53 protein-coding genes (1 of these 53 running past the window's edge) are annotated in these 55,502 nt (G+C 69.1%); 31 read left to right on the plus strand and 22 right to left on the minus strand.

The genetic code is table 11. The features are described 5' to 3' along the window. The 7 genes from ACWGID_RS31755 to ACWGID_RS31785 all read left to right on the plus strand — a co-directional run. Positions 1 to 144 carry the 3' portion of a GNAT family N-acetyltransferase gene (locus ACWGID_RS31755; protein ID WP_452202848.1) on the plus strand. 357 nt of this gene lie to the left of the window's left edge, so only the last 144 of its 501 coding nucleotides appear in the window; its start codon lies off the left edge, out of view; it ends in the stop codon at positions 142 to 144. Positions 145 to 244: 100 nt separating this feature from the next. Further along, positions 245 to 1,921, plus strand: a complete 1,677-nt coding sequence (locus tag ACWGID_RS31760; protein ID WP_452202850.1) for an ABC transporter substrate-binding protein — start codon at positions 245 to 247, stop codon at positions 1,919 to 1,921. After that, positions 1,918 to 2,871 (plus strand): ABC transporter permease, encoded by a 954-nt coding sequence (locus ACWGID_RS31765; RefSeq protein ID WP_452202852.1) that lies wholly within the window; start codon positions 1,918 to 1,920, stop codon positions 2,869 to 2,871. The genes ACWGID_RS31760 and ACWGID_RS31765 overlap by 4 nt, the downstream gene beginning before the upstream one ends. Then, positions 2,871 to 3,749: an ABC transporter permease gene (locus ACWGID_RS31770; RefSeq protein WP_452202854.1), complete on the plus strand. Its 879-nt coding sequence runs from the start codon at positions 2,871 to 2,873 to the stop codon at positions 3,747 to 3,749. Before ACWGID_RS31765 ends, ACWGID_RS31770 begins: the two co-directional genes overlap by 1 nt. Next, positions 3,746 to 4,723 carry an ABC transporter ATP-binding protein gene (locus ACWGID_RS31775; protein ID WP_452202855.1) on the plus strand — a complete coding sequence of 326 codons (978 nt, stop codon included), beginning with the start codon at positions 3,746 to 3,748 and terminating at the stop codon, positions 4,721 to 4,723. Before ACWGID_RS31770 ends, ACWGID_RS31775 begins: the two co-directional genes overlap by 4 nt. Then, positions 4,723 to 5,700 (plus strand): ABC transporter ATP-binding protein, encoded by a 978-nt coding sequence (locus ACWGID_RS31780; protein WP_452202857.1) that lies wholly within the window; start codon positions 4,723 to 4,725, stop codon positions 5,698 to 5,700. The genes ACWGID_RS31775 and ACWGID_RS31780 overlap by 1 nt, the downstream gene beginning before the upstream one ends. Further along, a complete protein-coding gene (locus tag ACWGID_RS31785; RefSeq protein ID WP_452202859.1) occupies positions 5,697 to 7,454 on the plus strand; it encodes a gamma-glutamyltransferase family protein in 1,758 nt (585 codons plus the stop codon). Before ACWGID_RS31780 ends, ACWGID_RS31785 begins: the two co-directional genes overlap by 4 nt. Here ACWGID_RS31785 and ACWGID_RS31790 read toward each other — a convergent pair. Beyond that, positions 7,436 to 8,128, minus strand: a complete 693-nt coding sequence (locus tag ACWGID_RS31790) for a GntR family transcriptional regulator (protein WP_452202861.1) — start codon at positions 8,126 to 8,128, stop codon at positions 7,436 to 7,438. The two genes, ACWGID_RS31785 and ACWGID_RS31790, sit on opposite strands and share 19 nt — an antisense overlap. Before the next feature lie 106 nt (positions 8,129 to 8,234). On the opposite strand from ACWGID_RS31790, the gene ACWGID_RS31795 reads away from it, so the two are divergent. Beyond that, on the plus strand, positions 8,235 to 9,095 hold the full coding sequence (locus tag ACWGID_RS31795; protein WP_452202863.1) for a GNAT family N-acetyltransferase: 861 nt from the start codon (positions 8,235 to 8,237) through the stop codon (positions 9,093 to 9,095). A gap of 21 nt (positions 9,096 to 9,116) precedes the next feature. Here ACWGID_RS31795 and ACWGID_RS31800 read toward each other — a convergent pair whose 3' ends face one another. Further along, complete coding sequence (locus tag ACWGID_RS31800; protein ID WP_452202865.1) at positions 9,117 to 10,883, minus strand: M1 family metallopeptidase; 1,767 nt, start codon at positions 10,881 to 10,883, stop codon at positions 9,117 to 9,119. Between the two features lie 153 nt (positions 10,884 to 11,036). Between ACWGID_RS31800 and ACWGID_RS31805 the strand changes: the two genes are divergently transcribed. Further along, positions 11,037 to 12,596: an adenylate/guanylate cyclase domain-containing protein gene (locus tag ACWGID_RS31805; RefSeq protein ID WP_452202867.1), complete on the plus strand. Its 1,560-nt coding sequence runs from the start codon at positions 11,037 to 11,039 to the stop codon at positions 12,594 to 12,596. Here the strand turns inward: ACWGID_RS31805 and ACWGID_RS31810 are convergent. The 3 genes from ACWGID_RS31810 to ACWGID_RS31820 are packed head-to-tail and all read right to left on the minus strand — an operon-like array spanning position 12,544 to position 14,828. Next, positions 12,544 to 13,272 (minus strand): MerR family transcriptional regulator, encoded by a 729-nt coding sequence (locus ACWGID_RS31810; RefSeq protein ID WP_452202869.1) that lies wholly within the window; start codon positions 13,270 to 13,272, stop codon positions 12,544 to 12,546. The two genes, ACWGID_RS31805 and ACWGID_RS31810, sit on opposite strands and share 53 nt — an antisense overlap. Beyond that, positions 13,272 to 14,024, minus strand: coding sequence for an SDR family oxidoreductase (locus ACWGID_RS31815; RefSeq protein WP_452202871.1), 753 nt, complete (start codon positions 14,022 to 14,024; stop codon positions 13,272 to 13,274). Before ACWGID_RS31815 ends, ACWGID_RS31810 begins: the two co-directional genes overlap by 1 nt. A 12-nt stretch (positions 14,025 to 14,036) precedes the next feature. After that, positions 14,037 to 14,828 (minus strand): GNAT family N-acetyltransferase, encoded by a 792-nt coding sequence (locus ACWGID_RS31820; RefSeq protein WP_452202873.1) that lies wholly within the window; start codon positions 14,826 to 14,828, stop codon positions 14,037 to 14,039. Between the two features lie 109 nt (positions 14,829 to 14,937). Here ACWGID_RS31820 and ACWGID_RS31825 point away from each other — a divergent pair, with 109 nt between their 5' ends. The 6 genes from ACWGID_RS31825 (at position 14,938) to ACWGID_RS31850 (ending at position 21,270) form a co-directional block, all read left to right on the plus strand. Further along, a complete protein-coding gene (locus ACWGID_RS31825) occupies positions 14,938 to 15,729 on the plus strand; it encodes an ArsR/SmtB family transcription factor (protein ID WP_452202875.1) in 792 nt (263 codons plus the stop codon). Positions 15,730 to 15,858: 129 nt separating this feature from the next. Further along, positions 15,859 to 17,136, plus strand: a complete 1,278-nt coding sequence (locus ACWGID_RS31830) for an ABC transporter substrate-binding protein (RefSeq protein WP_452202877.1) — start codon at positions 15,859 to 15,861, stop codon at positions 17,134 to 17,136. Next, a complete protein-coding gene (locus ACWGID_RS31835; RefSeq protein WP_452202879.1) occupies positions 17,133 to 18,056 on the plus strand; it encodes a carbohydrate ABC transporter permease in 924 nt (307 codons plus the stop codon). Before ACWGID_RS31830 ends, ACWGID_RS31835 begins: the two co-directional genes overlap by 4 nt. After that, the gene (locus tag ACWGID_RS31840; protein WP_452202881.1) at positions 18,053 to 18,943 is read left to right on the plus strand and encodes a carbohydrate ABC transporter permease; all 891 of its coding nucleotides are present in this window, start codon (positions 18,053 to 18,055) and stop codon (positions 18,941 to 18,943) included. Before ACWGID_RS31835 ends, ACWGID_RS31840 begins: the two co-directional genes overlap by 4 nt. Positions 18,944 to 18,945: 2 nt before the next feature. After that, entirely contained in the window at positions 18,946 to 19,956 is a 1,011-nt protein-coding gene (locus ACWGID_RS31845; RefSeq protein WP_452202883.1) for a LacI family DNA-binding transcriptional regulator, read from the plus strand. Between the two features lie 24 nt (positions 19,957 to 19,980). Further along, positions 19,981 to 21,270, plus strand: coding sequence for a sulfatase family protein (locus tag ACWGID_RS31850; protein ID WP_452202885.1), 1,290 nt, complete (start codon positions 19,981 to 19,983; stop codon positions 21,268 to 21,270). On the opposite strand, the gene ACWGID_RS31855 is transcribed toward ACWGID_RS31850, so the two are convergent. From ACWGID_RS31855 to ACWGID_RS31865, 3 genes are all read right to left on the minus strand, one after another. Continuing rightward, positions 21,267 to 23,426, minus strand: coding sequence for a RecQ family ATP-dependent DNA helicase (locus ACWGID_RS31855; RefSeq protein WP_452202887.1), 2,160 nt, complete (start codon positions 23,424 to 23,426; stop codon positions 21,267 to 21,269). The genes ACWGID_RS31850 and ACWGID_RS31855 overlap by 4 nt on opposite strands. A gap of 357 nt (positions 23,427 to 23,783) precedes the next feature. Next, positions 23,784 to 24,263, minus strand: coding sequence for a redox-sensitive transcriptional activator SoxR (soxR, locus tag ACWGID_RS31860; RefSeq protein ID WP_452202889.1), 480 nt, complete (start codon positions 24,261 to 24,263; stop codon positions 23,784 to 23,786). A gap of 46 nt (positions 24,264 to 24,309) precedes the next feature. After that, positions 24,310 to 25,584: an MFS transporter gene (locus ACWGID_RS31865; RefSeq protein WP_452202891.1), complete on the minus strand. Its 1,275-nt coding sequence runs from the start codon at positions 25,582 to 25,584 to the stop codon at positions 24,310 to 24,312. Positions 25,585 to 25,655: 71 nt separating this feature from the next. Between ACWGID_RS31865 and ACWGID_RS31870 the strand changes: the two genes are divergently transcribed. Continuing rightward, on the plus strand, positions 25,656 to 26,660 hold the full coding sequence (locus ACWGID_RS31870; RefSeq protein ID WP_452202892.1) for a GlxA family transcriptional regulator: 1,005 nt from the start codon (positions 25,656 to 25,658) through the stop codon (positions 26,658 to 26,660). Here ACWGID_RS31870 and ACWGID_RS31875 read toward each other — a convergent pair. After that, a complete protein-coding gene (locus tag ACWGID_RS31875; RefSeq protein ID WP_452202894.1) occupies positions 26,657 to 27,784 on the minus strand; it encodes a M24 family metallopeptidase in 1,128 nt (375 codons plus the stop codon). The two genes, ACWGID_RS31870 and ACWGID_RS31875, sit on opposite strands and share 4 nt — an antisense overlap. A 45-nt stretch (positions 27,785 to 27,829) precedes the next feature. Here ACWGID_RS31875 and ACWGID_RS31880 point away from each other — a divergent pair, with 45 nt between their 5' ends. From ACWGID_RS31880 to ACWGID_RS31890, 3 genes are read left to right on the plus strand one after another with little or no spacing between them, the layout of a single operon-like run. Then, positions 27,830 to 28,606, plus strand: coding sequence for an alpha/beta fold hydrolase (locus ACWGID_RS31880; protein WP_452202896.1), 777 nt, complete (start codon positions 27,830 to 27,832; stop codon positions 28,604 to 28,606). Between the two features lie 40 nt (positions 28,607 to 28,646). Then, the gene (locus tag ACWGID_RS31885; protein ID WP_452202898.1) at positions 28,647 to 29,525 is read left to right on the plus strand and encodes an SDR family NAD(P)-dependent oxidoreductase; all 879 of its coding nucleotides are present in this window, start codon (positions 28,647 to 28,649) and stop codon (positions 29,523 to 29,525) included. After that, complete coding sequence (locus ACWGID_RS31890; RefSeq protein ID WP_452202900.1) at positions 29,522 to 31,123, plus strand: AMP-binding protein; 1,602 nt, start codon at positions 29,522 to 29,524, stop codon at positions 31,121 to 31,123. The genes ACWGID_RS31885 and ACWGID_RS31890 overlap by 4 nt, the downstream gene beginning before the upstream one ends. Here ACWGID_RS31890 and ACWGID_RS31895 read toward each other — a convergent pair. The 4 genes from ACWGID_RS31895 to ACWGID_RS31910 are packed head-to-tail and all read right to left on the minus strand — an operon-like array spanning position 31,110 to position 34,657. Continuing rightward, complete coding sequence (locus ACWGID_RS31895) at positions 31,110 to 31,892, minus strand: TIGR03619 family F420-dependent LLM class oxidoreductase (protein ID WP_452202902.1); 783 nt, start codon at positions 31,890 to 31,892, stop codon at positions 31,110 to 31,112. The genes ACWGID_RS31890 and ACWGID_RS31895 overlap by 14 nt on opposite strands. 17 nt (positions 31,893 to 31,909) lie before the next feature. Continuing rightward, entirely contained in the window at positions 31,910 to 32,689 is a 780-nt protein-coding gene (locus tag ACWGID_RS31900) for a citryl-CoA lyase (RefSeq protein ID WP_452202903.1), read from the minus strand. Then, entirely contained in the window at positions 32,686 to 33,897 is a 1,212-nt protein-coding gene (locus ACWGID_RS31905) for a CaiB/BaiF CoA transferase family protein (protein WP_452202905.1), read from the minus strand. Before ACWGID_RS31905 ends, ACWGID_RS31900 begins: the two co-directional genes overlap by 4 nt. Then, on the minus strand, positions 33,887 to 34,657 hold the full coding sequence (locus tag ACWGID_RS31910; RefSeq protein WP_452202907.1) for an IclR family transcriptional regulator: 771 nt from the start codon (positions 34,655 to 34,657) through the stop codon (positions 33,887 to 33,889). The genes ACWGID_RS31905 and ACWGID_RS31910 overlap by 11 nt, the downstream gene beginning before the upstream one ends. A gap of 117 nt (positions 34,658 to 34,774) precedes the next feature. Between ACWGID_RS31910 and ACWGID_RS31915 the strand changes: the two genes are divergently transcribed. The 5 genes from ACWGID_RS31915 (at position 34,775) to hrpA (ending at position 42,571) form a co-directional block, all read left to right on the plus strand. After that, entirely contained in the window at positions 34,775 to 35,788 is a 1,014-nt protein-coding gene (locus ACWGID_RS31915; RefSeq protein ID WP_452202909.1) for a Bug family tripartite tricarboxylate transporter substrate binding protein, read from the plus strand. After that, entirely contained in the window at positions 35,785 to 36,291 is a 507-nt protein-coding gene (locus ACWGID_RS31920) for a tripartite tricarboxylate transporter TctB family protein (protein WP_452202911.1), read from the plus strand. The genes ACWGID_RS31915 and ACWGID_RS31920 overlap by 4 nt, the downstream gene beginning before the upstream one ends. Then, the gene (locus tag ACWGID_RS31925; protein ID WP_452202913.1) at positions 36,288 to 37,850 is read left to right on the plus strand and encodes a tripartite tricarboxylate transporter permease; all 1,563 of its coding nucleotides are present in this window, start codon (positions 36,288 to 36,290) and stop codon (positions 37,848 to 37,850) included. The genes ACWGID_RS31920 and ACWGID_RS31925 overlap by 4 nt, the downstream gene beginning before the upstream one ends. Before the next feature lie 113 nt (positions 37,851 to 37,963). Then, the gene (locus ACWGID_RS31930; protein ID WP_452202915.1) at positions 37,964 to 38,368 is read left to right on the plus strand and encodes a universal stress protein; all 405 of its coding nucleotides are present in this window, start codon (positions 37,964 to 37,966) and stop codon (positions 38,366 to 38,368) included. Positions 38,369 to 38,506: 138 nt separating this feature from the next. Then, on the plus strand, positions 38,507 to 42,571 hold the full coding sequence (gene hrpA / locus ACWGID_RS31935) for an ATP-dependent RNA helicase HrpA (RefSeq protein ID WP_452202917.1): 4,065 nt from the start codon (positions 38,507 to 38,509) through the stop codon (positions 42,569 to 42,571). Here the strand turns inward: hrpA and ACWGID_RS31940 are convergent, their stop codons facing one another. Genes ACWGID_RS31940 through ACWGID_RS31955 form a run of 4 tightly spaced genes read right to left on the minus strand, consistent with a single transcriptional unit; the run spans position 42,572 to position 44,949 of the window. Then, positions 42,572 to 43,192, minus strand: coding sequence for a response regulator (locus tag ACWGID_RS31940; protein ID WP_452202919.1), 621 nt, complete (start codon positions 43,190 to 43,192; stop codon positions 42,572 to 42,574). Then, complete coding sequence (locus ACWGID_RS31945) at positions 43,192 to 43,719, minus strand: sensor histidine kinase (protein WP_452202951.1); 528 nt, start codon at positions 43,717 to 43,719, stop codon at positions 43,192 to 43,194. The genes ACWGID_RS31940 and ACWGID_RS31945 overlap by 1 nt, the downstream gene beginning before the upstream one ends. Then, complete coding sequence (locus tag ACWGID_RS31950) at positions 43,602 to 43,955, minus strand: ATP-binding cassette domain-containing protein (RefSeq protein ID WP_452202921.1); 354 nt, start codon at positions 43,953 to 43,955, stop codon at positions 43,602 to 43,604. The genes ACWGID_RS31945 and ACWGID_RS31950 overlap by 118 nt, the downstream gene beginning before the upstream one ends. A 52-nt stretch (positions 43,956 to 44,007) precedes the next feature. Next, positions 44,008 to 44,949 (minus strand): helix-turn-helix transcriptional regulator, encoded by a 942-nt coding sequence (locus tag ACWGID_RS31955; RefSeq protein ID WP_452202923.1) that lies wholly within the window; start codon positions 44,947 to 44,949, stop codon positions 44,008 to 44,010. 64 nt (positions 44,950 to 45,013) lie between these two features. Here ACWGID_RS31955 and ACWGID_RS31960 point away from each other — a divergent pair, with 64 nt between their 5' ends. Then, positions 45,014 to 45,868 (plus strand): DinB family protein, encoded by an 855-nt coding sequence (locus tag ACWGID_RS31960; RefSeq protein WP_452202925.1) that lies wholly within the window; start codon positions 45,014 to 45,016, stop codon positions 45,866 to 45,868. Here the strand turns inward: ACWGID_RS31960 and ACWGID_RS31965 are convergent. Beyond that, positions 45,847 to 46,665, minus strand: a complete 819-nt coding sequence (locus tag ACWGID_RS31965; protein ID WP_452202927.1) for a helix-turn-helix domain-containing protein — start codon at positions 46,663 to 46,665, stop codon at positions 45,847 to 45,849. The genes ACWGID_RS31960 and ACWGID_RS31965 overlap by 22 nt on opposite strands. Before the next feature lie 70 nt (positions 46,666 to 46,735). On the opposite strand from ACWGID_RS31965, the gene ACWGID_RS31970 reads away from it, so the two are divergent. Further along, complete coding sequence (locus tag ACWGID_RS31970; protein ID WP_452202929.1) at positions 46,736 to 47,482, plus strand: phytanoyl-CoA dioxygenase family protein; 747 nt, start codon at positions 46,736 to 46,738, stop codon at positions 47,480 to 47,482. A gap of 59 nt (positions 47,483 to 47,541) precedes the next feature. On the opposite strand, the gene ACWGID_RS31975 is transcribed toward ACWGID_RS31970, so the two are convergent. Continuing rightward, entirely contained in the window at positions 47,542 to 47,958 is a 417-nt protein-coding gene (locus tag ACWGID_RS31975; protein ID WP_452202931.1) for a VOC family protein, read from the minus strand. A 180-nt stretch (positions 47,959 to 48,138) separates the two neighbouring features. Then, on the minus strand, positions 48,139 to 48,813 hold the full coding sequence (locus tag ACWGID_RS31980) for a CGNR zinc finger domain-containing protein (RefSeq protein WP_452202933.1): 675 nt from the start codon (positions 48,811 to 48,813) through the stop codon (positions 48,139 to 48,141). A gap of 48 nt (positions 48,814 to 48,861) precedes the next feature. Here ACWGID_RS31980 and ACWGID_RS31985 point away from each other — a divergent pair, with 48 nt between their 5' ends. Next, positions 48,862 to 50,082: an MFS transporter gene (locus ACWGID_RS31985; RefSeq protein WP_452202934.1), complete on the plus strand. Its 1,221-nt coding sequence runs from the start codon at positions 48,862 to 48,864 to the stop codon at positions 50,080 to 50,082. Here ACWGID_RS31985 and ACWGID_RS31990 read toward each other — a convergent pair. After that, a complete protein-coding gene (locus tag ACWGID_RS31990) occupies positions 50,075 to 51,508 on the minus strand; it encodes an MFS transporter (protein WP_452202936.1) in 1,434 nt (477 codons plus the stop codon). The genes ACWGID_RS31985 and ACWGID_RS31990 overlap by 8 nt on opposite strands. A gap of 110 nt (positions 51,509 to 51,618) precedes the next feature. Here ACWGID_RS31990 and ACWGID_RS31995 point away from each other — a divergent pair, with 110 nt between their 5' ends. The 3 genes from ACWGID_RS31995 to ACWGID_RS32005 are packed head-to-tail and all read left to right on the plus strand — an operon-like array spanning position 51,619 to position 54,440. Beyond that, positions 51,619 to 52,188, plus strand: a complete 570-nt coding sequence (locus ACWGID_RS31995; RefSeq protein ID WP_452202938.1) for a TetR/AcrR family transcriptional regulator — start codon at positions 51,619 to 51,621, stop codon at positions 52,186 to 52,188. After that, the gene (locus tag ACWGID_RS32000; RefSeq protein WP_452202939.1) at positions 52,185 to 52,943 is read left to right on the plus strand and encodes a fructosamine kinase family protein; all 759 of its coding nucleotides are present in this window, start codon (positions 52,185 to 52,187) and stop codon (positions 52,941 to 52,943) included. Before ACWGID_RS31995 ends, ACWGID_RS32000 begins: the two co-directional genes overlap by 4 nt. A gap of 42 nt (positions 52,944 to 52,985) precedes the next feature. Further along, positions 52,986 to 54,440 carry a beta-N-acetylhexosaminidase gene (locus tag ACWGID_RS32005; protein ID WP_452202941.1) on the plus strand — a complete coding sequence of 485 codons (1,455 nt, stop codon included), beginning with the start codon at positions 52,986 to 52,988 and terminating at the stop codon, positions 54,438 to 54,440. Here ACWGID_RS32005 and ACWGID_RS32010 read toward each other — a convergent pair. Beyond that, on the minus strand, positions 54,437 to 54,712 hold the full coding sequence (locus ACWGID_RS32010) for a protealysin inhibitor emfourin (protein ID WP_452202943.1): 276 nt from the start codon (positions 54,710 to 54,712) through the stop codon (positions 54,437 to 54,439). The genes ACWGID_RS32005 and ACWGID_RS32010 overlap by 4 nt on opposite strands. Positions 54,713 to 55,133: 421 nt before the next feature. On the opposite strand from ACWGID_RS32010, the gene ACWGID_RS32015 reads away from it, so the two are divergent. Then, positions 55,134 to 55,343 carry a cold-shock protein gene (locus ACWGID_RS32015; protein WP_130385526.1) on the plus strand — a complete coding sequence of 70 codons (210 nt, stop codon included), beginning with the start codon at positions 55,134 to 55,136 and terminating at the stop codon, positions 55,341 to 55,343. Positions 55,344 to 55,502 lie beyond the last annotated feature (159 nt).

A 55,502-nucleotide genomic window follows, 5' to 3' on the forward strand; every position in this document is an offset into this window, starting at 1 on the left:
ACGTACTATCCGCGGTTCGGATTCCGACAGGCTACTGAGTTCGGTATCCACCATCCGGAGTACGACGGACCGAACCTGATGGCGATCGCGCTCGGCAACCACGACGTACCGGCCGGCGACCTGCGGTACCCGGTCACCGTCTAGCAGCGGTCGTAAAAGGTTCAGTCAAACTCGCCGAATCACTTGCGCACCTGGGTTGTATACATGAAACAGTCGGCTGCATCCGCCTACTCAGGAGCACGCGATGACTCGTCGACTTGCACTGAACCGCTTCACCACCAGGAGTCTGGTCGGGACCGGCGCGGCCGTTGTCGCGCTGGCCCTGACCGGCACCGCCTGCTCACCGGTCGAGCCGGCCGGTAGCGACAGTCCGTCCACCGGTAGCCAGGCCGCCGGCGGACAGGATGTGTTCGGGGAGCCCGCCGACGCGGCGCAGGTCAAGCAGGGCGGGACGCTGACGGTCGCGCTCTCCGCCGACCCGGACAAGCTCGACCCGACGCTGTCCCGCAGCCTGTACTCGCGCTACGTCTTCCACACGATGTGCGAGAAGCTGTACGACCTCGGCTCCGACGCCAAGGTGGTCCCCCAGCTCGCGACCGCGCTCCCGAAGATCTCCAGCGACGGCCTCAGCCTGACGATCCCGCTGAAGGAGGGCGTGAAGTTCGCCGACGGCACCGCCTTCGACTCGAACGCGGTGAAGGTCTCGCTGAACCGTCATCTGACGCTGGCCGGCTCGGCGCGCAAGAGCGAACTCGGTCCGATCACCTCGATCGATACACCGGACGCGAAGACGGTCGTCATCAAGCTGTCCAAGCCGTTCGCACCGTTGGCCGCCGCGCTCGCCGACCGCGCCGGCATGGTGCTCAGCCCGGCCGCGGTCACGAAGCTCGGCGCGAACTTCTCCACCGCGCCGGTGTGCGTCGGCCCGTTCAAGTTCGCCAGCCGGGTCGCGCAGAACTCGATCAAGGTGGTCAAGGACCCGCAGTACTACGACGCGGCGAAGGTGCACCTGGACGGGATCGAGTACCGGATCATCACCGACTCGAGCATCCGGTCGGCGAACCTGAAGTCCGGCGACGCGCAGGTCGCGGACTCGCTGTCGACGCAGGACGCACCCGAACTGCAGAAGGACGACACCGTCAGCGTGCTGCAGTCCCAGTCGCTCGGGTACCAGGGCCTGACGATCAACGTCGCCAACGCGAACGGGATCGGCAACCCGCTGAAGCCGCTCGACACCCCGATCGCGAAGGACCCGCGGGTCCGGCAGGCGCTGGCGCTGTCGATCGACCGTGAGGCGCTGGTGAAGTCGATCTTCAACGGCCTGAACACGGTCGCGTGCTCGCCGGTGTCGCCGAAGAGCGAGTTCACGTCCGACGCGGCGCAGACGTGTCCGGCCCACGACACCGCGAAGGCCAAGCAGTTGCTGGCCGACGCCGGCGTGCAGACGCCGTACAAGGTCGAGATGATCACGTCGAACAACCCGGACAGTCTGCGGCTCGCCCAGGCCCTGCAGGGCATGGTGAAGGAGGGCGGCTTCGAGCTGGTCATCAAGCCGGTCGAGTACGCCGCTCTGCTGGACCAGCAGGACCGCGGTGACTTCGAGCTCCTCCAGCTGGGCTGGTCGGGCCGCGTCGACCCGGACGCGAATATCTACAGCTTCGTCGCCACCACCGGCAGCCAGAACGTCGCCGGCTACAGCAGCCCCGACGTGGACAAGCTGCTCACCGACGCCCGCCAGGCCACCAACCAGGCCGACCGCGTCAAGCTGTACGGCGACGTCGTCACCAAGCTCCAGGCCGACGACCCGATCATCTACATGTACCGCCAGCGCAACCTCACCGGTGTCTCCAAGAAGCTGCTCGGCATCCAGGTCTACCCCGACGGCGTCATCCGCACCGCCTTCGCAGGATTCGCGAAGTGAGGCGGTACCTCCTCAATCGGTTGTGGCAGTCGGCGGTGACGCTCGTGCTCGCGACGATCGTGGTGTTCGCCGGCGTGCGGGCGTTGCCGGGTGATCCCGCGCTGGCGCTGGCCGGTGAGGACCGGGATCCGGAGTCGCTCCGTGCGATCCGGCAGCAGTACGGGCTGGATCAGTCCTGGCTGGTGCAGTTCTGGCAGTTCGTCAGTCATGCGGCGCGCGGCGATCTCGGGGAGTCGATCCGGACCGGCGCCCCGGTGCGCTCGATGATCGTCAGCGCGTTGCCGGTGACGATCGAACTGTCGGTGCTGGCGATTCTGATCGCGAGTGTGATCGGGGTCGGTGCCGGTGTGGTGGCCGCGGTCCGGCGTGGCCGGCCGGCCGAGTGGGCGGCGAACGCGCTCGCCCTGCTCGGCCTGTCGGTGCCGCACTTCTGGCTCGGGCTGATGGCGATCCTCTACCTGTCCGTTGCCCTCGGCCTCTTTCCCGCGTCCGGCTTCGTACCGTTCTTCAGTAACCCGGTCGCGAACCTGCACCACCTGATCCTGCCGGCGCTGATTCTCGGGACCGGCCTGGCCGCGGTGATCATGCGCCAGACCCGTTCCTCGATGCTCGACGCGCTCTCCGCCGACTACATCCGGACGGCGGAGGCGAAGGGCCTGCCGCCGACGGCCGTGATCGGAAAGCATGCCCTGCGCAACAGTCTGATCGTGGTCGTGACGATCGTCGGCCTGCAGCTCGGCGCGCTGATCTCGGGTGCCGTGGTGACCGAACGGATCTTCGCGCTGCCCGGCTTCGGCAAGCTGACCGTCGACGCCGTCTTCCAGCGCGACTACCCGGTCATCCAGGCGGTCGTGCTGGTGACCGCGACGGCGTACATCGTCATCAATCTGCTGGTCGATCTGTTGTACTCCGTCATCGACCCGCGGATCCGCGTGCGAGGTGAGGTGTGATGGCGGTCGCCGAAGCGCTGACAGCGGCACCACTGCGCAGTACCCGGAGCCGAGTGGTACGCCGGATCCTCCACAACCCGCTGGCTCTCACCGGGCTCGCCGTACTGGCGATCGCGATCGTGCTCGCGGTGTTCGCGAACTGGCTGGCGCCGCACGAGCCCACGCAGAACCACCTCGACCGCGCGTTCTCCGCTCCGGGGACCGCCGGCTATCTGCTCGGTACCGACGACCTCGGCCGGGACGTGTTGTCGCGGATCATGTTCGGGCTCCGGGCATCTCTCCACGTCGGCATCCTCGCCGTCGCGTTCTCGCTCGTCATCGGTGTACCGCTAGGTCTGGTCGCTGGCTACTTCCGGCCAATAGACGCGCTGATCTCGCGGCTCACCGACCTGGTGCTGGCGTTCCCGTTCCTGATCCTCGCGGTCGGGCTGGCTGCGATTCGTGGCGCGAGCCTCGGGAACGCGGCGATCGCGATCGGCATCGCCCAGATCCCGGGGATGATCCGGATCGTCCGGTCCGAGACGCTCCGGCTGAAGTCGTTGGACTTCGTCGCCGCCGCGATCGTCGAGGGTGCGAGCGACGCCTGGGTGCTCGGGCGGCACATCCTGCCGAACGCCGGGTCCGCGATCATCGTCCAGGCCACCGTCGGCATCCCGGCGGCGATCCTCGGCGAGGCGGTGCTGTCGTTCCTCGGCCTCGGCATCCAGCCGCCGGCCCCGAGCCTCGGCACGATGCTCGCCGACGCGCAGCAGTTCGCGTCCCGGGCGCCGTGGGCCGCGGTGATGCCGGGCGTCGCGATCATGCTGCTCACGCTGGCGTTCAACATCGTCGGCGACAGCCTCCGTGACGCCCTCGACCCGAAGGCGAGCCGCCGATGAAACCGATCCTCGCAGTGCAAGATCTCACCGTCACCTTCCGGACCGAGGACGGTCCGTTGTCCGCGGTGGACCGGATCAGCCTGGAGATCGGCGACGGCGAAGTACTGGCGGTCGTCGGCGAGTCCGGCTGCGGCAAGAGCGTCACCGCGATGAGTATCGCCGGGCTACTCCCCCGGACGGCCACGGTCGGCGGCTCGGTCCGCCTGAACGGCACCGAGCTGATCGGCGCCGACAAGCGCACGCTCCGGTCGATCCGCGGCCGCGAGGTGGCGTACATCTTCCAGGAGCCGATGACCTCGCTGAACCCGGTCTTCACGGTCGGCCACCAGATCAGCGAGGTACTGCGGACGCACGTCGGACTCAACCGGCAGGCGGCGCACGCCCGCGCGATCGAACTGCTCAAGCTCGTCGGCATCCCGTCCGCCGAACGCCGGGTCAGCGACTACCCACACCAGCTCTCGGGCGGCATGCGGCAGCGGGTGATGATCGCGATGGCGGTCGCCTGCGACCCGAAGGTGCTGATCGCCGACGAGCCGACGACGGCACTCGACGTCACGATCCAGGCCGGCATCCTCGACGTACTGCGGGGTCTGCGCGAACGTCTCGGGACGAGCATCGTCCTGATCACGCACGACCTCGGTGTCGTCGCCGACCTCGCCGACCGGGTCGCGGTGATGTACGCCGGACGCGTGGTCGAGACCGCCGAGGTCCACGACCTGTTCGCACGCCCGCAACATCCCTACACCGTGGGCCTGCTCGGCGCCTCCCCCGCCGCCGGACGGCACGCGGAGTCGCAACGCCTCAACGAGATCCCCGGCCTGGTCCCGGTGCTCACCGAACAGCCCGACGCCTGCACGTTCGCCGACCGCTGCACCCGGGCCGTCGACACGTGTACGTCGTCCCAGCCGCGACTCACCGACGGTCCGCACCGTGTCGCGTGCTGGAACCCGGTTCGCGAACCAGTGGAGGTCTGATGGACGCGCTCGCTGTCGAAGACCTGGTCATGCACTTCGGACCGGTGCGCGCCGTCGACGGTGTGACGCTCCGGATCCGGCCCGGCTCCGTCGTCGCGCTGGTCGGCGAGAGCGGCTCCGGCAAGTCCACGGTCGGTCGCTGCATCGTGCGACTGCTCGAACCGACGGGCGGAACGGTCCAGCTGGCCGGAGCCGACATCACCCATCTGAATCGCCGTCAGCTCCGTCCGCATCGTCGCGACGTCTCGATCGTCTTCCAGGATCCGGCGGGCTCACTCGACCCGCGGCTGTCGGTCGGCGACATCGTCGGCGAGCCACTCCGGCTGATGCGCCGCAAGGACATCCCGGCGAAGGTCGCCGACGCGCTCCGCCGGGTCGGTCTGCGTCCCGAGGTCGCCCAGCGGGCGCCGCACGAGCTGTCCGGTGGTCAGCGTCAGCGCGTCAGCATCGCCCGCGCGCTGATCTCCGAGCCGCGGTTGCTCGTGGCCGACGAGCCGACGAGTGCGCTGGATGTCTCGGTGCAGGCCGCCGTACTCAATCTGCTGGCGGATCTGCAGCGGGACCTCGGGTTCGCGTGCCTGTTCATCACGCACGATCTGTCGGCGGTCGAGTACCTCGCTGACGAGGTGGCCGTGATGTACCTCGGTCAGCTCGTCGAGCAAGGTCCGCGCACGCGGATCTTCGGGAAGCCGGCCCACCCGTACACGCAGGCGCTGCTGTCCGCGGCGCCCGTCCCCGATCCCGCCGAGCAACGGGCCCGCCGTCCCGTGCTGCTCGGTGACGATCTCCCGTCCGCGATCGACCCACCGCCCGGCTGCCGCTTCCACACCCGGTGCCCGGTCGCGGTCGACAAATGCCGGACAGTCGTCCCGGAACCACGCACGATCGGAGAAGGTGGACACCAGGTGGCTTGTCACCTCGTGAACGAAGACGGCACCGGCCCGGATGTACGCCTAACAGAAGGAGTGTCTCGATGACGTTCACCACCCGGCCCACCTTGCGCGGCACGTTCGGGATGGTTTCGTCCACGCATTGGCTCGCGTCGCAGTCGGCGATGCGGATCCTCGAGCTCGGCGGGAACGCGTTCGACGCGGGCGCCGCGGCCGGATTCGTGCTGCATGTGGTCGAGCCGCACCTCAACGGGCCTGGTGGTGAGGTTCCGGCGATCATCGCGACCGCCGCGGATCCCACGCCGCGGGTGCTTTGCGGTCAGGGCGTCGCGCCGGCCGGGGCAACGATCGAGCACTACCGCTCGCTCGGTCTGACGCTCGTGCCCGGCTCGGGTCCGCTCGCGGCGACGGTTCCGGGCGCGGTCGACGCGTGGCTGCTCCTGCTCCGCGATCACGGGACGCTGCCGTTGAGCGTCGTACTCGAGCCGGCCATCGAGTACGCGCGCAACGGGCATCCGCTGGTACCGCGGGTCGCGGACACGATCGGCACGGTGCAGGAACTCTTCGAGAAGCACTGGCAGACCTCGGCCGCGCTTTGGTTGCAGGGCGGGCGGCCGGTGACCGGCCGATTCAGCAACCCGGCGTACGCCGCCACGCTGGAAAAGCTCGTCTCGGAAGGCGAAGCGGCTGGCGCCGACCGGCAGGCGCAGGTCGAGCGCGCGCGGACGACCTGGCGCCTGGGATTCGTCGCCGAGGCGATCGACAAGTTCTCCCGGATCCCGCACCGGGACTCCAGCGGCGAGGACCACGCCGGCCTGATCACCGGTGATGACCTGGCCGCGTTCGAGGCGAGCTGGGAGGACCCGGCGACGTACGACTGGAACGGGTTCACCGTCGCGAAGACCGGACCGTGGGGCCAGGGCCCTGGCCTGCTGCAGTCGCTCGCGGTTCTCGCGGCGCTCGGTGACGTAGATCTGGACAGCGCCGACGGTGTGCACGCGACGGTCGAGGCGATGAAGCTGTCGTACGCCGACCGCGAGGCCTGGTACGGCGACGGCGCCGACGTACCGCTCGACACGCTGCTGTCCCCGGAGTACGCCGCCGAGCGGGCGAAGCTGATCGGGCCGGACGCCTCGCTCGATCTCCGCCCCGGCAGTCCGGACGGCCGCGACCCCGTGCTCCCGTCGGTTGCGACGAGCAACGAGTCGGGCGACGCCACGACCGGTGAGCCGACCGTCTCGTCCGGCGGCGTGACCCGCGGCGACACCTGTCACGTCGACGTCGTCGACCGGTGGGGCAACATGATTTCCGCGACGCCGAGCGGCGGCTGGCTGCAGTCGTCGCCGACGATCCCGGAGCTCGGGTTCTGTCTCGGCAGCCGCGCGCAGATGTTCTGGCTCGAGGAGGGCCTGCCGGCCTCACTCGCTCCCGGTAGGCGGCCGCGCACCACGCTGACGCCGACGCTCGTCCTCCGCCACGGCGAACCGGTGATGGCGTGCGGTTCGCCCGGTGGCGACCAGCAGGACCAGTGGCAGCTGCTGTTCCTGCTCCGGCACCTCGGCGCCGGGATGGATCTGCAGGAGGCGATCGACGCACCGGCCTGGCACACCACCGGCTTCCCGTCGTCGTTCTACCCGCGCGCCACCGAACCCGGCGGGCTCGTGGTGGAGACCCGCGTCGGCAAGGACGTGCGCGACGAACTCGTCCGGCGCGGACACGTCGTCACCGAGTCCGACCCGTGGAGCCTCGGCCGGCTCTGCGCCGTACGGAAGGAGGCCGACGGCGTGCTCGCGGCCGCGGCGAACCCGCGCGGCATGCAGGGTTACGCGGTCGGTCGCTGACCCAGCGCCGCCTGCGCGGCGGCCTGGACGTGCAGGCGGGCGGCGGTGCTCGCCGCCTCGGCGTCGCCCGCCTCGATCGCGTCGACCAGCCGGACGTGTTCCTCGGACGAGTGCGGTGCCCGCTGCGCCGCGCCGACCCGGAACACCCAGTGCACGTGGTGGTACATCGCGGCCGAGATCGAGTGCAGCCAGCGGTTCCCGCTGACCTCGATCACGGCCCGGTGGAACGCACTGTTCAGCTCGGCGACCCGGTCGAAATCCGCCGCTGCCGTCGCCTCGTTCGCCTCCGAGATCAACCGGCGGAGCGTCGCGATCCCCTCGGCCGTCGCGCGCTCCGCGGCCAGCCCGGCGGCGAGCGTCTCGAGCTGCTGCCGTACGCCGAACAGGTCGCGCACCGCGGTCTCGTCGAGCGTCGCCACCACTGCTCCCCGGCGCGGCAGGATCTGCACGAAGCCCTCGGCCTCGACCACCCGCAGCGCTTCCCGCACCGGATTGCGTGACACCCCGAAGTCGTCCGCGAGCCGGGTTTCGGTCAGCCGCTCGCCCTGGCCGTACTCACCGTCGACGATCCGCCGCCGCAGTTCCGCGAGGACCTGTTCGCGCAGCGCGACATGATCGGCACCGATCGTCCGTACGGTCATCCCACCCCGAGCCGCACCGTCCAGTTGCTCCACCCCTGGCTCCTCTCCCCGTTCGCCTCACCCCGCTGTGACCCGCGCGCCACGGTAGCCGATCGGGGACCCGGCGGCACCTGATCCAGTGCCGCGTTATGTTGACCACTTGAGCATCCAACTGGTTCCACTGACGGATCCCGACTACCGCCCGCTCAGCCGCCGGCTCGCCTGGCTGGCCACCGAGGCCGACGGTACGCCGGTGGGCTCCGCCTTCCTCAGACTCGACAGTCGCCGGCACCACGCGCACCTGGCCGAGTTCGAACTCACCGTGCACCCCGCCGAACGGCGTCGCGGCATCGGGTCGCGACTGCTCGGCGCGGTCGTCGCCAGCGGCCGCGAGCACGAGATCCGGACCCTGCTGGCCGACGTCGACGTCAACTCCGTCGGCGACCACTTCCTCGAGCACCACGGTTTCGCGATCGGCCTGACACTGATCTACGCCCGACTCGACCTGACCGATCCGACTCCCGACGTACCGGACGTGCCTGGGTATCGGCTCGTCTCGTGGGAGGGCGTCGTACCGGACGAGCTGGTGCAGACGTTCACCGATGCGCGGACGGCGATGGACGACGCGCCTTCGGGCACGATCCGGACCGGGGTCGACGTGTGGGACGTCGAGCGGACCCGGTACGCCGCGCAGCTGATCGAGCAGCGTGGTGAGCACATCTCGGTCGTCGCGGCGATCGACCGCTCCGGGATGATCGCCGGCTTCACCGAGGTCGTCGTACCGGGTGACGGGAAGGGCGACGGGCAGCACTACGGCACCGCCGTCCTCCCCACGCACCGCGGCCGCGGTCTCGCACTGTGGATGAAGGCCGCGCAGATCCACGAGACCCGCCGACGCTTCCCCGACCTCGACGGTCTCCTCACCGACACCGTCGACACCAACGTGCCGATGCGCCGTACCAACGACCACCTCGGCTACCGCCCCCGCTTCGAAGTCCGCCGCCGCAAACTCGACCTCTAGCAGCCGGGTCGTGTGCCAGCGCTACTGGCCGAGGATCTTCTGGACGGCGGCCGTCGTGATCGGGTGGTAGCCGGGGCGGGCCTTGGCGAAGACCTCGGCGGCGAAGGCGCGGTCGGTGCCGGCGAGCGCCTGGTAGACCGGCAGGATCAGCTTCATCCGCCCGACATCGGTGAGGAACCCAGCCATCTCGGCGTACGCCGCCTCGTAGCTGCTGGCGGCAACGATCTGGTACCAGCGCCGCGCGATCTCACCGTTCGCGGTCCCGGTCAGCCCGAACGCGCGGTCCAGCTGCTGCAGCAACACCGGGCTCAGTACGTCGGGAGCCGCGTCCAGGAACCGCAGCCACTCCTGCGTCGTCCACCGGTCCGCGCCGTGCGGCAGCTCGCCCGTGGTCAGCCAGTTGGCCCGCGCCTCGTCGACGACCTGGAACCGCGCCGACGCCGCGCGCTCCGCGAACGCCGGGATGCCCGGCTCGTACAGCCACGCGGCCACCTCCTCGGACGTCACTACGTCCGGATGCGACGCGAGCAGAGTCTCCTGCAGGTGCTCGACGAAGTTGTCGGAGTTGATGCTGCGGAACGCGAACCGGTCGAAGTACCCACGCAGGAACGGGTCGAAGACCTCCCGCGTGAACCGCTGCTCCAGCCAGGACAGGAACCACGACCCCTTGAGCGGTCCAGTCGACGTCGTCCCGTGGTACTCCGAGCGGTGGTGCAGACCCGGCAGTTCGACCGCGAGCTCAGCCGGCGTCAGCGGGTCCAGCTTCACGACGGTCGCGTGCTGCTTGATCGCGGTCTCCATCAGCGCGAACTCGGACCCGTAGACCGCCTCGACGATCCGGTTCTCGACGTACGACGTGAAGCCCTCGTTCAGCCAGATGTCGTCCCAGCTGTCCTGGGTGACCAGATTGCCGGACCAGCTGTGCGCGAGCTCGTGCGCGATCACGCTGACCAGCGACTTGTCGCCGATCACCACGGTCGGGGTCGCGAACGTCATCCGCGGGTTCTCCATCCCGCCGTACGGGAAGGACGGCGGGAGGACGAGCAGGTCGTAGCGGCCCCAGCGGTACGGGCCGAAGAGCTCCTCGGTGACCCGCATCATCTCCTCGGTGTCGACGAACTCGGTCGCCGCCTTCCGCACCGTGGCGGGCTCGGCCCACACACCGGAACGCTCACCGAGCGGCTCGAAGACCAGATCGCCCGCGGCGATCGCCAGCAGGTACGACGGGATCGGCTCGGGCATCACGACGTCGTACGAGCCGGTACGGCGGGACGTCGTACCGTTGTCGGCGCTCATCAGCACCATCAACTCCGGCGGCGCGGTGACGTGCGCGGCGTAGCTGAACCGGATGCTCGGCGTGTCCTGCAGCGGCACCCAGCTGCGGGCGTGGATCGCCTGCGACTGGCTGAACATGAATGGCATCACGCCACCGGCCGTCATCGCCGGCTCCAGCCACTGCAGCCCGCTCGCGGTCGGCGCGGTCCGGTAACTGACCTTCACCCGCGGATGGCTCGCCGTCCGGATCGTGAGCGCGGATCCGAGCTCCTTGTCCGGGAGTCCGAGGCTGAACTCCAGCGGCTCCCAGCCGTCGGCCGTCTGCCCCTCGACGCCCAGCACCGTGAGGTCGCGGGTGTCGAGGACGAGGCGGTCGGCCGGGCCGGTCCAGGCGAGGGTGTGCGTGGCACTGCCGGCCAGCACTTTCTCGTCGAAGTCCAGCGCGAGGTCGAGCTCGAGGTGAGTGGTCCGAACCAGCTGCGGCTCGGCATAGGAGTGGCGATCGTGCGTCAAGGGAAGCTCCCGGGTGAGGCGTCCGACGAACAGTACCCACGTCCCGACCGGTTCGGACGACCAATCTGGGTCATCCGCACCAACGTGCCAAAACCCCGGTTCGCTCCTGACACCGGTTGCGCTCCAGGGGGTGCCTACTAGCAGACTGTCACCATGACGTGCGACGGCAGTCCGGAGCTGGTGCTGAGACGGCGGCCGTTCGGATCGTGGCTGCTCGGCCCCGCCGACCAGAGCCCACGGCGGCTGCGCGCCCGGCTGCAGGTCCTGATGACCACCTTCTCGATCGGCACCAACCTGATCGGCGCGCTGGTCGTCTTCGTGCTCGCCGTCTTCGTCCTGCCCGGCCCGTCGCTGGTCGACCAGCTCCAGCTCGTCGACGCGATCATCATCCCGCTGTACTTCGTGTTCGCGATGGCGATCGGCTGTGTCTGGAGCACCCGCTTGACCCGCCGCGTGACCCGGTGGATCGACCTGGACCGACCGGCGACCCGCCGGGAGCAGATCGCCACCCTGCAGTTGCCGCTGCGGCTCACCCTCATCGAGGTGCTGCTCTGGCTGGTCGCCGCGGTGTTCTTCACCGTGATGACGGTGCTGCTGCAGCCGGAGAACGCGCTGCGTGTCGCGCTCACCGTGATCGACGGCACGATCATCACCTGCGCGGTCTCGTACCTGCTGACCGAGTTCGCGCTGCGTCCGGTCGCGGCGCGGGCCCTGGTCGACTCACCGCCGCCGCGCCGGCTGCTCGCGGCCGGGTTGAAGGCGCGGACGGTGTTCTTCTGGGCCGTCGGGTCCGGCGTACCGGTGGCCGGCCTGATGCTGGCCGCCGTACTGGCGCTGATCGAGGGCGACGTCACCTCGACGCGGCTGTCGATCGTGATCCTCGCGCTCGGCATCGTGGCGCTCGGCAACGGTGCGCTGCTGACCTGGTTGTCGGCCAAGTCGGTGGTGGCTCCGGTGCGCTCGGTGCGGGACGCGCTCACGCTCATCGGCGAGGGCCGGCTCGACGTGAGCATCCCGGTCTTCGACGGCACCGAGCTCGGGTCGCTGCAGGCCGGGTTCAACCGGATGACCGAGGGGCTGCGCGAGCGGGAACGGATCCGCGACGTCTTCGGGCGGTACGTCGGTCCCGGCGTCGTCCAGGAGGCGCTGACGAGCGACCGGCTCGGCGGCGAGGAGCGGTTCGCCGCGGTGCTGTTCATCGACCTGGTCGGATCGACCGAGCTGGCGACGCAGCGGCCGCCGACCGAGGTCGTGCAGCTGCTCAACCGGTTCTTCGCGATCGTGGTCGACGAGGTGGACCGGCAGGGCGGGTTCGTGAACAAGTTCGCCGGTGACGCCGCGCTGGCCGTCTTCGGCGCACCGGCCGAACTGCCCGATCCCGCGGGGAGCGCGCTCAGTGCCGGACGTGAGCTGGCACGGAGGCTTGCCGAGGAGTTGCCGGAAGCAACGGCGGGGATCGGGATCACTGCCGGGATCGTGGTGGCCGGCACCGTTGGCGACGTACGGCGGCACGAGTACACCGTGATCGGGGATCCGGTGAACGAGGCGGCGCGGTTGAGCGAGCTCGCCAAGACCTCTCCGGGGCGGTTGATCGCCTCGATGGCCGCTGTCGACGAGTGCGAGCCGAGTGAGGCCGATCAGTGGCGGACGAGTGAGCTGGTCACTGTGCGAGGCCGGTCGGTGCCGACGCAACTGGCTGTCCCGCAGTCATGAGGTCGTGCAGCAGCGCGGCGCCGTACAGCATCGCTTTGGTCTGGCGGTCGTGGGCGGCGCGGCGCTCGGCGATCGCGGCCCGCAGCGCCTCGGTGCTGCCGGTCCTGCGGAGCCCGTCGAGCACCGGTTTGATCTGCTCGAAGTAGTAGTGCCCCTTGCGGAGCATGTGGATGATCCGCGCGTCGCGAACCTGTTCGGCGCCGTACCGGCGGTACTTCGTCCCCGGTTCACGCGTCGGCGCGAGCAGACCGGCGGCTTCCCAGACGCGCAGTGCTGACGGCCGGATGCCGAGGCGATGCGCGAGTTCGCCGACCAGGAGCGACGGGCCGGTGTGCTCGTCAACCTGCTCCGCGGCGAGTGCGGCCAGGGCGTCGCTCGCGGCGTCCGTTGCGAGGCGTTGCTCGTGGAGGGCGGCATGGGACGCGTCGACGAGTCGGTACGCGAGCGCTTCGTCGCCGTTGTGGACTGCGCGCATGATCTCGGTCGCGGTCTCGGCGCCGAAGCCGGGCGCGAGCGCGCGGTACGTCAGCAGCGCCGACACATGCTCCGGACCGTACTGCCGGTACCCGGTGTCCGACCGTGGCGCGGGCGGCAGGATTCCGGCGGCCTCGTAGTTGCGGACGAGCTGGGTCGACACCCCGGCCCGGCGCGCCAGATCTACCGGCCGCAATCCCACTAGCGCCCTCCGGAGACGTCGACGCTCGTCCCGGTCATGTACGAGGAACGGTCCGACGCGAGGAACGCGATCACCTCCGCGACCTCCTCGACCCGTCCCGGCCGGGCCAGCGGCGGCGTCGTACCCAGACGGTCCAGGCGGCCCGGCTCGTGGATCTCGGTCTCGATCAGGCCCGGGCGGACCCCGAGGACGCGGACGCCCTCCTGCGCGACCTCGTTCGCCAGGCCGGTGGTGAGCGCGTCGACCGCGGCCTTGCTCGCCGCGTAATCGACGTACTCGCCGGCCGATCCGAGCACCGCCGCGCGGGACGAGACGTTCACGAGGACTCCCCCGTTGCCGCCGTACGCCGTCGACATCCGGCGGACCGCGGCGCCGGCGACCAGGAAGGCGCTGATCGCGTTGATCCGGAACACCCGGTCGAGGCGTTCGGCGTCGTACTCCGCCACCCGCCCGGCCGGCGAGACGACGCCGGCGTTGTTGATCACGGCACCGATCGGGCCGAGCTCGGCGGTCACGGTGTCGAAGAGGCGCTCGATCTGGTCGGCCTCGACGATGTCCGCCGGTACGGCGATCGCGCGCCGGCCGAGCTCCTCACACGCCTTCACGACGCCCGCCGCCGCATCGGCCTGCGTCCGGTAGTTCACGCCGACGTCCCAGCCGTCCGCGGCGAGCGCGAGGGCCGCGGCGGCGCCGATCCCCCGACTCCCGCCGGTCACCAGCACAACCCCACGCCCGTCAGTCCCGGAAGTCATGGCCCTACTGTTTCACGCGGGCGGAATGACCAAGCCGAGCTGGGTCTCGGAGTCGACGAAACCGACCGACCGATAGATCCGGATCGCGAGGTACTCCGGGTCCGCCACCATCACCAGCGTCTTCGCCCCACCCTCGTTCAGCCCGTACGTCGACGCGCGGTGGACGAGCGTGCTGGCCAGCCCACGACCCCGGTCCTCGAGCGACGTCTGCACGTTCTGGAACCGCGCCAGACCCTTGCCGTCGAACATCAACCCGAGCGAACTCTGCAACCGGTCACCGTCGAACGCGCCGAACCACAGCCCGTGGCCCGCCTCGACCAGCGCGCGCTGCGTCGCCACTTTCCGCCGCGAGAACTCCTCGTAGGCGTCGTCAACTGTCCTCGCGGCTGTGGCCAGCCCCTGCTGGAACAGCTGCTCCCAGTCCCCGTCCCCACTCAGCAAGCGGTACGTCGACTCCTCGTTCGGCCGCTGCGGCGGGACGACACTGTCGGCCGTCATCACAACGCTGGGCTCCACCGTGAAGCCGGCGGCGGTGACCTCGTCGGCGGCCCCGACCTCGCCGTCCACACTGTCGATGCCGAGCGCAACATGCTCCGCGGCCGGGAACTCGCGGTGGAAGTCGTCGAGCCGGATCTTGGTGTCGCCGGGTGCGAACGGCGTCCGGTAGAGCAGGTAGTTCCCCCACCAGAAACCGGGATTGCCCGGGGTCCGCACAACGACGTACGCACCCTTGTCCTCGAACTCGCTGCCGCCCAGCGCGAGCAGCAACAGGTCCGTTCGGTAGCCGAGGCTGGTGATCTCCACGCCACCATCCTCGCTCCGGCGTCAACCAGGTTTGGTGGTTGACATGCAACCTAGCGGCTGCCTATTTTGGTCATGCAACCAATCGGCTGCATGACTTGATCGGAGCGTGATGGACGACGAGGTGTTCCGCGCCCTCGCGGACCCGAGCCGCCGGCGGCTGCTCGACCTGCTGAATGCGCGCAACGGGCAGACCCTGCGCGACCTGTGCGCCGAGCTCGACATGACGCGGCAGTCGGTGAGCAAGCACCTCGCCGTACTCGAGGGCGCGAATCTCGTCACCACCGTGTGGCGCGGGCGAGAGAAGCTGCACCACCTCAACGCCGAGCCGATCAACGCCATCGCCGACCGCTGGATCCAGCAGTACGACCGGCGCCGGGTCCAGCTGTTCGCAGACCTCAAGACGACTTTGGAGGCTCAGACCACCATGAACGACTTCGTGTACACGACCTACATCCGGACGACGCCCGAGCAGCTGTGGCGGGCGCTCACAGAACCGGCCTTCACCGAGCAGTACTGGGGGCTGCACCACGAGACCGACTGGAAGGTCGGCTCCGAGATGATCTGGCACCAGAGCGACGGCAAGGCGACGATCTCGGGCTCGGACCAGGTCGTCGTCGAGCACGAGCCGTACCGGCGACTCGCCTACACCTGGCACCACATCACGCCGGAATTCGCGACCGCGGTCGGCTTCGACGACGAACTGCGCGACAAGATCAGCCCGGAGCCGCTGTCGACCGCGATCTTCGAGCTCGAGCCGGTCGACGACGGCCAGGTGAAACTCACCGTCGTCCACACGGGCTTCGAGCCCGGCAGCACGATCCGGACGATGATCCAGGATGGCTGGCCGCGGGTGTTCGCCGACCTGAAGTCCTTGCTGGAGACCTCGCCAGTCCGGGCATGAAAACGTTCACACGCGTCAGCTCGGACCACTTTCAGCCGTAACTGGTTCTTTTTCGACTCTTGCCATGGCAACGTTTTCATTCTACGGTCGGGCCGCAGGAAACGGTGCGGGGGTCGAAGGAGAATGTCGATGAGACGAAACATGCTCGCCCTGACCGCCGGGCTGCTGGCCGTCCCGCTGGCGCTGTCCGGCTGCGGTGGCTCCGGGGACGACGATGCGGCCGGCGGAGTCGTCCGGCTGACGTTCCGGCAGTTCGATCCGCCGAGTGAGATCGGCGGACTGCAGACGGTGGTCCAGACCTGGAACGCCAAGCATCCCGACATCCAGGTGAAGCTCGAGACGCTGAGCGGACCGGACAGCGCCCAGCAGTTCGCCCGCGAGGCCAACTCGGGCTCCGGACCGGACGTCGTCCAGATCGCCAACGTGAACGTGAAGGACCTCGCCAAGCCGAAGATCCTGAAGCCGATCGACGACCTGGCGAAGAAGTCCGCCCCGGAGACGCCCGTCGACCAGTACCTGGCGCTCGACCTGGCGAAGTTCCAGGACAAGACGTGGGCCCTCCCCTGGACCGTCGACACCTACGCGCTGGCGTACCGTCCGGACCTGCTGACCGCCGCCGGCCTGAAGCCGCCGACGACTTGGGACGAGCTGACAACCGACGCGGTCAAGCTCAGTGACCCGAAGGCCAAGCGCTCCGGTTTCTGCTTCACCGGCGCGAGCGGCCCCGGCTCCGGTCAGTGGTTCCCGATCAACTACTACCTGTGGTCGCACGGACAGACGCTGGTCAAGCAGGACGGCGACAACTGGAAGGTCGGCGTCGGCCAGGACGAACTGCAGTCCACGATCGACTACTTCAACAAGCTCTTCACCTCGGGCGCAACCGCCAAGTCGATGATCGCGGTCGAGCAGCTGACCGACCCGCAGCTCGTCGGCGGGCTGTCCCGCGGGACCTGCGCGATGACGATGATGGCGCCGCAGACCTTCCGCCAGGCCAAGAAGGCGAACCCGGCCGTGCAGACCGCGCCGATGCCCGACGGGCTGAAGGACGGCGCCACCCACCTCGGCGGCCGGATGCTCGGGATCAGCGCTGCCTCCAAGCACCCCGAGCAGGCGTGGAAGTTCCTCAAGTACCTCAACAGCTCCGAGGCGTTCACCAAGATCTCGCAGTACCCGGCGGCCACCACCGTGCTCACCAAGATGAAGGTCCCGGCGGGCGAAGAGGGCTACCAGCAACAGTTGCCGCATGCCCAGACGTTCGGTCGCTACATCAGCGGTCCGGTGCCGGTGAACACGCTGAGCAAGATCACCAACGCCCAGTTCGGCGCCGTGTACTCCGGGCAGACCGACAGCCACTCGGCGGCGGCGAACATCATCAGCCAGATCGAGGGTGAGCTGAAGTCGCGATGAATGCCGGCCGCCTCCCGCGGCGTCGCGGTCCGTCCGGCGCGCTGACGCCGTACGGGCTGATCGCCCCGGGGCTGATCATCCTGCTGTTGTTGTTCGCCGTCCCGGCCGCCTACAACCTCTGGCTGTCGGTCCACGACGTCACGCCGTACGACGCCCTCGGGGACGGCGTGTCCGTCGGGCTCGGGAACTTCCACTCGGTGCTGAAGAACCCGTTGACGCTGAGCAGCCTGAAGAACACGGTCGTCTGGCTAACGCTCGCGACCGTCGCGATCCGGTTGGTCCTGGGGCTCGGTATCGCACTGTTGCTGCAGGCTCCGGTCCTGCGCCGGCTCCGGCTGGTCGGGGTGACGCGGACGCTGGTGCTGATCCCGTGGATGATCCCGCCGACCGTCGCGGTCGCCGCCTGGCGGTGGCTGCTCGACGGGCAGGCCGGTCTGCTCAACCAACTGCTGATGCGGTTCGGTCTGATCGACCAAGGAGTCCCGTTCCTCGGACAGACGAGCACCGTGTGGTGGTGCGTGATCGCGATCATCTCTTGGCGTGAGCTGCCGTTCGTGATCATCGTGCTGATGGCCGGGCTGCAGGCGATTCCGCAGGACCAGTACGAAGCGGCGGCGATCGACGGAGCCGGCCGCTTCGGGACGCTCTGGAACGTCACGCTGCCGAACCTGCGGCCGGTGCTCGGCGTCGTCGGGCTAATGATCACGATCAACTCGTTCAACAACTTCGTCTACGTGTGGCTGACGACCGGCGGCGGCCCGGGCACCTACACCCAGGTCCTCGCGACGCAGCTGTTCACCACGGCCTTCGTCGACAACAAGCTCGGCTCGGGTGCGGCGATCGGGCTGCTGATGTCGTTCTGCATGGTCCTGTTCACGATCTTCTACTTGGGGGTCCTGCAGCGGAGGTCGAAGGCATGACCGCGACGACGTACACGCGAACGGAAGCCTCGACAACGACCCGGGAGCTGCGGCGGCGCAAGGTCCGGTCGCGGACCGGTGACGCGGTCGTGCTGGCCACGGTCGCGGTTGTGCTCGCCGCGATGGTCTTCCCGTTCGCCTGGATGGTGATGACCGCGTTCCGGCCGGCGGACGAGATGTTCGACCTGAACCGGATCTTGCCGGACCACTTCACCCTGCACGGCTTCCAGCAACTGTTCTCGGGCTCGTCCTTCGGTCGCTACGTGCTGAACAGCGCGATCGTGGCACTCGCCGCGATGGTCATCGCGGTCTTCATCTCCTGCCTCACCGGCTACGCGTTCTCGCGGTTCGAGTTCCGGGGCAAGCGGGTGCTGATGGTGGTCTTCATCGCGGTGCAACTGTTCCCGTTCGTCATCCTGATCACGCCGCTGTACCTGTTCTTCTCCGAGCTGCACCTGCTGAACACGTACCAGGGCCTGATCCTCGCGTACGTCGGGTTGGTGCTGCCGTTCGCGACGTACCTGATGATGGGGTACTTCAACACCGTCCCGAAGGGGCTCGACGAGGCGGCGCGGATCGACGGCTGCTCACCCCTCGGGGTGCTGTTCCGGGTGATCTTCCCGATCGCCTGGCCCGGGGTGGCGACCGTCGCGATCAACACGTTCGTGATGGCCTGGGAGGAGTACCTGTTCGCGAAGGTGCTGATGACCGACAACCAGCTGAAGACCGTGCAGGTCGGGCTGTCCGACTACTTCGGCGAGTTCACGACACAATGGGACCTCGTCATGTGCGCATCGGTGGTGGCGTCGGTTCCCACCGTCATCCTCTTCGCGATCGCTCAGCGACGTCTGGTATCCGGTCTCGCGACCGGCAGCGTGAAGGAGTGACGATGAACAGTCAGCCCAGGCCGCCGACGATCAAGGACGTCGCCACCCTGGCCGGGGTCAGTATGTCCACCGTGTCGCGGGTGCTGAACGGATCCGCGGCCGTCCAGACCGAGACCGCCGAGCGGGTACGGCGTGCCGTGACCCAGCTCGACTTCGTGCTCAGCGCGTCGGCACGCTCGCTGCGTCCCGGCGTTCGGTCAATGACCTGGGGCTTGCTCGTCGACGCCGTCGAGTCGCACTACTTCAGCACGCTGATCGCCGAGCTCGACCGGGCGGCGCAGGACCACGGTTCCACTCTGCTCGTGTCGGTGACGCAGAAGGAGTGGGCGCGCGAGAAGCATCTGATCAAGGAGATGTCGAGTCGCCGCGTCGACGGGCTGTTCGTCGTACCTGCCAACGGTGACGTGCTCGGCGAGCGGTCGCGCTTGTCGAGTGTGCCGATCGTGTATGTCGATCGGATCCCGAGCGGTGTCGTCGCGGATGTGGTGACGTTCGACTACTACAAGGCGATGGCCGATCTCGTCGAAGAGCTGTGGACGCAGGGGCATCGCCGGATGGCGTTCATCGGTGGCGAGGTGGACACAGACCCCGGATCGCGGCGGTACGCGGCCTGGAACGACATCCTTCGCCAGCACGGCAGCACTCCCGATCCGAACCTCGTGAGCGTCGGCCATCTGGTTGCCGACACCGCGACCGAGGCCGTCGTCGGGATGCTGCGTTCCGATCAGCCACCGACCGCTGTCGTCACCACGACCGGTCTGCTGCTGCTCGGCGTACTGCATGCGATCGCACTGGAAGGCGCTGACATCGAGGCCGCCTGTACGGAGGAGATCGACTCGGCGTTCCTCTCCCCCGTGCCGCTCACCCTGGTGGCCGCGGACTTCAAGCTGCTGGTGAGCAATGCCGTCGAACTCCTCACGGCCCGCGTCGAGAACCACAGCGAGCCGCCGACCACCCGGCTGCTGCCCACCGGCCGCGTGCGGCTCGAACCGCGCCGCTCCTCGACCTCCTGACCACTCCCGAAAGCGAGCTATCTGGTGACCCGACCGAACATCGTGATCGTCTACACCGACGACCTGGGGTGGGGAGACCTCGGCTGCTACGGCAGCCCGGAGATCCGCACGCCTCATATCGACGCGCTGGCCGACCGCGGCGTCCGGATGACCGACTGGTACTCGAACTCGCCGGTCTGCTCGCCTTCTCGGGCCTCGCTGCTGACCGGGCGGCACCCTGCGCATGCCGGAGTTGAGTCGATCCTCGGCGCCCGCCGCGACACCCACGGCCTGGCGCCGCAGTCCACGCTCGCCTCGACGCTCGCGGACGCCGGCTGGAAGACCGCGATCTTCGGCAAGTGGCACCTCGGCGTCGAACCCGGCTCGGCCCCGCTCCGGCACGGCTTCCAGCACCACGTCGGCTTCCGCGCGGGCTGCGTCGACTACTACTCGCACATCATGTACTGGGGCGTCCGGTACCCGATCCACGACCTGTGGTCGGACGACACCGAGATCTGGAACAACGGCGAGTACCTGACGGATCTCATCACCGACCGGGCTGTGGAGTTCATCGAGGAGGCCACTGAGCCTTTCCTTTGTTACGTCGCCTACAACGCCCCGCACTATCCGATGCATGCACCGGAGGATGCGATGGCGAAGTACGCGCATCTGCCATGGGACCAGCAGGTGATGGCCGCAATGGTCAGCCGGGTGGACGACGGCGTTGGCCGCATCGTTGAAACCTTGTGGGAGACCCGGCAGCTCGACAACACGATCATCTTCTTCTCCTCCGACAACGGCCCGTCCGCGGAGGAGCGGAACTGGCTGGGCGGCGAGGAGATCGCGTACGCCGGCGGCTCGACCGGTGGCCTCCGTGGACACAAGGGGTCGGTCTTCGAGGGCGGCATCCGGGTGCCCGGCATCTGGTCCTGGCCGGATGGATTGCCCGAGGGCCGGACCTGTGACGTGCCGTCGATGATGATGGACGTGACGCCGACGATCCTCGCCGCGGCCGGCCTCGCACCCGACGCCGACCTCGACGGCCAAGACCTGCTGCCCGCGCTGACGGAGGGCGAGACCGATCCGGATCGCGTGCTGTCGTGGGAGTACGAGGGACAACTCGCGGTACGTCGCGGCAACTGGAAGCTCGTCGTCGATCCCAGCGACCGTCTCGGCGTACCGCAGGAACCGGGCCGGCTGCTGTTCGATCTGGCCGCGGACCCGCACGAGACCACCGACGTGACCGCGCGCGAGCCCGAAGTACTGGCCGACCTCGAGAAACAGGTCAGCGTCTGGACCGAGGCCCTCGATGGCTGGCGGAAGTCGCGGGTTTAAGGCCGCTTGTGGATCACCAGGGGTAGCACCGCGGCGGCACCGGCTTCCCGAAGCTTGGCGGTCGCCACGGTGACCGGCCACTGGGACGACGTGGCGTCCACCAGCAGGAGCACGGTCCGCGCGGTGACTGCCTGAGCGGTGGTGTCGTTCACCTGGAGGCCGTCGCGCCAGACCTTCGCCTCCTCGGCGGATGACAGGTCGTCGGTGTAGCCGGTGCGGTCGATCGTGAGCTCGGCGCGATCCAGCCGGCCGACTCCCGCCACGTGATCGGCAATCACCGACGTCAACTCCGGATGACCACCGGCAGCCAGCGGTACTACGACCTCGGGGCGAGCCGACCAGGATCCGCGCCACCGGGACAACGCCGCGACCGTCCCGGCCTTCAGAGCCTCGACTGCCTCCGGGACCGGCGAGCCGTTGAACGCTCCGGCCAACGCGTCCCGCCACTCGGGAGCATCGGCGTACACGACGATGCGGCCGGGCTCGGCCGAGAGCGCGGGCGGGATCTTGCCCCGGGCACCGAACGCCCCACCGGGCCACATCTTGCGCGGCTCCAGCACGTGGACCTCGCCGCGCAGCGAGCGGGTGATCGTCGCGACCGTCTCCGGATCGGGACGCGCCACCAACGGTTCCGGCAGCGCACCGATACACACCGAGCACCGGCCGCACGGCTCCGCGGACGGATCGTCCAGAGACTCCTGCAGAAGTTGCATCAGGCAACGGTCGCCGCGGGTGTACGCGCGCATGATGTCGGCCTCGCGACGGCGTACGGACACGATCCCGTCGTAGTGCTCCGCGTCGAATGTCCACTCCACCCCGGTCCGCAGCCAGCCGCGCTCGACCCGGTCCACCACGCCGTCGACCGCCAACTGCTTCAGCATCAGCTCGACGCGCGTCCGCCGCAGACCGGTCTCGGCCTCCAGCCCCGGCACGGTCGCCGGCGCATCCGGGCCGTAGCTCTCCAACGCCCGCAGCAGCCGCTGCACGTTCTCCGGCACCGGGATCGTCGCGGTCGCGAAGTAGTCCCACACCCCGGCATCCGCCTCGGACGGCAGCAACGCCACCACCGCGTGATCGATCCCGCGCCCGGCACGACCGACCTGCTGGTAGTACGACACCGGCGACGGCGGCGACCCGACATGCACCACGAACCCGAGATCCGGCTTGTCGTACCCCATCCCCAGCGCGGACGTCGCGATCAGGGCCTTCAGCCGGTTGTCGCGCAGCGCGTCCTCGAGGCTCTCTCGCTCCCCCGCGTCGAGCTGGCCGGTGTACGCCGCGACCGGCACGTCCCGCCCATGCACCTCCTGGACCACCGCCGCCAGCCGCTGCGCATCCGCGACCGTCAACGCGTACACGATCCCCGACCCCGGAAGCTGCGGCAGCACATCCACCACCCACGCGAACCGGTCGAGCGGCGAGAGCGCATCCACCACCGCGAGCTGCAGACTCGACCGAGCCAGCGGACCACGCAGTACCAGAGTCGACTCGCCCAGCTGCTTCGCGACGTCCTCGGTCACCCGCGCATTGGCGGTCGCTGTCGTCGCCAGCACCGGAGTCTTGGGGTTCAGCTGCTGCAGAACCTCGGACACCCGCCGATAGTCCGGGCGGAAGTCGTGCCCCCAGTCGGACACCGCGTGCGCCTCGTCGATCACCAGCAGACCGACCTGCCCGGCCAGACCGTCGAGCACCCGCCGCCCGAACCCCGGATTCGCCAACCGCTCTGGCGACACCAGCAGTACGTCGATCGCGCCGGACCGCAGGTCGTGTTCGATACTCGACCAGTTCTCGATGTTGTTCGAGTTCAGCGTCGCTGCGCGCAGCCCCGCTCGGCTCGCGGCCGCGACCTGGTCACGCATCAACGAGAGCAGCGGCGACACCACCAGCGTCGGACCGAACCCCTCCGACCGCCGGATCGCCGTGGCCGCCCAGTACACCGCGGACTTGCCCCAACCGGTCGCCTGCACGACCAGCACCCGAGCCGCCGCCTCGCACAGCGCCGCGACCGCGGTCTCCTGGTCCGCCCGCAACCGGGCGTCATCACCCGCGATCGCACGGATCACGTCCCCTGCGACCTTCGCACGGTCGTCGGTCAAGGTCAGCGTCGCATTGGTCGTCGAGTCAGTTGCGGAGTCAGTCGAGTCGGTCCCAGCCATGCCGAAAACCCTAGACGCCTCCACCCCCACTCCGCTCGCCGCAACCCCGCTCCTGTGGATAACGCCCCCAGAACCCCAAGCAGCCCAACCCGCTCACTTGCCGGTTGGCCGACTGGCCGACTGGCCGGTTATCCGCCGACTGACGCACTGCAACCCGCCAGCCCAACAACAACCCGCCACCGACGCTCAGCCGGGCAGGCCGAGCGCCAGCTCCCGCGGCGCGCCAGGCGGTGGTCGTGGCCGGCGAAACGGGGGGCTTGGACAGGTACTGGGGGGTGGGGGCCTGTTATTGCCTGTGCGGGGTCACCGGTTGCTGTGTGCAGGTGCTAGCGGCGGGCGGGGCTGGGTTGGGTGGGGTTAGGCGCAGCGGTCGGGGTGGCAGGGGGCGCCGGTGGTTGTGGTCAGGCGGCGGGGGCCGGGGCCGGCTGTGGCGAGGGTGTCGAGGGGGTTGGCCAGGGCGCAGCGGTCGAGGGACAGGCAGCCGCAGCCGATGCAGTCCTTGAAGTCGTCGCGGAGTTGCTCGAGGTGCAGGATCCGGCGGTCGAGTTCGGCCTGCCAGCACTCGGAGATCCGCTCCCAGTCGGCGCGGGTCGGCGTCCGGTTCTCGGGCAGCAGCTTGAGAATCGCGGCCACCTCGCTCAGCGGGATGCCGACCCGCTGGGCGATCCGGATCAGCGCCACCCGCCGCAGCGTGTCCCGCTTGTACCGGCGCTGGTTGCCCGACGTACGGCGGCTCAGCACCAGCCCCTGACGCTCGTAGAAGTGCAGAGCCGAGATCGCCACGCCACTGCGCTGCGACAGCTGCCCGACCGTCAACTCACCCGGCTCGATGTCCATCGCCCACTCCTCCAACCTCAACTAAAGTCGAGGCTAGCGGACGGACTCAGACAGTGACGACCCGCCGCCCGATACTCGCCGACATCAGCGCGGCCGCGGCGCACAACCCACCGGCCAGGTACCACGCGAGGTTGTAACTGCCCTGCGCGTCCCGGATCACACCGGCACCGGTCGCGGCCAGTGCGGCACCCACCTGGTGCGACGCGAACACCCAGCCGAACACGATCGGACCGTCCTGCCCGAACCACTCCCGGCACAGCGCCACGGTCGGCGGAACGGTCGCCACCCAGTCCAGCCCGTAGAAGATGATGAACACCCAGGTGCTCGGCGCGGCGGTCGGACCGAGCAGCGAAGGCAGCACCAGTAGCGACAGACCGCGCAGCGAGTAATAGGCGATCAGCAGGTACCGCGGATCCCACCGGTCGGTCAGATACCCGGAGAAGATCGTCCCGCCGACGTCGAAGACACCGACCAGCGCCAACAGCGAAGCAGCCGTCGTCGCCGGCATCCCGTGGTCGTGCGCGGCCGTCACGAAGTGCGTCCCGACCAGCCCGTTCGTCGACGCACCACAGATTGCGAACCCACCCGCCAGCAGCCAGAACGCCGGCCGCCGCGCAGCCATCCGCAGCGCATTGAGCGCCCGCACCGCACTACTACCCGTCATCTCAACCCGCTGCCCGGCTGTGCTCCCCTCCGGAGCGCCGTACGCCCGCAGCCCCACATCACTCGGGTAGTCCCGCAGGAACAACAGCACCAGCGGTACGACGGCCAGCGCGGCACCGGCAGCCACCAGCGCGGGCACACGCCAGCCGTAGTGGCCGGCGAGCGACGCAATGAGCGGCAGGAAGATGAGCTGCCCGGTCGCACCGGCCGCTGTCAGGACTCCAGTGACCAGACCGCGCCGATGAACGAACCAGCGTCCGGTGATGGTCGCGACGAACGTCATCGACATCGAACCGGTGCCGACACCGACAAGCAGACCCCAGCACAGCAGCAACTGCCAGGACTCGGTCATGAAGACGGTCAGACCGCTGCCGAGCGCGATCAGCACCAGCGCTCCACTGACTACCTTCCGCAGCCCCAAGCGGTCCATCAGTGCCGCCGCGAACGGCGAGATGCCACCGAACAGCAGCAGGTTGATCGACACCGCCGCCGAGATCGTCGCGTGCGACCAACCGAACTCCTCGTGCAGCGGGTCCAGCAGCACACTCGGCACCGACCGGAAGCCGGCCGCCCCGATCAAGGTCACGAACCCGACCACCGCGACCGCCCAGGCCAGGTGCACCCGGGGAGTCTTCTTCGTCTCCAGAATCTGCGTCACCCGACCAAGAGTGCCGGTTCGATGATCATCGAACAAGTGGCCAGAATGCCACGATGTGTCAAGATATGGCCATGCCTACTCGGAGTCCTCGGAGTGCACGCCGGCACCTGGCGTCGGTCGGCTCACACGTGATCGCCGTGCTCGCCCTCGAGCCGGTGGTCGGGTTCGACCTGACCATTCCGCCGACGGTGTTCGGCGCCGCGACCAAGGCCGACGGCACGAAGCTGTACGACGTACGCATCTGTGGCCTCGGTGGACCGGTGCGGGCGGGCGCCGGCTTCAGCCTCGTCCCGGACCACGGCCCCGAGGCGCTGGCCGAGGCCGACACCGTCATCATCCCGGGCACCTACATCGCAAAGCCGCGGTACGAAGGCACCCTGCCCGACGACCTCGCGGCCGCGCTGGCGACCATCCGTCCGGGCACCCGGATCGCCTCCATCTGTACGGGCGCCTTCGTCCTGGGCGCGGCCGGCTATCTCGATGACCGCCCGGCGACCACGCACTGGGAGCGGGCCGAGTTGTTCCGCAGTGTCTATCCGCAGGTGCAGCTCGACGAGGACCGGCTGTTCATCGACGACGGCGACGTCCTGACCTCGGCCGGACTGGCCGCGGGCATCGACCTGTGTCTGCACCTGATCCGCCGCGATTTCGGCAGCGAGGTCGCCAACCGGGCCGCGCGGCATTGCGTCGTCGCGCCGTGGCGTGACGGCGGACAGTCGCAGTTCATCGAGCGCGCCGTACCCGAAGAGGGCAGCGAGGGTACGTCGCCCACGCGGGCCTGGGCGCTCGGACGGCTCGGTGAAGAGATCAGCCTGGCGGGCATGGCCGCGCATGCACAGATGAGCGTCCGTACGTTCAGCCGGCGCTTCAAGGCCGAGACAGGCCAATCCCCCGGCACTTGGCTGCTGCAGCAGCGCGTGCGCCACGCCTGCCACCTGCTCGAGACGACCGACCTGTCCGTCGACCGGATCGCCGAGGAGGCCGGCCTGGGTACGGCGGCCTCCCTGCGACACCACCTGCGGTCCGAGCTCGGAGTCTCCCCGCTCGCCTACCGCAAGACCTTCCGGGCGGGCTAAACGATGACTAGGTCGTGCGGCTGGTTGTTCATCGACTCGCCGCCGTCCGCGGTCACCACGACGATGTCCTCGATGCGTGCACCCCACCGCCCCGGCTGGTAGATCCCCGGCTCCACGCTGAACGCCATACCGGCCTCCAGCGGCAGACTGTTGCCCGCCACGATGTACGGCTCCTCATGCACGTCCAGCCCGATCCCGTGGCCGGTGCGGTGGATGAAGTACTCACCGAACCCGGCGTCGGCGATCACGTCCCGCGCCGCCGCGTCGATCGACTCCGCCGTCGCACCGGGCCGCACAGCGTCCACAGCGGCCTGCTGAGCCCGCTGCAGTACGGCGTACGTCGCGGCGACGTCAGCGTCCCGCGGTGTACCGACGGCGTACGTGCGGGTCGAGTCGGAGTTGTAGCCCTCGGCCACCGGACCACCGATGTCGACGACGACCACATCGCCCGCCTCGATCACCCGCTCGGACAGGGCGTGGTGCGGGCTCGCGCCGTTCGGGCCGCTGGCGACGATCACGAAGTCCGCCTCGGTGTGGCCTTCCTCGACGATCGCGGCCGCGATGTCAGCGCCGACCTCGGCCTCGGTCCGGCCCGGCCGGAGCCAGTCGCCGACCCGCGCGTGCACGCGGTCGATCGCGGCGCCCGCCTTGCGCAGCGCCTCGATCTCCGCAGCGTCCTTGCGCATCCGCAGCTCGCGCACGATCGGACCGGCGAGCACCTGCTCGGCCTTCGGCAACGCGTCTCGGATCCCCAGCACGTGCAGCGCCGGCGTGAAGTCGCTGACCGCGACCCGCTCGGCGCCCCGCAGCCGATCAGCCGCCAGGGTGTACGGGTCGACGCCGTCGACCCACGTCACGACCTCGACACCGAGCTCCTCCAGCGGCAGACCGGAGAACCCCGGCGCCTCCAGCTTCGGGACGATCAGCGCCGGTACGCCGTCGGCCGGGATGAGTAGTGCGGTGAGGCGCTCGAACGAACCGCCCGGCTGACCGATCAGGTAGCGCAGGTCGGAGCCCGGCGCGATCACCAGGCCGGTGCCGGCCGCAGCCGCACGGGCACGGTCGAGACGGGCACGGAGTACGGCGGCCTCGGGAACGGGAGGAAGTGCTGAGCGACGAGCCATGGTGCGACTCTAAAACTGTCGGGGCCGATTGCTACAACTGCTCCCATGACTCTGCACCATGTTTCGATCGGCGAGGGCCTACCGGTGCTCGCGATCCACGGCTGGACACCCGACCACCGGCTGATGACCGGCTGCCTCGAGCCGATCTTCACCGAGCTGCCCGGCTACCGCCGGCTGTACCCCGATCTTCCCGGCATGGGGCAGAGCCCGGCAGGAGACATCGACAGCTCCGACGGCATCATGGCCGCGCTCCGCGCCTTCATCGACGAGCAGATCGGCGACCAGCCGTTCCTCCTGCTCGGCGAGTCGTACGGCGGCTATCTCGCCCGCGGTCTCGTCGCGGAACGCCCCGACCAGGTCCTCGGGCTCGGGCTGATCTGCCCGACCGGCCGGCTGTGGCACAAGGACCGGCAGCTTCCCGAGCATGTGGTGCTGCGGACCGAGCCAGGGGTGCTCGAGTCGCTGACCGAGGGTGAGGACTTCACCGAGATCGCGGTCGTACAGACGGCGGCGGCGCTGGCGGCGTACCGGTCGGATGTCGCGCCGGGGCTGGAGATCGCCGACACCGCGGCGATGGACCGGATCCAGCAGAAGTGGGCGTTGACGACAGCTCCGGAGAGCGGCCCGGTGTACGAGCGGCCGTCGCTGATCATGTGCGGCCGGCAGGACTCGGTGACCGGGTACGCCGATCTGTACGAGATCCTCCCCCACTACCCGCGGGCGACGTACGCGGTGCTGGATGTGGCGGGTCACAACCTGCAGCTCGAGCAGCCGGAGTTGTTCGGCGCGCTGGTCCGGGAGTGGTTGCAAAGAGTCGGCTGAGGGCTCCCGCGCGTGGCTACCAGCGGGTAATGTCGGCCGCATGGTGACTGGGAAGCGACCGATCGGGTGGCCGTTGCTTGTCGCGCTGACCAACGGACGGACCAAGATCCCCGACGAGCGGCTTGCCGCGGCCGTCCGCGGCAAGGTGATCCTGGTGACCGGTTCGTCGTACGGGATCGGCGAGGCGACAGCCCGGCGGCTCGCGGCGGCCAGTGCGACGGTGCTGCTCGTGGCGCGGACCGAGGACCAGTTGCAGGTCGTTGCCGACGACATCCGGTCGGCGGGCGGGTCGGCGTACGTCTATCCGGCGAATCTCGCCGACCCCGCCGCGGTCGAGGAGCTGGTGCGGACGGTGCTCGCCGAGCACGAGCGGGTGGACGTGCTGGTCAACAACGCCGGCAAGTCGATCCGGCGGTCGATCGCGGACACCTACCAGCGGTTCCACGACATCGAGCGGACCAACGCGGTGAACTATCTGGGCCCCGCGAAGCTCGTGCTCGAGTTACTCCCGTCGATGCGGGAGCACCGGTCCGGTCACATCGTGAACGTGTCGACGGCCGGCGTCCGGACTCCCCCGATGGCGCGCTGGTCGGCGTACCTGGCGTCGAAGAGCGCGTTCGACGTGTGGCTACGTTGCGTGGCGCAGGAGGTGCGCGGCGACGGGGTCACCACCTCGACTGTCTACATGGGGCTGGTACACACGCGGATGAGCGAGCCGACACCACTGCTGAACAAGATGCCCGGGCTGTCGCCTGAGCAGGCCGCCGACCAGGTGTGTACGGCGGTGGCGGAGCGGCCGCACAACATCACGCCACCCTTCGTCCGGCCGGCTGATGCGCTGGGCAATCTGTTGCGCGTCCCGACAGACCGGTTGCTCGAGCAGTACTTCCGGCGTACCGGAGGTGGGAAGAAGCGATGAGGACGATCCGCCCGATCGGGCCGATCCGCCCGCCCGAGTGGTTGGTACAGGGCGCGGCCGAGGTCGCCGGGTTGTCGGTCGCGCTGGTCAAGTCCGGGGTCTGGCGGTCGGCGAGTCCGGCGCAGCTGATCCGGATCGAGCGGGCGCTGCGCACCTGGGGTCAGTCGATGGCCGCGCTCGGCGCGATCGCCGCGATCCGCTACCCGGAGCGCGCGGCCGTCATCACCGGCGAGGACTCGATCACGTACGCCGAGCTCGATCGCCGGTGCGAGCGGATCGCGGCCGGGATGCAGGCGCGGTACGGGATCGTTGCCGGGAGCAAGGTCGCGGTGTTGTGCCGGAACCACCGCGGGTTCCTGGAGGCGACGCTCGCGGCATCGCGGATCGGCGCCGACGTGTTGTTCGTGAACACGGAGTTCGCCGCACCGCAGTTGCAGGCCGTGCTCGAACGTCACCGTCCCGACCTGCTGATCCACGACTCCGAGTTCACCCCGCCGAAGGACATCCCCGCCGTCCAGACATTGGACGAGCTGGCCGCGAGCGAGGCGCCTGGGGCCGCGGCGCCCGCGACGACCGGCCACATCACGGTCCTCACCTCGGGGACGACGGGCACGCCGAAGGCGGCGCCCCGGGTGCCGACCGCGCTCGGGCTGGCCGGGCTGACCGGGAGCGCGCTCAACCGTTTCGGGCTGCGGTCGGGTGAGCCGATGATCATCTGCCCGCCGCTGTTCCACGGGCTCGGGCTGCTCACCTCGATGCTCGCACTCTTCCTCGGCTCGCCGCTCGTACTGCGGCAGCGGTTCGACCCGGCCGCCGTGCTCGCGGATGTCGAGGCGACCCGCGCCGGCGCGATCGTCGCCGTACCGGTGATGCTGCGGCGGATGCTCGACCTCGGTCCGACGGCGATCGCGGAGTACGACCTGCGCTCGCTGCGGGCGGTGATCTCCGGGGCGTCGCAGCTCGGCGCGCCACTGGCCGAGCGGTTCATCGAGCGCTTCGGGCCGGTGCTGGCCGACGCGTACGGGTCGAGCGAGGTCGGGATCGCCACGATCGCGACGTCCGCCGACCTGCTCGCCGCGCCCGGGACCGTCGGGCGTCCGTGTTTGGGCAGCTCGCTTCGGATCCTCGACGACCAGGACCGCGAGGTGCCGACGGGATCGACCGGCCGGATCTTCGCCGGCGGCGGGCTGGTGTTCGGCGGGTACTCCGACGGTTCCAGCAAGACCGTGGTCGACGGCCGGATGAGCACCGGCGATCTCGGCCACCTGGACGCGGCCGGTCGCCTGTTCGTCGACGGTCGCGAGGACGACATGATCGTCTCCGGTGGCGAGAACGTGTACCCGGTCGAGGTCGAACAGTGCCTGGCCGCGCATCCAGCCGTCGCCGAAGCGGTCGTCACCGGCGTACCCGATGACGAGTTCGGCCAGCGCCTGGTCGCGTACGTCGTGTTGCGCGAGCCCGCCACCGGGGACGAGTTGATCGAGCACGTGAAGGCGAATCTGGCCCGCTACAAGACGCCGCGGCAGATCGTAATTCTCGACGAGTTCCCGCGGAACGCCACCGGCAAGGTCCTGCGCGGCAAACTCACCCCGCCGTGAACAACCCGTGGAACCGCGTCATCCGCTCCAGCGCGGCAGTCTCGTCACCGAAGGACACCGCAATGGTCTCGGCGCCGGCTTCGGCGAGTTCGTGAGCCATCGCCACCACCGGTTCGGGATCGCCACTCGACCAGTCGAGCCTGGTCCCGACCTTGACCGGCCGATCGCCGTACGACCGCAGCTTCGCGACGGCCGCCGCGAACCCGGCACCGTCCAGGTTCAGACCCTGCCACTCGTCCCCGAACCGAGCCGCCCGGCGCAGCGCGGGAACCGTCGTACCACCGATCATGATCGGCAGCGGCGCGCGCGGCCGCGGCTCGAACACGCCGCCGCGATCCCGGCCCTCGAAGAGGTCGCGGATGATTCCGAGCGACTCGTCCGTCCGCCGCCCGCGCTCCTCGAACACCGCACCGACCGCCGCGAACTCGGCGGCCGCCCATCCCGCTCCGACACCGAGGACGACGCGCTCACCCGAGAGCCGATGCAGTGTCGCGGCTTGTTTCGCGACGACGTACGGGCTCCGCATCGGCAGCACGAGGACCGAGGTACCGAACCTGATCCGGGTCGTGCGCGCGGCGAGGTACCCGATCGTCACGAGCGGCTCGTACACACCGCCGTACGTCGGGCCGAACTCACCCGGCGGCAACAGGTGATCGGGCAACCACGCCGTACCGTAGCCTAGCTCCTCGGCGGCGATCGCCAGCTCGACCAGGCGCTCGGGCGGCATCGACGGCGATTCGTCCGGGAGGACAACCTGCAGCTCGACCATGCGCCGACCCTAACCCGTCAGAGTGAGCGTGGCGGGTGGCCGGTGTACGTCGGGATCACGGACTTGGGCAGCGGACCTTTGATCCGGGTCGGCTCCTGCTGCTGCTCGTGCGCATGCGCGAGCAGGCCGACGGAGCGGGAGAGGATGAACAGGCCACGGGCGAGCTCAGGAGGCAGGCCGAGCTCGGCGTAAATGGTGGCAGTCGCGCCGTCGACGTTCATCGGGATCGGGGCGAGCGCCGCCTCGAGGGCGAGTGCGACTTCGAGATGCTGCCCCTGAATGGTGCCATCGGCAACCGCCTGCTGAGCGGCCGAGATCAGCGGATCGCGCCGCGGGTCCCGCGGATGGAACCGGTGACCGAAACCGGGGACGTACGCCTTACGAGCCTTGTACGACGCGACAAGATCTCGCGCCGCGGTTTCCGGATCGCCCCCTGCGTCGACCAGCTGATACAGCACCTCCAAGCATTGCTGGCCCGCGCCACCGTGCACGTCACCGAGGAGGTTGACGCCCGTCGCGATCGCGTTGTTGAGCGCCAGCCCGCAGGAGGCCGCCATCCGGGCCGCGGCGATCGACGGAGCCTGCGGGCCGTGATCGACCGCGGCGACCAGCGTCTGTTCGAGGAGCTGCGCCTCCCCCGCCGTCGGCAGCTCGCCGCGGATCATCAGCCAGATCATCTGCGGGAAGCTGACTGCCCCGATCAGCTCCTCGATCGGATACCCGTGGAAGCGGATCACCCCCGGCTCGATGTCGGAGATCCCGGTGGCCCACCAGTCCGCAGCCTCGTCCGTCGTCACGTCCCGCCCTCCCGCCGTAGCGTGTCGATCTCGTCCTCGGTGTACCCGAGCTCGCTGAGAATCTCCTCGGTGTGCTCGCCCAGCCGCGGTGGTCGCGACGACGGGCCGACCGAATGACCGTCCACGTGCACGCTGCTCCCGAGCACCCGCAGCTCACGATCCCGCCCGTCCGGCATCTCGACCGTGTGCAACAGCTCCCGCTCCGCCAACTGCGGCATCGTCAGCGCCTGCTCGACCGTCAGCACCGGAGCCACAGGTACGCCGGAGTCAGCCAGCAGCTCGTCCCAGTGCGCGGCCGGCTGCTGCTCGAGGGTCTTCTCCAGCTCGGCCTTCAACTCCAGCCGGTGCGCCTTGCGCGCCTCCCGCGAGACGAACCGCTCGTCCACGATCAGCTCAGGACGTCCCAGTCGCCGGCACAACTCGACGTACTGCTCCTGTTTGTTGGCCGCGATGTTCAGGCCACCGTCGGCGGTGCGGAACATCCCGGACGGCGCCGACGTCGCGTTCTCGTTGCCGATGGCACCGGGTTTGCGACCGCCGACCAGGTAGTCCGAGACCACCCAGCCCATCGCCGCAACCGCCGTCTCCAGCATCGAGACATCGAGGAAACTTCCCGCCCCGGTGCGGGCCCGCTTGACTAGCGCCGCCGAGATCGCGAACGCCGCGGCGTACCCACCGAGCGTGTCCGCGATCGGGAACCCGGTGCGGATCGGCGCGGTCTCCGGGGTACCGGTGACGCTCATGATGCCCGACAGCCCCTGGATGATCTGGTCGTACGCCGGCCGGCCGCGCATCGGACCGGTCTGGCCGAAGCCCGACACCGCGCAGTACACCAGGCCCGGATTCAGCGACCGCAAGGCGTCGGCCGGGAACCCGAGCCGCTCGAGCACCCCCGGCCGGAAGTTCTCCAGCAGTACGTCGGCCTCGCGCACCAGCCGCTCGAACACCTCGCGGCCGCGCGCGTTCTTCAGGTCCAGCGTGATCGAGCGCTTCCCGCTGTTCTGCGCGAGGAACGAGATGCCCAGACCGTCCTTCGACAGCTCCGGATCACCGCCGAGGTTCCGCGCCAGGTCACCCGACCCGGGCACCTCGACCTTGATCACGTCCGCGCCCATCAACGCCAACTGGTAGCCGGCGAACGGTCCCGCGAGCACGTTGGTGAGGTCCAGCACCCGCACACCGGCGAGCAGATCCGCGTCAGGACGCACTGAACCCGCTCCACCCCGTCCGGACGATCGTCTCCGCGCACCGACGTACGGCGGTGATGTACGACGGCAACCGGTCGTCGCTGAACCGTGTCGTCGGACCGCCGATCGCGATCGCCGCCACGACCCGCCCGTCGGTACGCTGTACCGGGGCCGCGACACCCGAGGCGCCGAGCTCGCGCTCACCGTGACTGACCGCGAACCCGCGCGCTGCCGTGTCGGTCACCGCGGCGCGCAGCGTCTTCGCGTAGCCGGCCTGTCGCGGGGCCTCCAGCGCGAGCTCCTCGATCAGCGACGGGTCGACGTCGAGAACCGGCGGATCCGTGAGCAGCACCTTCGACGCGGCACCGCCCCACAGCGGCATCGAGGACCCGACGACCACCATGTGCCGAACGCTCAGCGAGCCGGGCGCCTGCGCGAGACAAACGCGCGTACGGCCGACGCGGATATAGAGGTTCGCCGTCTCTCCCGTGTCGGCGGCGAGCTTGCCCATCGACGCCCGCACGGCCGGCGGGATCTCCATCGTCGCGCTACTCAGCCGGGACCAGCGCAGGAAGCCCGGACCGATCGAGTACTTGCCCGGGCCGATCGCCGCGACCAGACCGCGCTGCTCGAGGGTCGTGACGAGCCGGAGCACCGTCGTCTTCGGCAGGCCGCTCGCGTTCGTCAACTCGGCCAGCGACCAGGTTGGATGCTCGTCGTCGAACCGCTCGAGCAGGTCCAGCGCCCGGTGCACACTCCGTACTCCGTCACCTTCACTCATGCCCCGACTCTAGCCTTGCGTGCCACAGAACGGAATCTCTGTACCTCCTGGTGGAATGCTGCTACGGTCGCCGGAATTGACCCTGAACTGACTCCGCGCCCACAGGAGGTAGTACTCATGTCGCGACCCCGCTCGGCGCTGGTCGCCGCGGGACTCGCCGGCAGTCTGCTGATCAGCGGCTGCTCGGCACTGGAGAAGACCCTCGACGGGGGCAGCGTCGCCGGCGACTTCCCGAGTCGCAACGTCGAGATCATGGTGCCCGCCGCGCCTGGTGGTGGCTGGGACCTGACCGCTCGGCAGTTCCAGCACGTGATCCAGGAGAAGAAGCTGCTCGGCGAACGAGCGGTCTCGGTGCTGAACGTGACCGGCGCCGGCGGTGCCGTCGGCATCTCCAAGCTCGCCACGAAGAACCGCAAGGACCCGCACACGCTGATGATCACCGGCCTGGTGATGGTCGGCGCGCTGACCCTGAACCAGTCCCAGGTCACCGTCACCGACACCACCTCGATCGCGACCATCACCGCCGAGCAAGAGGTGCTGGTGGTGAAGGCGGACTCGCCGATCAAGTCCCTGAAGGACCTGGTCGACATGTACAAGTCCGACCCGTCGAAGGTCAGCTGGGGCGGCGGCACGATCGGCGGCACCGACCACATCACGGCCGGCACGCTGGTCAAGGCGGCCGGCTCGGACCCGTCGAAAGTGAAGTACATCAGCTACTCCGGCGGCGGTGAGGCGACCGCGGCGATCCTGTCCGGCGACGTGACCGTCGGCATCTCGGGACTCAGCGAGTTCGAGGAGCAGATCAGCGCCGGCAAGATGCGCGTCCTCGCGACGTCCGGCACCGAGCCGATCACGCTGAACGGCAAGCAACTCCCGACGCTGAAGTCCGAGGGGTACGACGCCGAGGTCCAGAACTGGCGCGCCATTGTGGCACCGCCGGACGTCCCGCCCGCCGACCGGCAACGCCTGATCGACTTCGTCACCCAGGTGAACAAGTCCCCGGAATGGGCCGAGATCCGCAAGAAGAACGGCTGGACCGAGTTCTTCAAGACCGGCGACGACGCCACCAAGTTCATCACCGAGGAAACCACCCGAGTGCAGGCCCTCGAGAAAGAACTAGGGATCAAATGAGTGCCACGGAACAAGAGGCCACCGAGGTCAAGGCCTCGGATGTCGAGGTCGAGGCGTCGCGGACGGTAAGGATCGTTGCCGCGGTCGTCCTGGTCGTGCTGAGTGCGACGTTCCTGGTCGGCGTGTTCGACATCCGGAGTCCGAAGGGGCTCGATCCGGCGGGGCCGCGGTTCTTCCCGCTGCTGGTGACGGTTGCGTGGCTCGTGCTCTCGATCGCGTACCTGATCGAAGGGCTGCGGTCGCCGCGCACCGCTCGGACCAGCGATCGCAGCTGGTTCGAACCGGTAGCCGTGTCCGCGCTACTCGTCCTCTACGCGCTGCTCGTCGTGCCCCTCGGGTACGTCGTCTCGACCGCGTTGCTGTTCTTCGCGGCGGCTCGCGTGCTCGGTAGCCGCCAGTTGGTGCGGGACATCGTCGTGGCCGTCGTGCTCGCGGTCGCCGTCTACGTGGCGTTCACGCAGTTCCTCGACATCTCGCTGCCGGGAGGGGTGCTGGGCCTGTGATCACTCTCAGCGTCTTCGGCGAACTCCTGCACGGGTTCGGCACCGTCCTCGACCCGATGAACCTGCTGTGGGCGGTCCTCGGCGTCACCCTCGGCATGCTCGTCGGCATCCTGCCCGGCATCGGCCCCGCGCTGACGATCGCGCTGCTGCTGCCGATCACCTTCAACTTCTCCGACCCGATCGGCGCCTTCATCATGTTCGCCGGGATCTACTACGGCGCCATGTACGGCGGTTCGACCACGTCGATCCTGATCAACACCCCCGGTGAGTCGGCGTCGGTCGCGACCGCGATCGAGGGCCACAAGATGGCGCTCAACGGACGTGCCCGGGCGGCCCTGGCGACCGCCGCGATCGGCTCGTTCGTCGCCGGCACCATCTCGACCGTCCTGCTGACCTTCGTCGCGAAACCGATCGGCACGCTGGCCGGCCATTTCCAGGCGACCGACTACTTCGCGATCACGCTGCTCGCGATGGTGGCGGTGACCGCGATCGTCGGGCACTCGATGGTCCGCGGTCTGCTCTCACTGGTGGTCGGACTGTTCATCGGGCTGATTGGTCTGGACAGTCTGTCCGGTGCGCCGCGGTACACGTTCGGCACGCTCCGGCTGCTCGATGGGATCGATGTGGTGATCGTCATCGTCGGGCTGTTCGCGATCGGCGAGACGTTGCACGTGGCATCCAAACTCCGGTCGACGCCCGAGCGTCCCGCCGTACTGGAGAAGGGGCGGCTGCGGACCGGGTACCTGAACAAGTCGGACTGGGGTCGGTCGTGGAAGCCCTGGTTGCGGGGTACCGCGCTCGGGTTCCCGTTCGGGGCGATCCCGTCGGGCGGGGCCGAAGTACCGACGTTCCTGTCGTACTCGATCGAGCGGCGGCAGGCGCGGAAGAAGGGCCGGGACGAGTTCGGGGACGGCGCGATCGAGGGCGTCGCCGGACCCGAGGCGGCGAACAACGCGTCGTTCTCCGGCGTGCTCGTGCCGCTGCTCACACTCGGCCTGCCGACCTCCGCGACCGCCGCGGTGATGCTGGCGGCGTTCCAGATCTTCAACGTGCAACCCGGACCGCAGCTGTTCGAGGAGCAGAGCACGCTGGTCTGGACGCTGATCGCCTCGCTGTACATCGGCAACCTGATCCTGCTGATCATGAACCTGCCGCTGATCCAGATCTGGGTCCAGGTCCTCAAGGTCCCGCGCCCGCTGCTGTACTCCGGGATTCTCGTGTTCGCGTGCCTCGGGGTGTATTCGCTGTCCGGCTCCGGGTACGAGGTACTGATGGCGCTGGTGATCGGAGTAGTCGGCTTCTTCATGCGGAAGCTCGACTTCCCGATCGCGCCGGTGATCCTCGGGGTGATTCTCGGGCCGACGATGGAGGAGCAGCTCCGCCGGTCGCTGGTGATCTCCAACGGGGACGCGAGCGTGTTCGTCACCCGCCCGCTGAGCCTGGTGATCATCGTGCTGACCGTGCTCGCGCTGTTCGTGCCGTACCTGCCGCGCATCGTCGCCCGGATCCGGGGTACCGAGCCGGCCCGGGAGCGCCTCAGCTTCGGAGAGGACGACTGAGGCGGACGTGCACCACTCACCAACGGGCCATTCGAGCGCTCGCCCGGGCGGCGACTGGGCGGGGATCGCGTGGTTGGTGAGTGGTGCACGTCCGCCCATGGGAGAGTGAGGCCGTGAAGATTCTCGTCGGATACGTACCAACGCCCGAAGGTGAGGCGGCGCTGACCGCGGCGGCGGCCGAGGCCGAGTTGCGCGGGGCCACGGTGCTGCTGCTGAACACCAGTCGCGGCGACTCCTACATCGACGCCCGCTACGCCAACGCCGACGAGTTGGCGGCCGCCGAGGCGAAGCTCCGCGAGCACGGCGTCGACGTCGTGGTCCAGCAGGCCGTCTCCGAGGGTGACGTGGCCGGCGCGCTCCTGAAGGCGGCCGCGGCAGACGACGTCACGCTGATCGTCCTCGGTCTGCGCCGCCGCAGCCCGGTCGGCAAGCTCATCCTCGGCAGCACCGCGCAGCGCGTCTTGTTGGAGTCCCCGGTGCCGGTGCTCGCGGTGAAGGTGCCGTCGCTCCACGACTGACGGACCTCCAGGCCATCACAATCCGGGTCTGCGGCGCGGCTCCCGCGTGCGCCGAGCGTGACGGAGCGATTGTGATGGCCTGGGCGTTCGGGTAATCCGGGTGAGGTGCTGGTGTCGGCCGCCTAAACTGGTCGGGTTATGCCTGATGCCCGGACCGAGTCCCCGAGTCCCTCCCCCGTCCCCTCCCAGGACCAAGCGCCGCCGCGACGCCGGCGCCGCGGCGGGAAGGGCCGAAAAGCCACCAACCCGCCGGCCGCTCCCCCTGCCGAGTCCTCCGAGGGCGAGCTGAGTCTGTCCGACGTGGCCGCGCGGCTCGAGGATCTGACGGCGTACGATCGGCAGCAGTTGGGCCGCCGGCTGGAGCGGGTTCGGCGGACGGCCGACGCGAAGCGGGGTGCTGAGCTCCGCGGGGTGATCGGCGCGGTCGAGCAGGCCGAGCGACGGGTCGAGGTACGCCGGAACGCCGTACCGGAGATCATCTACCCGGAAGAGTTGCCGGTCAGCCAGCTCAAGGACGAGATCGCCGACGCGATCCGCGAGCACCAGGTCGTGGTCGTCGCGGGTGAGACCGGCTCCGGCAAGACCACGCAGATCCCGAAGATCTGTCTCGAGCTCGGTCGCGGGATCCACGGCATGATCGGCCACACCCAGCCCCGACGGCTCGCCGCGCGCACCGTCGCGGAGCGGATCGCCGAGGAGCTCGGGACCGAGCTGGGCGAGACGATCGGGTTCGCGGTCCGGTTCACCGACAAGGTCAGCGAGCGGTCGCTGGTCAAGTTGATGACCGACGGCATCCTGCTCAACGAGCTGCAGCGCGACCGCGACCTGTCCCGCTACGACACGCTGATCATCGACGAGGCGCACGAGCGCAGCCTGAACATCGACTTCATCCTCGGTTACCTCAAGCGCCTGCTCCCCCGGCGCCCCGACCTCAAGGTGATCATCACCTCGGCCACCATCGACCCGGAGCGCTTCGCGGCGCACTTCGCCGCCGCCGACGGCACGCCGGCGCCGATCGTCGAGGTCTCCGGCCGCACCTACCCGGTCGAGGTCCGGTACCGCCCGGTCAACGACCCCGACGATCCTTCGACCATTGACCGCGACCAGACGCAGGCGATCCTGGACGCCGTCGACGAGCTCGAGTACGAGGCGTCCGGCGACGTACTCGTCTTCCTCAGCGGCGAGCGCGAGATCCGCGACACCGCCGACGCGCTCAACGACAAGTACGCCGCGCAGCGCGGCAAACCCGGCGCGGTCGAGGTCCTCCCGCTGTACGCGCGACTCTCGAACGCCGAGCAGCACCGCGTCTTCCAGCCGCACTCGAACCGCCGCATCGTGCTCGCCACCAACGTCGCCGAGACCTCGCTGACGGTCCCCGGCATCAAGTACGTCGTCGACCCCGGTACGGCGCGCATCTCGCGGTACTCGCACCGCACCAAGGTCCAGCACCTGCCGATCGAACCGGTCTCGCAGGCGAGCGCCAACCAGCGCAAGGGCCGCAGCGGCCGGACCAGCGACGGCATCTGCATCCGGCTGTACTCCGAGGAGGACTTCGAGAACCGCCCCGAGTTCACCGACCCGGAGATCCTCCGCACGAACCTCGCCTCGGTCATCCTGCAGATGACCGCGATCGGGCTCGGTGACATCGCGGCGTTCCCGTTCATCGACGAGCCCGACAAGCGCAGCATCACCGACGGTCTGCAGCTGCTGACCGAGCTCGGCGCGATCGAGTCGCCGAAGGGCGGTCGGCTGACCCCGATCGGGCGGCAGCTCGCACTGATCCCGCTCGACCCGCGGCTGGCCCGGATGGTCGTCGAGGCGGACAAGCACGGCTGCGTCCGCGAGGTGATGGTGATCGCGGCCGCGCTCTCGATCCAGGACCCGCGCGAACGGCCGACGGACGCCGAGGCGCAGGCGCAGCAGGCGCACGCTAGGTTCCGCGACCCGAACAGCGACTTCCTCGGGTACCTGAACCTCTGGGGCTACCTGAAGAAGCAGCAGAAGGAGCTGTCCGGTAACCAGTTCCGCCGAATGTGCCGCAGCGAGTACCTGAACTATCTCCGGGTCCGCGAGTGGCAGGACATCTACGCGCAACTGCGGCAGATCGCGACGCAGATCGGCGTACGGCTGAACAGTGGGGAGCCGGCCGATCCGCAGATCGTGCACGTCTCGCTGATGTCCGGTCTGCTCAGTCACCTGGGGATGAAGGACCCGTCGAACCAGCACCAGTACCTCGGGGCGCGCGGGACGAAGTTCGCGATCTTCCCGGGCTCCGGGCTGTTCAAGAAGCCGCCGCAGTTCGTGATGGCCGCCGAGCTGGTCGAGACGTCCAAACTGTGGGCGCGGGTGAACGCGAAGATCGAGCCCGAATGGGCCGAGGAGCTCGCGCCGCACCTGATCAAACGGTCGTACTCCGAGCCGCACTGGGAACGCAAGGCCGGTGCCGTGATGGCGTACGAGAAGGTCACGCTGTACGGCGTACCGATCGTCGCGCGGCGCAAGGTGAACTACGGGAAGGTCGACCCGGAGGTGTCGCGCGAGCTCTTCATCCGGCACGCGCTGGTCGAGGGCGACTGGGACACCCACCACAAGTTCTTCCACGAGAACCGGAAGCTGATCGAAGAGGTCGAGGAGCTCGAGGAGCGGACCCGGCGGCGCGACCTGCTGGTCGACGACGAGACGCTGTTCGCGTTCTACGACGAGCGGATCGGCGCCGAGGTCGTCACCGGGCGGCACTTCGACACCTGGTGGAAGACGGCTCGGCAGCGCGACGCCGACCTGCTCGACTTCGAGCGGTCGCTGGTGGTGCGCGAGGGTGCGGAGGTCAAGGAGGACGAGTTCCCGCTGCACTGGGTGCAGAACGGGATGACGTTCGACCTCACGTACGCGTTCGAGCCGGGGACGGACGCCGACGGTGTCACCGTGCACATCCCGCTGCTCGTTCTCAACCAGGTCAGCGCGGACGGCTTCGAGTGGACCGTTCCCGGGTTCCGCGAGGAACTGGTCACGACGCTGATCAAGTCGTTGCCGAAGCACATCCGGCGGAACATCGTGCCGGCACCGGACCACGCGCGACAGATCCTCCCCCAGCTCGACCCGGCGTCCGGTGCGCTCACCGACGCGATGGCCCGCGCGCTGCGCGAGCTCCGCGGCGTCGTGATCGAGTCGAGCGACTGGGACTGGAGCCGGGTGCCCGAGCACCTGCGGATGACGTTCCGGGTCGAGGACGACAAGCGCAAGACCGTGGCCGAGGGCAAGGATCTTGCCGCGCTGAAGCAGAAGCTGAAGCCGAAGACGACGGCCGCGATCTCGCAGGTCGCCTCCAAGGCGGTCAGCGGGCTGGAGAAGTCGGGTCTGACCGACTGGACCTTCGGCGACCTGCCGCGGAGCTTCTCCGAGCACCGTAACGGCCTGACGGTCGCCGGCTACCCGGCGCTCGTCGACGAGGGCAAGACGGTAGCGATCCGGCTCCAGGAGACCGAGCGCGACCAGGCCGCGGCGATGTGGGCCGGCACGCGACGGCTGCTGTTGCTGACGATGCCGTCGGTGATCGAGGTCGTCCAGCGTCACCTCACCTCTGCTCAGAAGCTGACGCTGCTGTCCGGACCGCACCGGAACGTCGGCGAGCTCCTCGACGACGCGATCTCGGCCGCGGTTGACCAGCTAATGGCTGGTGCGGGCGGTCCGGCGTGGAATCTGACCGCGTTCTCGATCCTGCGCGACGCCGTACGGTCGGAGCTCGCGGACACGGTGCTGACGATCCTCCGGCAGGTCGAGCAGGTCCTCGCGAATGTCCGGACCGTCGACAAGCAGATCTCCCGGGCCTCGAGCCCGACGCTGCTCGCCGCGCTCTCGGATGTCCGCGGTCAGCTCGAAGCCCTGGTCCACCCCGGGTTCATCACCGAGACGGGCGCCAAGCGACTGCCTGACCTGGTCCGGTATCTGCGGGGCATGGAACAGCGCCTCGACAAGATCGGCGCCAACGCCGCCCGCGACCGGTCGGGGATGGCGATCGTGCAGACGCTCACCGACGAGTACCAGAAACGCCTCCGCGCTGTCCCGACCGGCAAGTACCCGAGCCCGGAACTGCTCGAGGTCCGCTGGATGCTCGAAGAACTCCGCATCAGCCTCTTCGCCCAAACTCTGGGTACGCCGTACCCGATCTCGGAGAAGCGCATCCGCAAGGCCCTGGTCGACGCCTGATCAACGCTGCAGCAAGCCGGCCTTGTAGGCGGTGGCCACCGCGGCGGCACGGTCTTTCACCTCGAGCTTCGTGTGGATGTGGATCAGGTGGGTCTTCACCGTGGCTTCGGTGATGAACAAGCGGGCGGCGACGTCGCGGCTGGTGGCGCCGCCAGCGATCAGGCCGAGGACTTCGAGTTCGCGCGGGCTGAGCGTGTCGCGCCGCTCGGGCCGCTTGGTCAGGACAGCTGCGACCGCGGGCGAGAGCACGGTCTCGCCCCGTGCCGCGGCTTGAACGGCGGTCCGCAGTTCGGCTCGTGGCGTGTCCTTCAGCAGATAGCCGATTGCTCCCTGCTCCAGCGCCGGCAGTACGTCGGCATCGTCGCCGAACGTGGTGAGGACGAGGACCCTGATCCCCGGCTGCTGTTCGCGCAATCGCCGGATGACCTCGGGCCCGGACAGTTTCGGCATCCGGAGATCCATCAGCACGACATCCGGCTCGGTCTGTCGCGCCAGGGCCAGCGCCTCCGGACCGTCGCCCGCTTCGCCCACGACCTCGAAGGCCTTGTCGCCGGCGAAGATCCCGAGCAGTCCGTCCCGCACCACCGGGTGGTCGTCGACGATGATCAGCCGAACCGGCATCAGTCCTCCTGGTCTTCCGGTGCCGGAGTCGCGGGGATCGTTGCCGAGATCCCGGTCCCTTCGCCGGGTGCGGTCTCGACCGCGAACGATCCCGCCAGCCGCGTGACCCGCTGCCGCATCGCGATCAGGCCGAAGCCTTCCGACGTACCCGGGGTGCAGCCCTTGCCGTCGTCGCGGACGTCGAGGGCGACCACGTCGTCGAGGTAGGACAGGGTGACTCCCACGCGCGTCGCGTCGGCATGCTTGGCCACGTTGCGCAGCGCCTCCTGAGCCACCCGGAGCAGCGTGTTCTCGACCTCAGGATGCAGCGGACGGGTGTCACCGGTGACCGCGACAGTCGTCTCGACCCCGGTCGTCGTCGCCCAGTCGCGGACGGCACGCTCCAAGGCCGAGGTGAAGGCGGCGGACGTCAGGGGTGCCGGGCGGAGCGCGTTGATCGAGCGGCGAGCCTCGTCGAGGCTGTCGCGGGCCAGCGTGCGGATCGTGTCGAGACGCTCGGGCTGCCGGTTCTCCTCGGCGGCTTCCACCTGCATGAGGACTGCAACGCCCGGCGGTCGGTCTGCGGATCCATTCCGAGGACCCGCAGTACGCCGCTGTCGCGCCGCCGGAGGCCTGACGCGCATTCGACCAGAGTGGTCTTTCCGGCGCCGTTCGTACCGGCGATGCCGAGGATCTCGCCGCCGTCCACCGTCAGCGAGATGCCGTCCAGCGCTGTCCTCGACTTGTAGGTCTTGCGGAGGTTCTCGATCTCGATCACTGTCATGCTTCGAGAATCCCGGGCCGGAACGTCCCCGACATCAACCGATCGGTCGATGCTACGAGTCGAGGAGCCGGCGGGCGTGTTCGTGGACTGCTGTACGTAGCTCGGGTGGGCTCAGGATCTCGAAGGGCCAGTAGATACGGACGACTTGGGCGACCAGCGGGCCCAGGTCGTTGGCGGCGAAGCGGACCTCGCAGGTGGTGGCGTCGAGCGGTTCGACGATGCCTTGCGACGGTGGGATGTACTTCGCGACAGTGTCGGCCGGGGCGTGGACACGGAGCCGGGCGACGAGATCCCACGGTGCGACGCCGGTGCCCTCGGCAACTAGCGCGACCGGGTCGGGAGGGTCGTCGAAGCGGTAGCGCGAACCAGTCAGCTGCGGGTTGGTGATGCGGTCGACGCGGTACGTGCGCCACGCCTGACGATCACGGTCGCGCGCCACGAGGTACCAGCGGCGGCCGGTGTGGACGATCTGGAGCGGCTCGACGCTACGTTCGGACTCGGTGCCGTCGTGCGTGCGGTAGCCGAACCGGATCCCTTCGGTGTGCCGGCAGCCGACGGCGAGGGTGACCAGTACGCCGCCGTCGACCGCCGGCAGCTCGCCCTGCGGGAGTTGCGTAGTGTGCGCGCCGATCGCGTCGACCTGTTCCCGGAGCCGGGTCGGCAGCACCTGGTGGAGCTTGGCGAGTGCCGAGATCGCGGCCTCCTCGACGCCGGACACCGTCGTGGTCGTCGCGACCTGCAGCCCAACGGCGATCGCGACCGCTTCGGAGTCCTCGAGCAGAAGCGGTGGCAGGCGACCGCCAGGCCCGAGCCGGTAGCCGCCGCCGATGCCGGCCGCGGCGTCGATCGGGTACCCGAGCTCGCGCAGGCGCGTGACGTCCCGGCGTACGGTCCGGGGCGTGATCTCGAGCCTCGCCGCGAGCTCGGCGCCGTCCCACTGGGGACGCGAGTGCAGCAAGGACAACAGGCGCAGGAGCCGGGTCGCGGTATCCATCTTGTTCCTATTGTCCCCGGAGCTGCGGACCGATCCTGTCCGCAGGTCGTTCTAGCGTGCAGACATGACAACGCTCACGCAGAACCTCCTGGATCTCTCTGACTTCGCCTGGCAGCGGCTGCGGCAGCGCGTGCAGGGGTTGACTGACGAGGAGTACTTCTGGGAACCGTTCGACGGTTGCTGGACGGTCCACAAGACCACCGACGGGTACGTCGCTGACGCGTCGCGGATTCCGCCCGCGCCGGCGCCGTTCACGACGCTGGCCTGGCGGATCACCCATATCGTCGACATCCTGCAGGCCGAGCGGACCGCGACGTGGTTCGGGCACGAGGCGACGGACGACGTACCCGGGGTGCCGGGCTCCGCCGCTGCCGCGTTGGACGCGCTCGACCACGCGTACGAGGTCTGGCGCCGGCGCCTCGCCGCGCTAACTCAAGAGGACCTCGACCGGCCGATGGGCGAGATCGCCGGCCCGTATGCCGAGAGCGACGGTACGTCGTTCGCGCTGCACATCCTCGACGAGCTCATCCACCACGGCGCCGAGGTCGGCACCGTCCGCGACTTCTACCGCGGCACCCACGCCGAGGACCCGTTCCCGGACGCGCTCGCCGGCAAGCTCACCCCAGCCACCCGACCCGGTCTCCTGGCCGAAGCCGCAGCAGCTCAACGCTGGGACCTGGTCCCGCAACTCGCCGACCTCGGGTTCGCCGTCGACGGACGCACGACCGACGGCTTCACCGCCGCGCACCTCGCCGCAGGCACCGGCACCCTGGACACCCTCAAGTTCCTGGTCGACCGCGGCGCCGACCTCTCCCTCACCGACCCGCGCTTCAACGCCGACGTCCACGGCTGGGCCACCTGGTTCAACCAGCCGGAGGTACTCGAGTACCTCGACGGTCAGGGGACGAAGGCGCGTTGAGAGCGGTGGCGGAACTCGGTTGGGGTGAGTTGGTGTGCCGTGGTGAAGCGGCGGGTGAAGTAGGACTGGCTGGTGAAGCCGCAGCGGGTGGCGATGGTGGCTATCGGGGTGTTGGTTGCTGCTAGCAAAGATGCGGCGTGTTCGAGGCGGAGGTCGGTGACGAAGGCGGTCGGGGTGACGCCGTAGGCGGCGCGCATCGAGCGGGACAGGTGGGCGGCGCTGACACCTGCGAGCTCGAGGAGGCGCGGTACGCCGCCGCGCAGGTTCTCCTCGGCGCGCATCGAGGTACAGGCCTTCGCCAGCCAATCGGGTACGCCGGGTGCGCCCGGCTCCCCCGGTGTGAGCAGGTCGAGGAGATCGGTCCAGAAGCGCAGTAGGTCGTAGGTGCTGGGGTTGGTCTGGAAGCGGTCCAGCGCCTGCTCGAAGACGGGGACGGCCGCCGGCTCGTGGAAGCAGACCGGGCCGCGGGCGGACCAGTCGGCGGTGCGCGTCAGGTCGAGGAACCCCTGCCACAGCGAGCTCGGGAACGCGACGTTGAGGAACTCCAGACCGTCCGGTGCCGAACCGCGCACGGCGTGCCGATCGCTCGGGCGAACCAGGACCACGTCACCAGGACGCAGTACCTGCACGCCGCTCGTCAGCAGGTGTTCGCCGTTGCCGGAGACGACGCCCATGAACTCGTGGAAGTCGGCATGCGTGTGCAACTCGGTGTCGCGCGAACGAGCGGGGATCCGCACGCGAGCCGCGTGGTACGGGCGGCCGAACGCGTGCGCCTCGAACCGCAGGATCTGGTGCACATCAACACAGTACAAATTCTCGTTGCCCGGCTGCTAGTCCAGCGAGGTCGCGAACCCGCACGCTGAAGGCATGTATGAGACCGACGGCTATGTCATCTTCCGCGACGTCATCGACTCCGACCTGATCAAAGAAGTGAACGACCATGTCGAGTGGCTGCAGGCTCGGCATCCCGACGTACGGCCCGAGCAACTCGGGCACATCTATCTGCGCGACGACCCGTTCTGGGTCCGGTTGGTGAGCGACGAGCGGCTGGTCGACATCGCCGAGAAGTTCATCGGACCCGACATCGCGCTGTTCGCCTCGCACTACATCTCCAAGCCGCCGTACTCCGGTCAGCCGGTGCTCTGGCATCAGGACGCCGCGTTCTGGCCGCTCGACCCGATGGAGGTGGTGACGCTCTGGCTCGCGGTCGACCACTCGACGCCCGAGAACGGATGCGTCCGGCTGGTGCCGGGCAGTCATCGCGGCGGCGTGGCCGGGATGCGCGACAACACCGACGTCGAGAGCGTGCTCGGCAAGGAGATCGCGGTGGAGGTGGACGAGGCGAAGGCCGTCGACATGGTGCTCGCGCCGGGCGATGTCGAGGTGCACCACCCGAACATCGTGCACGGGAGCAACGCGAACACGTCCCCGAACCGACGCTGCGGGCTGACCATCCGGTACATCCCGACATCGACGCGGATCACGGACGCGGAGTCGCCGTACCCGAGTGCGTTCCACCTGCGCGGCGAGCCGGGGGTGAACAGCTACCAGCCACGGCCGGTGTACGACGAGGGCCGGCACTTCCCGTTCCGCGGCAGCAGCGCACTGACCTGAACTGGGCCTGACATGCGAAGAGCCCGTCCCAGCCGAACTGGGACGGGCTCTTCAGCGGCTCACTCGAGGCAGATCCGGAACGGGTGCCCCGCGGGGTCGGCGTAGATCCGCCAGCCGCGCGCGTTCTCCGCGGGCGGTGGGTCCAGCGGGTCGAGCGGCTCGGCTCCGAGGGCGACCACGGTGGCATGGCCGCTGGAGAGGTCCTCGACGATCAGGTCGAGATGGAGGTCCTGCGCTTCGGTGCCGGGCCAGGTGGCCGGCACGTACTCCTCCGAACGCCGGAAGGCCAGCGTCGAGAACCCCAACGACGAACCGGGGCCGGTCAGGCTCCGCCAGTCGTTGTCACCGCTCTCGTCGATGTCCAGCCCCAGCAGCGCCGAGTAGAACTGGGCGAGCTCGAGTGGGTCCTGGCAATCCAGCACCACCGAGCCGAGCCGCCCGGCAGTACTGCCCGGCTGCTCTGCCACCTGCGTCATCTGTCCTCCACTTTCTGTTGCGTCAGCCTGCTCCTTGTTCGGGGCAGGACAGGCCAGGCCCGTCTTGTCGGAAGGCCCGGCCGCCTACGATGACAGGTCGGGGGGACAGTTGGCACCTTTCGACACGCATTCTCGGCTCGTGAGCCGATCGCTGACAGTGAAGGTTCGACCGCGCTACCACTAAACAGCAGGTACGGCGGTAGCGCGGCGGCGCTCGCCGAGCTTGCGGATCTTCACCCGCGTCCCGCAGTCCTCCATCGCGCACCAGCGTCGCGACCCGTTCCGGCTGCGGTCCAGGAACAGCCACCCGCAGCCGCCCTCGTCGACCGGGCAGGCCTTCAACTGGCGCAGGTCGACGGTCCGGACCAGCTCGACCGCGGCGACCACCAGCCGGTCCGGGACGAGCTGGGCCGGCGATGTCCCGACGACCAACTCGGCGATCCCCTGATCCCGCTCAGCGTCCGGGATCAGCATCGACCGCGCGGCCGCCGCCGACCACCGCAACATCAAGCGCTCGAACGCGGATCCCTCGCTGCGCTTGACGCCGTCGACAGCGACGGCAGCCCCGTCCGCGCGCGGCGCGAGCACGTCGTACGTCGCCTCGCGGATCTCGAGCGTCGCACGCAGCGCCTTCGCGGCGAGCTCGGGCGCGGTCCGCCAGGTGCCCTCGACAGCACTGAAATCGCGGGTGTCGATGAGCTCGATCCGGCGGCTCCAGGCGAGCAGTTCGGCCGGCGATGTGAGGTAGTCGTGCTCGGCTTCACCGCCGCGCAACCGCGGGCTGACCGTGTTCACCAGATCGAGGGCCGGATGGCCGCCCACGATGCGGAATTCCGCGTGAGAACTGTCGGTCATAGGTGAGACGCTACCAGCATCAGACTTTTGACCGGGATCAGGTGAATCATGTCCCTCTCGTCCCGCCGGGCCAACGCCGCACTGGCGTTCCTCGGCGTCTCGACCTTCACGTTCGTCACCATCGAGGTGCTGCCGATCGGTCTGCTGACCGTGATGGCCGACGACCTCGGGCGCTCGCGCTCGCAGGTCGGTCTCCTCGTCACCGGGTACGCCGCCGTCGTCGTGCTCGCCTCCCTCCCGCTCGCGCGGCTGACGCACCATCTCCCCCGCCGCCTCGTCCTGGGAGGCACGCTCGGCGTCCTGACCGTCGCCACCGCGCTGTCGGCGGCCGCCCCGTCGTACGAGGTGCTGTTCGGTGGCCGGCTGGTCATCGCGCTCTCGCAGGCGCTGTTCTGGTCGATCGCGCCGCCGATCGCGACCAGCCTGTTCCCGCCGGAGTTGCGCGGCCGCGTCGTCGCCCGGCTCGCGATCGGCACCGCGCTGGCGCCGATCCTCGGCATCCCGTTGGGCACCTGGCTCGGCGAGCAGGCCGGCTGGCGGGTTCCGTTCGTGCTCATGGCCGGCCTCGGCGCCGCCGCCTGTGCCGGCATCGTGGCGCTGCTGCCACGCACCGAGGTCCAGGACAGCCCAGCCCGCCGCGGCACCACGCCAGACCTTCGCCGGTACGTCGTTCTGCTGGTCGCGTCAGCGATCGGTGTGACCGGGTTCCTGACCTTTAATACTTACGTCACACCGTTCCTGCTGGACATCACCGGCTTCTCCTCCGCCGCGCTCGGTCCGATGCTGCTCGCCAGTGGCGCGGGCGGATTCGCCGGCACCCTGATCGCCGGCCGGCTGCTCGACCGGTACCCCTGGGGCGCCGTCGCCGTCCCACTCGGCGTCATCACCGTTGGACTGCTCAGCCTGTACGCGCTCGGCACGGTGCCGGTGGCGACGGTCGCTCTGATCGCACTGATCGGGATGTCGTTCAGCGGGTTGGCAGTCGCCGTGCAGAGCCGCACGCTGCAGATCGCGCCGGGCAGCACCGACATCGCCTCGGCCGGGACCAGCTCGGCGTTCAACGTCGGTATCGCCGCTGGAGCGTTCGTCGGTGGCGCACTGATCGACACGACCACCGTCCGGAGCGTCGCACTCGTCGGCGGCTTGCTGACTGCGGTGGCGGCGCTGGTGATGCTGAGCGAACCCTTCCTCGGCCGACGCCGGGCAGTAGTGGAAGAGCGCGAGCTCGACCGTCCCGCGCCGCAGGTCTGCGAAGAGCCGGCTAGGTGAGATCAGCCGTCACTTCAGCAGCTGGCTGAGAAGGCTCTGGTGCGTTCGACCTGGCCAGCCAGAGACCCGTGAACACGGCGGTGACCAAAGTGACCGCCCCGGCAGCGAGGAAGGCGTTGTTGAGGCCGGTCTCGAAGGAGGCGCCGCCGGACTGCCGGGTGCGGACGATGGCTCCGAGTACCGCCACACCTAGCACCGCGCCGATCTGCCGAGTGGTGCTGCTGATCCCCGACGCGAGGCCGCCTTCCTGTGGAGCGACCGCTTGGATGGCGGCCCCCGTCAGTGGAGACATCGTCAGCGCGAAGCCGACGCCGACGACTCCCAGCCGCCACCACACGTTCCCGTAGCCGGTGTCGGCGTGCACGGTACCGAGCGCCAGCAGTCCCAGACCGGCCAGGGCCAGGCCGGCGGTCACCACGATGCGGAAGCCGTACCGGGCAGCGAGCCGGCCCGCGTACGGACTGACGATCACCATCGCGAGGGACCCCGGCAGGGTCTGCAGACCCGCGCGCAGGATCGAGCTGCCCTGGACGTACACGAAGAACTGGGAGAAGAAGAACGACGACCCCATGAGCGCGAACCCCACCACGACCATGGCGGTGTTGGACACGGTGAACAGTTGCTCCCGGAACAACCGCAGCGGCAACATCGGAGCGGTACGCCGTGCTTCGACGGCGACGAATGTGGCGAGCAGGATCACAGCGGCGGCGAAGCTGCCCAGGATCAGCGGCGACGTCCAGCCGCGGGCACCACCCTCGATCAGCCCGTAGGTCATCGCCCCCACCCCCAGAACGGACAGCACCGTGCCCGGGACATCGATCGCGGGGGCGCTCGGATTGCGCGTCTCTTCCAGGCTCCGCAGACCGACCAGGAGAAGGACCACACCGATCGGCAGGTTGACCAGGAAGATGGCGGGCCAGCCGAAGGCCTCCGTCAGTACGCCGCCCGCCACGGGGCCTGCGGCCAGACCGATTCCGCTGAATCCGGCCCACAGCCCGATCGCCTTGATGCGTTCCTGCGGCACCGGGAAGGCAGCGGCGAGCAGGGCCAGCGAGGCAGGACTCAGCGCGGCGGCTCCGATGCCCTGCAGCACCCGGCCGACGACCAGCCAGCCAAGCGAAGGCGCGAAGCTGCACAGCACCGACGCCAAGGTGAACACGGCCACGCCGGTCAGATACACACGCTTGCGGCCGAACCGGTCGGCGAAGACACCGCCGGACAGCAACAGCATCGCGACCAGCAGGACGTAGGCGTCGACGATCCATTGCAGACCGGTCAGCCCGGTGTGCAACCGGTGCTGCATGTCGGGCAGCGCTGCTCCGACGATCGTGTTGTCGAGCAAGACCATGAATTGACCTAGGCAGGTCACGGTGAGCAGCACGGCCCGGCTGGGTCGACTGCCTACGGCCGCGGACGATGCCGCCATGGGCGATTCCTCTCAAGGATCAGCACACTAACGCAGTTGTTGGCTGCGTTAGGAGACTCTACGGAGCGTCGACTCACAAACGCAAGTCCTGACTGCGTTAAGGTGAGGGTGTGAACGAGGACCAGCGAGCCCGGCGGCCCGGCGGGCGCAGTGCGCGCGTCGCCGCGCAGGCGCACCAGGCCGTCACCGAACTGATCAGTGAGCGCGGGTACGGCAACTTCACCGTCGGCGAGGTCGCAGCCCGCGCAGGCGTGGCCGACAGCAGCATCTACCGCCGGTGGGGCAGCCTGGAATCCTTGCTCGCGGACGCGGCGCTGGCTCGCCTCAACGCGCAGTCGCCGATGCCCGACACCGGCAGCCTGGCCGGCGACCTGCGCACCTATGCTGCCGCCGTGGCCCGCGAGATCACCGGACCCGACGGTCTGCTGGTGGTGCGCCTCGCCGTCGCCCTGACGAGTACCGGCGAGCAGGGTCTGCGGGCGGGTGACGACCTTCTGGCCGAGCGCACCCGGCAACTGCAGTCCATGCTCGATCGCGCCCACGACCGTGGCGAAGTCGAGCTCGACGCACTCGACGTGCTGGACCACGTCCTAGCCCCGCTGTATATCCGTGTCCTGTTCGGCATCGGGCTCACCCCGGAGTACGTCGACGGGCTGGTCGACCGAATGCTCCGAGCATGACCTCCGAGCGCCGCAAGTTTGTGAAGAGTCGGCCTGACGCGCCAGAGGGTTTCTTCGAGGTCGAGGCGGCCGGCCTGCGCTGGCTCGCCGTACCTGGTGGGGTGCCGGTGGCCGAGCCGCTCGACGTCTCCTCTGATCAGCTGACGACGACCAGGCTGGACGCCGCCGAGCCAACGGGTGCGGCAGCTGAGGAGTTCGGTCGGCGGCTGGCTGTCACGCATGACGCGGGCGCGCGGTACTTCGGCGTACCGCCGGATGGGTGGGACGGTGACGGATACATCGGGACGATCCCGCTGCCGCGCGCCGTCGACCCGGTGAAGTCGTGGGGTGAGTTCTACGCCAACCTGCGCCTCCGCCCGTACCTGCGTGCCGCGCGCGACCAGGGCATCCACCTGGACGGCTTCGGCCGCGTCCTCGCCCGGCTGGAGTCCGGCGCGTACGACGACCCGTCCGACGGACCGTCCCGGATCCACGGCGACCTGTGGTCGGGGAACGTGCTGTGGACTCCCGACGGCGTCCACCTGATCGACCCGGCCGCGCACGGCGGTCACCGGGAGACCGACCTCGCCATGCTCGGCCTGTTCGGGCTGCCGCATCTCGACCGCGTGCTCCGCGCGTACGACGAGGCGCACCCGCTCGCCGACGGCTGGCGCGACCGCATCGGGCTGCACCAACTGCATCCGCTCCTGGTGCATGTCGTGCTGTTCGGTGGCGGCTATGTGTCCCAGGTGATGGCCCTGGTCAAGAAATATTGAATCCTCTTGACGTAAAGAGCGCGGTCCACGAACACTCCGATCATGATCCCGCAGCCCACCGCGCAGCAGGCGCTCCCCGACGAGACCTTCACGCTGCCGACCGACGCCACCATCGGCCTCGATGACTCCTCGGCGCGACCGATCGCCGACCGGCTCGCCGCACAGCTTCGGACGTCCACCGGGTTCGCCCTGCCGATCCAGGACGGCGCCGGCACGATCACGCTGTCCACCAACGGCCCGGAAACACTGGGCGCCGAGGGCTACGAGCTGCGCGCCGACGGGTCCGGCGTGACCATCACCGCCGCCACTGCCGAGGGTCTGTTCCGCGGCGTCACCACGCTGCGCCAGCTCCTGCCTGCCAAGGCCGAGGCATCCACCCAGCAGGACGGCCCGTGGGAGATCGCGGGTACGACGATCTCCGACGCACCGCGCTACGGATACCGCGGCGTGATGCTCGACGTCACGCGACACTTCTTCACCGTCGACCAGGTGAAGCAGTTCATCGACCGGGTGTCGCTCTACAAGATCAACCGCCTGCATCTGCACCTGTCCGACGACCAAGGCTGGCGTATCCAGGTCGACTCGTGGCCGCGCCTGACCGAGTACGGCGGGAGCCTGCAGGTCGGCGGCGGGACGGGTGGTTCGTACAGCAAGGCGGAGTACGCCGAGATCGTGCGGTACGCCGCGGAGCGGTTCGTGACCGTCGTACCGGAGATCGACACCCCGGGGCACACCAACGCCGCGCTGGCGTCGTACCCGGAGCTCAACGCGGACGGGGTCGCGCCGAAGCTGTACACCGAGACCGAGGTCGGGTTCAGCACGCTGACCGTTGCTCTGGACCGCACGTACGAGTTCCTGGACGACGTGTTCCGCGAGGTCGCCGAGCAGACGCCGGGTGACGTCGTACACCTGGGTGGGGACGAGGCGCACTCGACTCCGCACTCGGACTACCTGACCTTCGTACCGAAGGCGGCCGAGCTCGTGGTGAAGCAGGGCAAGACGGTGATGGGGTGGCACGAGATCGCCGACGGACCGCTGCCGGCCGGGACCGTCGTGCAGTACTGGGGCACGGAGGACGAGAAGGCGCAGGCGCTGGCGGTGAAGGCCGTGGAGCAGGGCGCGACGCTGGTGCTCTCCCCCGCGAACCGCGCGTACCTCGACATGAAGTACCACGCGGAGACGCCGCTCGGGCTCGACTGGGCCGGGCTCGTCAGCGTGGAGCAGGCCTACAGCTGGAACCCGGCGACGCTGATCCCGGGTGTGCCGGCGAGCGCGATCGACGGGGTCGAAGCGCCGCTGTGGACCGAGACGCTGGACGACCTGGAGAAGGTCGACTTCATGGTGTTCCCACGGCTGCCGGGGATCGCGGAGCTTGGGTGGTCGCAGGAGTCCGCGCTGGACTGGGCGACGTACAAGGACCGGCTGGCCGAGCAGGGGCCGCGCTGGGAGGTGCTCGGCGTCAACTTCTACCGAGCTCCTGAGATCGACTGGCGCTAGCGACTGAGGATGCGGTCGAGCAGCCAGGCTGTTGTCGCGTCCACGTCCTGTTCGGCGACTGTGTGTTGCATGGCGTCCGCGTCGTGGGCGTCACGCACCTCGAGCCGGTAGACGTACCGGTCCGGCTGCGGGCGGCCGGTGCCGAGGTCCTTGGCGGTCAGCGCGTGGACCGCCGCCTCCAGCCGATCGGCGTCGGGCTGGTCGCTGGTGTCCAGTTCGCCCTGCTTGGTCAGCCCGGCGAAACCGCCGCTCCGGGTCACGGTCACGATCACGGTGCCCTCCTCCAGTTGCGTTCCGCGCAATTCTCCACAGCCGCGCGACACGCCGAGAACTCTGATCAGAATTTTGCGCCCATCACCCGGCGTACCGGGCTCTGTCCTACGTTGCCATCGTGCCGGACCGGGCGGCCCGCCGCGAACCAGCAGGTCGGCGCCCGTTTTCGGGTTCCGGAGCGGCCTGTGGGAGCCCGATATCAGGCAGGTACGGAGAGTAGCGAGCCGCGACAATCAGCGACACGTGTTTCCGGTCACCCCTACCGTCAAGCCGCAGAACGGCTACAGTTATGGCGTTGCAGTTTTGGACTCCCTGACTTTGCTGTGCTGCATGGCCGGTCTGTCGTCTGGGGCCTTTCGGCGACGCGTGACCCATGAGGTGTGGGTCACGGATTGTTAATAGCCATCGAGGAGATAGACAATGGCTGTCGGTACTGTCAAGTGGTTCAACGCTGACAAGGGCTTCGGCTTCATCACCCCGGATGACGGTGGCGCGGACGTGTTCGCGCACTACTCGGCCATCCAGATGTCGGGCTTCCGCTCGCTGGACGAGAACCAGCGGGTCGAGTTCGAGATCACCCAGGGCCAGAAGGGTCTGCAGGCGGAGAACATCCGCGCGATCGGATCTTAAGGATCGCCCTTCTAGTACCAACGAATGGGGGGCCCCCCCCCCCCGGGGTGGGGGTAGCGCCCCCCGACTCGGGTCCGCCGCCCGTGCACACCGCCCAAAGGGTGGACCGATCCGGCGCTATCGACATCGTCGTCATCGACTCCGTGGCCGCGCTGGTGC

This window comes from Kribbella sp. NPDC054772, from assembly GCF_053611945.1.

Bases quoted from the DNA above. Each gene is read 5' to 3' on its own strand.
- ACWGID_RS31960 (WP_452202925.1), top strand. From the start codon at position 45,014: ATGACAACGCTCACGCAGAACCTCCTGGATCTCTCTGACTTCGCCTGG.
- ACWGID_RS31825 (WP_452202875.1), top strand. From the start codon at position 14,938: ATGGACGACGAGGTGTTCCGCGCCCTCGCGGACCCGAGCCGCCGGCGG.
- ACWGID_RS31775 (WP_452202855.1), top strand. From the start codon at position 3,746: ATGAAACCGATCCTCGCAGTGCAAGATCTCACCGTCACCTTCCGGACC.
- soxR (WP_452202889.1), bottom strand. From the start codon at position 24,263: ATGGACATCGAGCCGGGTGAGTTGACGGTCGGGCAGCTGTCGCAGCGC.
- ACWGID_RS31840 (WP_452202881.1), top strand. From the start codon at position 18,053: ATGACCGCGACGACGTACACGCGAACGGAAGCCTCGACAACGACCCGG.
- ACWGID_RS31955 (WP_452202923.1), bottom strand. From the start codon at position 44,949: ATGGATACCGCGACCCGGCTCCTGCGCCTGTTGTCCTTGCTGCACTCG.
- ACWGID_RS31890 (WP_452202900.1), top strand. From the start codon at position 29,522: ATGAGGACGATCCGCCCGATCGGGCCGATCCGCCCGCCCGAGTGGTTG.
- ACWGID_RS31845 (WP_452202883.1), top strand. From the start codon at position 18,946: ATGAACAGTCAGCCCAGGCCGCCGACGATCAAGGACGTCGCCACCCTG.
- ACWGID_RS31880 (WP_452202896.1), top strand. From the start codon at position 27,830: ATGACTCTGCACCATGTTTCGATCGGCGAGGGCCTACCGGTGCTCGCG.
- ACWGID_RS31950 (WP_452202921.1), bottom strand. From the start codon at position 43,955: ATGACAGTGATCGAGATCGAGAACCTCCGCAAGACCTACAAGTCGAGG.
- ACWGID_RS31855 (WP_452202887.1), bottom strand. From the start codon at position 23,426: ATGGCTGGGACCGACTCGACTGACTCCGCAACTGACTCGACGACCAAT.
- ACWGID_RS31835 (WP_452202879.1), top strand. From the start codon at position 17,133: ATGAATGCCGGCCGCCTCCCGCGGCGTCGCGGTCCGTCCGGCGCGCTG.
- ACWGID_RS31875 (WP_452202894.1), bottom strand. From the start codon at position 27,784: ATGGCTCGTCGCTCAGCACTTCCTCCCGTTCCCGAGGCCGCCGTACTC.
- ACWGID_RS31970 (WP_452202929.1), top strand. From the start codon at position 46,736: ATGTATGAGACCGACGGCTATGTCATCTTCCGCGACGTCATCGACTCC.
- ACWGID_RS32015 (WP_130385526.1), top strand. From the start codon at position 55,134: ATGGCTGTCGGTACTGTCAAGTGGTTCAACGCTGACAAGGGCTTCGGC.
- ACWGID_RS31805 (WP_452202867.1), top strand. From the start codon at position 11,037: ATGACGTGCGACGGCAGTCCGGAGCTGGTGCTGAGACGGCGGCCGTTC.
- ACWGID_RS31780 (WP_452202857.1), top strand. From the start codon at position 4,723: ATGGACGCGCTCGCTGTCGAAGACCTGGTCATGCACTTCGGACCGGTG.
- ACWGID_RS31915 (WP_452202909.1), top strand. From the start codon at position 34,775: ATGTCGCGACCCCGCTCGGCGCTGGTCGCCGCGGGACTCGCCGGCAGT.
- ACWGID_RS31975 (WP_452202931.1), bottom strand. From the start codon at position 47,958: ATGACGCAGGTGGCAGAGCAGCCGGGCAGTACTGCCGGGCGGCTCGGC.
- ACWGID_RS31910 (WP_452202907.1), bottom strand. From the start codon at position 34,657: ATGAGTGAAGGTGACGGAGTACGGAGTGTGCACCGGGCGCTGGACCTG.
- ACWGID_RS31985 (WP_452202934.1), top strand. From the start codon at position 48,862: ATGTCCCTCTCGTCCCGCCGGGCCAACGCCGCACTGGCGTTCCTCGGC.
- hrpA (WP_452202917.1), top strand. From the start codon at position 38,507: ATGCCTGATGCCCGGACCGAGTCCCCGAGTCCCTCCCCCGTCCCCTCC.
- ACWGID_RS31785 (WP_452202859.1), top strand. From the start codon at position 5,697: ATGACGTTCACCACCCGGCCCACCTTGCGCGGCACGTTCGGGATGGTT.
- ACWGID_RS31830 (WP_452202877.1), top strand. From the start codon at position 15,859: ATGAGACGAAACATGCTCGCCCTGACCGCCGGGCTGCTGGCCGTCCCG.
- ACWGID_RS31885 (WP_452202898.1), top strand. From the start codon at position 28,647: ATGGTGACTGGGAAGCGACCGATCGGGTGGCCGTTGCTTGTCGCGCTG.
- ACWGID_RS32000 (WP_452202939.1), top strand. From the start codon at position 52,185: ATGACCTCCGAGCGCCGCAAGTTTGTGAAGAGTCGGCCTGACGCGCCA.
- ACWGID_RS31990 (WP_452202936.1), bottom strand. From the start codon at position 51,508: ATGGCGGCATCGTCCGCGGCCGTAGGCAGTCGACCCAGCCGGGCCGTG.
- ACWGID_RS31940 (WP_452202919.1), bottom strand. From the start codon at position 43,192: ATGCCGGTTCGGCTGATCATCGTCGACGACCACCCGGTGGTGCGGGAC.
- ACWGID_RS31760 (WP_452202850.1), top strand. From the start codon at position 245: ATGACTCGTCGACTTGCACTGAACCGCTTCACCACCAGGAGTCTGGTC.
- ACWGID_RS32005 (WP_452202941.1), top strand. From the start codon at position 52,986: ATGATCCCGCAGCCCACCGCGCAGCAGGCGCTCCCCGACGAGACCTTC.
- ACWGID_RS31895 (WP_452202902.1), bottom strand. From the start codon at position 31,892: ATGGTCGAGCTGCAGGTTGTCCTCCCGGACGAATCGCCGTCGATGCCG.
- ACWGID_RS31920 (WP_452202911.1), top strand. From the start codon at position 35,785: ATGAGTGCCACGGAACAAGAGGCCACCGAGGTCAAGGCCTCGGATGTC.
- ACWGID_RS31980 (WP_452202933.1), bottom strand. From the start codon at position 48,813: ATGACCGACAGTTCTCACGCGGAATTCCGCATCGTGGGCGGCCATCCG.
- ACWGID_RS31815 (WP_452202871.1), bottom strand. From the start codon at position 14,024: ATGACTTCCGGGACTGACGGGCGTGGGGTTGTGCTGGTGACCGGCGGG.
- ACWGID_RS31870 (WP_452202892.1), top strand. From the start codon at position 25,656: ATGCCTACTCGGAGTCCTCGGAGTGCACGCCGGCACCTGGCGTCGGTC.
- ACWGID_RS31770 (WP_452202854.1), top strand. From the start codon at position 2,871: ATGGCGGTCGCCGAAGCGCTGACAGCGGCACCACTGCGCAGTACCCGG.